This is a genomic window from Pseudomonas sp. NFR02 (genome assembly GCF_900119375.1).
GTDB lineage: Bacteria > Pseudomonadota > Gammaproteobacteria > Pseudomonadales > Pseudomonadaceae > Aquipseudomonas > Aquipseudomonas paracarnis.
The window spans coordinates 3,588-57,272 of sequence record NZ_FPJJ01000013.1; the positions used below are offsets into that span (position 1 = coordinate 3,588).

A 53,685-nucleotide genomic window follows, 5' to 3' on the forward strand; every position below is an offset into this window, starting at 1 on the left:
CACCGGGGTCTGCGCCGGGTTGGTCAAGGTGGCGGTGTAGGTGATCTGGCCGCCTTCGGTCACGGTCGAACCAGCGGTCAGGGTGACCGTGGTGGTGTCGATGGTGTCGGTGATCTGCGTCACGGCCGGGTTAGGGTCGATGGTCAATACCAGGTTGCCGCCGCCGGTGGTACCGGTAACGCCGACGCTTATCTGGCCCGGGTCGATGTACGGGCTGTCATTGGGGGCCAAGGGCACATTGACGGTGCCGGTCAACTGGCCCGACGGGATGGTAATCACCGCGCCATTGGTCAAGGTGACGGTCAGGTCACTGGTAGATGGCCGGGTCACGGTAGCGGTGTAGGTCAGCACGCCGCCCGCTTCGGTGATGGTCGGCGTCGCGCTCAGGGTCAGGGTCGAAGGCTGCAGCACTTGGTTACCCGAGTCTGCCGAGCCTGGTGCTCCGCTCAGGGCGTTGAGTGCCGAAGTGCCTTGGCCGATGGGTGCGGTGGGGAAGCCGATGGTCGGGTCTACACGGCCGGCGGTCGCGTCCAGCACCACGAAGCTGTGGCCGCCCCCGGCAGCACCATTACCGGCAGCGTTTGCGCCGGCGGCAGTGGCTTCCAGCTCGGTGGTCGGGTCGGCGCCGGCGGCGATGGCTTGTTGCAGCTCGGCCACCGAGGGCGCGGCTTGCTCGCTGGCCGCTGCCAGGTCGGCGGTGGAGTCCGGCATATCGGCGCTCCACTGGGTGTCCCGGCCCAGGTCCAGGATGCGACCGTCGGCCAGTTCCAGGCTCACGGCGCCCGACAGACCGGTGTCGATCTGGTCGCCGGCAAACAGACGATCACCTTCTACAAGGACGCGACGGGCACCTTCCGGAGAAATTACGAAAACTTGACCAACAATGCTTTTGACGGTGGCAACAACACTGCTCATTAAAATTTTCTCCGGCGATCCGTTTCGACAAATCCATTTCGCAGCGCGCTATTAGCGCTGCCAATCTGGGGGCGTAGTCTATAAATGCATTGACGTCAAATATTTGGCTGGATTTTTTAGCTATCTAGTTTGTGCCAAACTATTGACCTTATGGGCGTCATCCTAAACAATCGCCCTAGTAATGTCACATTGATATTTATGCGGCGAACCGTCCTACATGTGTGAAGCAGTTCCGCTTTTCGAACTTTCCGACGTACGGTCATTACGGTAGCCATTATCCGACGCAGCGGTGCCAATCGCTGTGATTTAAGACAAGAAGTCTTGGGGAAATTTTAAATGCGTCTGCACCTGTTCAAGGCAATACCGTTCGCTCTCGCCGCCAGTTTCGTACAAGCCCAGACACTGCCCCAAGCCATGCAACAGGCATTGGATGTACACCCGGAAATCCAAGCGGGTGTTAACAGCCGCATCGCCGCCGATTACCAATTGCGCGCCGCACAAGGTGGCTACCTGCCGCGTGTCGATCTGAACGCCGGATACGGCCGCCAAGGAACCGACAACGCCACCACCCGCGCCAACAACCCTGGCGGCAATCACTGGGACACGCTCAATCGCGGCGAATCCAGCCTGCGCCTGCAGCAAATGATTTTTGACGGTTTTGCTACCTCCAGCGAAGTCGGGCGTCAACAAGCCAACGTTAATTCCCGCGCTTACTCCTTGCTGGGGACTTCCGAGCGCACTGCGCTGACCGTTGCCCAGGTTTACCTGGAAGTATTGACCCGCCGTGAGTTCGTACGCCTGGCCGAAGACAACCTGCGCAACCACGAGCGCATCTACGACCAGATCAAGTTGCGCACCGAGCGCGGCGTCGGCAACGGTGCCGACCAGGACCAGGCTGAAGCCCGCCTGGCCCAGGCTCGTAACAACTTGATCACCGAGCAGACCAACCTGGCCGATGCGCAGGTCAACTACCTCAGCGCCGTCGGCCAGATGCCCGACGAACTCGAGCGTCCGGCCCCGTTCATGGCCATGCTGCCGGCAGACCTGAATGAAGCCCGTCGCCAGATGCTCGACAACAGCCCGGTACTGCGTTCGGCCGAGTCGGATATCTCTGCCGCCGAGAAGCAGTACGACGCCGCCAAATCCACCTTCTACCCACGCTTTGACGCTGAGCTGGGCACCAACGCCGACAACAACGTCTCCGGTGACCCCAACCACAGCAATGGCTGGGAAGCCATGGTGCGCATGCGCTTCAACCTGTTCGCCGGTGGCAGCAACAAGGCCGACCTGCAATCGAAGTCCTACCAGGCCAACCAGGCGCTGGACATTCGCAACAATGCCTTGCGCCAACTCAATGAAGAGCTAGGCTTGGCTTGGAACGCCCTGAACAACGCCAACGCGCAATTGCCGGTTGCCCAGCAGTACGTGGATCACAGCACTCGCGTACGTACGTCCTACCAGCAACAGTTCAGCCTTGGTCAACGTACCCTGTTGGATTTGCTCGACAGCGAAAATGAATTGTTCACCGCTTCCCGCCGCCTGGAAGAAATCAAGAACATTCAGTTATTTACTCAGTACCGAATCAAGGCGACCATGGGCGAATTGCTCAAGAGCCAGGGAGTGGTTGCACCAATGGCCTCCGTCGTGCAGAACGACGTGAAACCTAAAGTCCAACTGCCTGGGATGAATTGAGCCACCCCAATAGCCCCATCTGTTAGTCGAGAGTGCCCGCGTGGAACCTGAAGTCAGTCGAGTTCATCTCAGTCATGATCCACGCGCACTGCACGACGACCCGTTACTCGACGGGTTGTTGGCGCTCTGCGCCCTGCATCAAAAACCGGCCAGTGCGGCCATGCTCACCACCGGCCTGCCGCTGCCTTCGCAACGCTTGAGTGCCGACTTGCTATCGCGTGCCGCTGCGCGGGCCGGGTTGCAAGGCCGGCTGCTGCAACGCAAGCTGGAACAGATCCCGACTATTGCACTGCCGGCGCTGCTGTTGCTCAAGGACGGTCGCAGTACCGTGCTGGTGGGCTGGGAGGGCGAAGATCAAGCGCGGATCCTGCTCAGCGAAAGCGACGGCGGTGAAGTGCTGATCAAGCGCGAAGCACTGGCCGACGACTACATCGGCAAAGTCTTCTTTGCACAGCCGCAGCACAAGTTCGACGTCAACCACGGCAGCCTGATTCCGCGGGCACGCTCGTGGTTCCGTGACACCCTCATGCGTTCACGCTGGCTCTACACCGACGCCATCGCCGCCAGCTTCCTGATCAACATCATCGCCATGGCCGCGCCGCTGTTCGTGATGAACGTGTACGACCGCGTCGTGCCGAACCAGGCCACCGCCACCCTGTGGGTGCTGGCCGTGGGTATCTGTGGTGCCTACCTGTTCGACCTGATCCTCAAGAGCCTGCGCAGCCTGTGCCTGGACCTGGCCGGTAAAAAAACCGACCTGATCATCTCGGCCACGCTGTTCGAGCGCATCGTCGGCATGTCCATGAAATACCGCCCGGCGCGGGTCGGCAGCTTCGCGCAGAACATCCACGAGTTTCAAAGCCTGCGCGACTTCCTCGCGTCGCTGACCCTCACCAGCCTGATCGACCTGCCGTTTACGCTGCTGATCTTCCTGGTCATCGCCATTCTCGGCGGGCACCTGGTGTGGATTCCAGTGTTGGCGTTCCCGCTCGCCCTGGGCATCGGCTACGCCTTGCAGAAGCCTCTGGTCGCGACCATGGAACGCACGATGGCGCTGGCCGCCGAGCGCCAGTCGAGCCTGATCGAAACCCTCGCCGGGCTCGATGCGGTCAAGGTCAACAATGCCGAAAGCGAGCGCCAGTATGGCTGGGAGCAGACCATCGGCACCCTTAGCCGGCTTGAGCTGCGGGTGAAGTTGCTGTCGGGCCTGTCGATGAACATGACCCTGCTGATCCAGCAACTGGCCGGCGTGATCATGATCGTGTTCGGCGTGTACCAGATCATCGACGGCAACCTCAGCATGGGCGGCCTGATTGCCTGCTACATGCTCAGTGGCCGCGCCTTGAGCCCGTTGGCCTCGCTGTCGGGCCTGCTGACGCGCTACCAGCAAGCCAAGGTCACCATGACCTCGGTGGACCAGATGATGGAGCTGCCCCAGGAGCGCAACTTCGAAGAGCGCCCCATGAGCCGTCGCACCCTGCAAGGCGCCATCGAGTGCCGGGGCCTGAACTTCACTTACCCGAACCAGCAGAACCTGGCGCTGAAGAACATCAACCTGGTGATCAAGCCAGGGGAGAAAATCGGCATCATCGGCCGCAGCGGCTCGGGCAAAAGCTCCCTGGCCAAGTTGATCGTCGGCCTTTACCAACCCGACTCCGGCTCCTTGCTGGTGGACGGCGTGGACGTGCGCCAGATCGACGTGAGCGAGCTGCGCCACAACATCGGCTATGTCGCCCAAGATATTCAATTGCTGGCCGGCACCCTGCGTGACAACCTGGTCAGCGGTGCGCGCTACGTCGAGGATGAAATGGTTTTGCAAGCTGCCGAACTGGCCGGCGTGCACGAATTTGCCCGTCTGCATCCCCAAGGCTACGAACTGCAAGTCGGCGAGCGTGGGCAGAACCTGTCCGGCGGCCAGCGCCAGAACGTTGCCCTGGCCCGTGCGCTGCTGCTCAACCCGCCCATGCTGCTGCTGGACGAACCCACCAGCGCCATGGACAACACCGGTGAAGAACGCTTGAAGCAACGCCTGCAAGCCGTGGTGCAAAACAAGACCGTAGTGCTGGTCACGCACCGAGCCTCACTGCTCTCCCTGGTCGACCGCCTGCTGGTGGTCGACCGTGGGCAGATTCTCGCGGACGGCCCGAAAGCCGTGGTCATGGAAGCGTTGAAGAAGGGGCAGATCAGTGTTGCTTAACTCCATCAAGAGTGCGGTCGGCCGCTACTTCAAAGGCTCCGATTCGCTGCAGGGCCAGCCGCTGCCCGAGGTCAACAAGGCGCTGATCGAAGATGCGCCACGGGTCATCCGCCTGACCATCTGGGCGATCATCGCGTTCTTTGTATTCCTGGTGGTGTGGGCCGGTTTCTCCCAGATAGACGAAGTGACCCGTGGCGACGGCAAGGCGATTCCGTCGTCCAAGTTGCAGAAAATCCAGAACCTGGAAGGCGGTATCGTCGCCGAGTTGTACGTCAAGGAAGGCCAGATCGTAGAGGCCGGCGCGCCGTTGATTCGTCTCGACGACACGCGGTTTGTCTCCAACGCCGGGGAAACCGAAGCCCTGCGCCTGGCCATGCAACTGCGCGTCGAGCGTTTGAGCGCGCAGGTGGATGACCGTCCGCTGAACATCCCTGACGAGGTGTTAAAGGCCGCGCCGAGCCAGGCCGCCAACGAGCGCTCCTTGTATGAAAGCCGCCGTCAACAGTTGAAGGATGAAGTGGGCGGTTTGCAGGAACAACTGGTACAGCGCCAACAGGAACTGCGCGAGTTCACTTCCAAGCAGGGCCAATACCGCAGCCAGTTGTCCCTGCAACGCCAGGAAATCAACATGTCCGAGCCGTTGGTGGCCCAGGGCGCGGTGTCGCCGGTAGAAGTGCTGCGCCTCAAGCGCGCCGAAATGGAAACCCGCGGACAGTTGGACGCTACCACTCTGGCGATCCCGCGTGCTGAATCGGCGATCAAGGAAGTGCAACGCAAGATCGATGAAACCCGCGGCAAATTCCGCAGCGAAGCCCTGACCCAGCTCAACGAAGCCCGTACTGAACTGAACAAGGCCGAGTCCACCGGCCGCGCGCTGGAAGACCGGGTCAGCCGCACCCTGGTCACCTCGCCCGTGCGCGGGATCGTCAAGCAGTTGCTGGTCAACACCGTTGGCGGTGTGATCCAGCCGGGCAGCGACATGGTCGAAATCGTGCCGCTGGACGACACCCTGCTGGTGGAAGCCAAGATCCGCCCGCAAGACATCGCCTTCCTGCACCCAGGGCAGGAAGCGGTGGTCAAGTTCACCGCTTACGACTACACGGTCTACGGTGGCCTGAAGGCCAAGCTCGAACGCATCGGCGCCGACACCATCACTGATGAAGACAAGAAGACCACCTACTACATGATCACTCTGCGCACCGACCGCAGCCACTTGGGCACCGATGAGAAGCCGCTGCTGATCATCCCCGGCATGGTTGCTTCGGTGGATATCATCACCGGCAAGAAAAGCATCCTCAGCTATCTGCTAAAACCGATCATCAAGGCGCGGGCCGAGGCGTTGCACGAGCGTTGATTTTTATCGCTGGTACTGACGCCTTCGCGAGCAAGCCCGCTCCCACCTTGGAATGCATTCCAAATGTGGGAGCGGGCTTGCTCGCGAAAGGGCCATCAGCGTCACCGCGTATAAAATGCCTACCTCAAAACGCCATATCAATATGCTCTAACGGTATTTAAAGTCCGGTTGTTATACCTATAAATTCACTCCCCTGTCCGCCGGGAATGAATCAAATGTCTGCCACCACCGCCCTCCAAAGCTTCGACATCCACCCGTTCCCCGGCAGCGTCGGCGCCGAGATCATCGGCCTGGACTTATCCCGTCCAGTCAACGAGCAGGACTTCGCCCGCATCCATCGCGCACACTTGGACCATCACGTCATCGTGTTCCGCGACCAACGCATCACCCCCGAACAACAGATCGCCTTCAGCCGCCGTTTCGGCGTGTTGCAGATCCATGTGCTCAAACAGTTCCTGTTGGCCAACCACCCCGAGATCCTGATCGTCTCCAATATCATCGAGAATGGCCAATCCATCGGCCTGGGGGATGCGGGCAAGTTCTGGCATTCGGACCTGTCATACAAAGAACTGCCCAGCCTGGGTTCGATGCTGCATGCCCAGGAACTGCCATCTGAAGGCGGCGACACCCTGTTCGCCGATATGCACAAAGCCTGGGAGCACTTGCCAGGCCACCTGCGCAACGCCGTCGAAGGCCGCAGCGCCGCGCATTCCTACACGGCGCGTTACAGCGAAACCAAATTCGAAGGCAACTGGCGCCCAACCCTCACCCCGGAACAGCTCGCCCAGGTTGCCGAAGTGGTGCATCCGGTGGTGCGCACCCACCCGGAAAACGGCCGCAAGGCGCTGTTCGTCAGCGAGGGCTTCACCACCCGTATCGTCGGCCTGCCCGATGATGAAAGCCGTGACCTGCTGGCCCAGCTCTACGCCCATAGCGTGCTGCCGGAAAACATCTACCGCCACCAGTGGCAGCCCCACGACCTGGTGTTCTGGGACAACCGCTCGCTGATCCACCTGGCCGCCGGGTGCCCAAGCCACCTGCGGCGCAAATTGTTCCGCACCACCATTCAGGGTGACGCGCCTTTCTAACCCGATAAAGCCTGCTAGGATTGCGCCCAGTTCACTCCCAACGAACCACGAGTGCTTGGCATGCAACTACCGGACATGAACCTGCTGGTCGCCCTCGACGCGTTGCTCGACGAGGGCAGTGTGGTGGGCGCCGCGCGGCGGATGAACCTCAGCCCGGCCGCCATGAGCCGCACCCTCACGCGTATCCGTGAAGCGGTCGGTGACCCGATCCTGGTGCGTGCCGGCCGTGGCCTGGTGCCGACGCCCAAGGCGCTCGAGCTGCAAGGCCAGGTGCGCAATGTGGTGGAGCAGGCTGCGTTGCTGTTCCGTTCGGCGGACCAAGTCGATTTGAGCACCTTGCGCCGCCGCTTCAGCGTGCGCGCCAATGACTTTTTCATCGGCGTGTATGGCGGGCGACTGTTCGACACCATGGAGCGTGTGGCGCCGTTGTGTGAGCTGCGCTTTGTGCCCGAAGGCGACACTGACGATGAAGCCCTGCGGGAAGGGCGGTTGGACTTGCGGGTGAGCAACACCATGCCTGCCAGCCCGGAAGTGAAGGTGCAGAACCTGTTCTCCACCACCTTTGTCGGCCTGGCACGACAAGATCACCCGCTGTTCGACGAAGAAATCACGGCGGCACGCTTTGCCAGCTATTCCCACATCAGTATCTCCCGGCGTGGCATCGCCCGTGGGCCCATCGATACAGCGTTGAATGCTCAAGGCCTGGAGCGCCGTGTGGCCATGATCGCCCCAGGCTTTCACGGTGCGATGTTCATGCTGCCCGATTCCGACCTGCTGCTGCCGGTCCCCAAGGAAGCCCTCCTGAGCGCCAAGCGTCTGAACCTGCCACTGCGCGCATTTGCCTTGCCGATTCCACTGCAAACCCTGGTCCTGGCCCAATCCTGGCACCCACGCTTCGACAAAGACCCGGCCCATAAGTGGCTGCGCGAAACCATGCGCGAGAGCTGTCATGCCACCTGGCTAGAAGCCCAGCCGGTATAGAGCGAACGCGATCAATGTGGGAGCTGGCTTGCCTGCGATAGCGGCGCGTCAGACAACACATTTTCATCTGTCAGGCCGCAATCGCAGGCAAGCCAGCTCCCACAGGGTTCAGTGTTGATGTTCAAAGTTGCGTCTGACGCACTTATAACCTGCTAACAAGTAACTTTTTGTCATGAGAGTGCCTGATTAAACTGCTCGGGTATTTCTTATTCCGAGTTACCTGTTCATGACGTCCCTCGCTGCCCCCGTCCTCCAGGCCGCAGCCAAACCTACGGCTCTGAGCCCACCCGTATTCGGCCCGCGCATCATCATCGGCTTGCTCGGCGTATTGCTGGCGGTACTGGTCTCCGGTCTCAACGAAATGGTCACCAAGGTCGCCCTCGCCGATATCCGTGGTGCGCTATACATCGGCTTTGATGAAGGCACCTGGCTGGTCGCCGCCTACACCGCCACTTCCGTGGCAGCCATGGCGTTTGCGCCGTGGTGTTCGGTGACGTTTTCCCTGCGCCGTTTCACGCTGTGCGCCATCGGCTTGTTCACCGTGCTGGGCATTCTCTGCCCGTTCGCACCCAACTACGAAAGCCTGCTGCTGCTGCGTACCGTGCAAGGTCTGGCCGGTGGCGCGCTGCCGCCGATGCTGATGACCGTGGCACTGCGTTTCCTGCCGGCCAACGTCAAGCTGTATGGCCTGGCCGGGTACGCACTGACCGCCACCTTCGGCCCCAGCCTGGGCACGCCGCTGGCGGCGTTGTGGACCGAATACGTCGGCTGGCAGTGGGCGTTCTGGCAGATCGTCGCGCCGTGCCTGCTGGCCATGGCGGCCGTGGCCTACGGTTTGCCACAAGACCCACTGCGCCTGGAGCGCTTCAAGCAGTTCAACTGGCGTGGTTTGCTGTTGGGCTTCCCGGCGATTTGCATGCTGGTGATCGGCCTGTTGCAAGGCAATCGCCTGGACTGGTTCGAGTCGGGCCTGATTACCTTCCTGCTGTGTGGCGGCACAGTGTTGCTGGCGCTGTTCATGCTCAACGAATGGTCACAGCCACTGCCCTTCTTCAACTTGCAGATGCTCGGCCTGCGCAACCTGGCGTTTGCCTTGATCGTGCTGGCCGGCGTGCTGATGGTGCTGACCTCGGTGATCATCATCCCGTCCAGTTTCCTCGCTCAGGTTCAGGGCTACCGGCCGCTGCAGACCGCACCGGTGATGCTGCTGATGGCGTTGCCGCAGTTGATCGCGCTGCCGCTGGTGGCGGCGCTGTGCAACCTGCGCTGGGTCGATTGCCGCTGGGTGCTGGGCATTGGCCTGAGTATGTTGGTGCTGTGCTGCCTCGGCAGTTCCCACCTGACCTCGGCGTGGATTCGTGACGACTTTTATGGCTGGTACCTGCTGCAGATTTTCGGTCAGCCCATGGCCGTGCTGCCGCTGCTGATGCTGTCCACCGGCAGTATCCAACCCATCGAAGGGCCGTTTGCCTCGGCCTGGTTCAACACCGTCAAGGGCCTGGCCGCTGTGATCGCCACTGCGGTGCTGGATACATTGACCACCCAGCGCGGGCATTTCCATTCAACCATGTTAGTAGACCGCCTGGGCAATTCGCCCCTTGCCGACGCTGACGCGCCGGGCCTCGCCCACCGCTTGCACGAGCAGACCGTGGTGCTGACCTCTTCGGATCTTTACGTCGTCATGGCCGGTGTCGCGGTGGCGTTGATCCTGCTGATTTTCTGGATGCCCACGCGGATCTTTCCGCCTCGCGCTCCGGCCTGACCACAAGGACTTTCCATGAAACGCAAAGATAAAATTGCCGTCTCCGTTATCGCCGTATTTGCCGTCGGTGTGCTGGTTTACCTGGTTGCGCCGGGCGTACTGGGCAGCAAGCACCAGACCACCAACGACGCCTTCGTCGCGGCGGATTTCACCCTGGTCGCTCCCCGCGTTGCCGGCTTCATCAAGGAAGTGCTGGTGGAAGACAACCAGCGCGTCAAAGCCGGGCAACTGCTGGCGTTGATCGACGACCGCGATTTTCGCGCCGCCGCCCAGGCCGCCGATGCCGACACCCTGGTCGCCCAGGCCCAGCTGAAAAACGCCAGCGCGACCCTGGAGCGCCAAAGCTCGGTGATCGCCCAGGCCCAGGCCACCGTGGCAGCAGATCGCGCCGAAGTGGCCTTTGCCGAACACGAACTGAACCGCTACAACCACCTTGCCGGCGTCGGTGCGGGCACCGTGCAGAACGCCCAGCAAGCCAAGACGCGCATCGACCAGGCTACTGCGCGCCTGGCTAAATCCACCGCCGTGCTGGCCGCCGAACGCAAGCAGGTGGAAATCCTCACCGCCCAGCGTGACGCCGCCGAAGGTGGACTCAAACGCGCCCAGGCCGCGCTGGAAATGGCCAGTTATCAGCTGTCTTACACGCGCATTGTCGCACCGGTGGATGGCATGGTCGGTGAGCGTGCGGTGCGGGTCGGTGCCTATGTGACACCGGGCAGCAAGATCCTCGCGGTCGTGCCGCTTTCTGAAGCCTATGTGGTGGCCAATTTCCAGGAGACCCAACTGTCGCATATGCACGCGGGGCAAGCGGTGCAAGTCAGCGTCGACAGCCTTGACGGCGAACTGCTCAAAGGCCATCTGGAAAGCCTTGCGCCAGCCACGGGAGTGACCTTCGCCTCGGTCAAACCCGACAACGCCACCGGCAACTTCACCAAGGTGGTGCAGCGTATTCCGGTGAAGATCGTGCTTGAGCCGAACCAGCCATTGACTGAGCGCCTGCGCGTGGGCATGTCGGTAGAAGCCAGCGTCGATACCCGGCCCGTCGAGCAGCAGCGTGAGGTGGCCCAGCAATGAAACACGTTGCCTGGCTCACCTTGAGCCTGATCACCCTGAGTGCCTGCACGGTCGGTCCCGACTTCCAGCGGCCCGAGAGCCCGCAGATCAATCAATGGAGCGAACCTCAGGGCCGACAAGCTGCCAGCCGTGCCGTCAGCGATCCCTTGCAGGAGCGCTGGTGGGACGTGTTCCACGACGCGCAGCTCTCAGCCCTGACACGCCGCGCCCTCAGCGATAACCTCGACCTGAAGTTGGCCAGCAGCCGCCTGCAACAGAGCCGCGCGGTACGTCAGGTAACCACCGCCGAGCGCTACCCGAATGTCGATGCGGGCGGCGGCTACCAGCGCAAACGTAACAGTGGCAAAGGCTTGAACGACCCCTCCGGCGAGAATGGCCGCGCAGCCTTCAACCAATGGGACATGGGCTTTTCGGCCGCCTGGGAGCTGGACTTCTGGGGCCGGGTCAAGCGTGAAACCGAGGCCGCCGACGCCACGCTGGAAGTCGCCGAAAATGACCGTCGCGCCGTGTTGTTGTCGGTGCTGGCCGAGACTGCCCAGGACTATATCCAACTGCGCGGCGTCCAGAACACCCGTGCCGTCACCGAGCAAAACCTCGATGTTGCGCGCCACAGCCTCAAGCTCTCGCAACTGCGCCTGGCCGACGGCGTCGCGACCGACCTGGACGTGGCCGAAGCCGCCGCTCAAGTCGCGGCTATCGAGGCGCGCCTGCCGGATTTACAACAGCGCCAGGACCAATTGATCAACGCCCTTAGCCTGCTGATGGGCGAGCCGCCCCAGGCCCTGCACGCGCAGCTGTCCAAGGATGCACCTGTGCCGCAAACCCAGCGCCAGGTCGCGATCGGCTTACCATCAGAGCTGGCTGAACGGCGCCCAGACATCCGTCAGGCAGAGGCTCGCTTGCACGCCGCCACTGCCAGCATCGGCGTGGCCAAGGGCGACTTTTACCCACGTATCACCCTGTCCGGCAGCCTCGGCTCCCAAGCCATGCAGCTCTCGGATTTCGGTTCCTGGGGTTCCCGCGCCTTTGCCTTCGGCCCACAGTTGAGCCTACCGCTGTTCAACGGCGGGCGCCTGCAAGGCATGGTGGATTTACGCGAAGCCCAGCAACAGGAAGCGGCCCTGGCCTACCAGCAAACCGTGCTGCGTGCCTGGCATGAAATCGACGACCAACTGACCCGCTACAACGCCAGCCAACTGCGCCGCGACAGCCTGGCTGAAGCAGTGCGCCAGAACCAGATCGCCCTCACCACTGCGCAACATCAGTACGTCGAAGGCGTGGCGGATTTCGTCAACGTGCTCACGGTGCAGAGTGCGTTGTTGGCGACTCAGGAGCAGTGGGTAGAGAGCTCCACCGGCGTGTCATTGGCGATGGTCGGGCTGTACAAAGCGTTGGGAGGAGGGTGGGAGTCGGTGTATCCGTTGCAAGTCGCTCAGTAATGAGGGGGCGCTTTGTTGCGGCCCGAGATCCTTGATCCTAAGTGAGGTCGGCTGCAAACCGGGTACACACATTGGAAAGCATGCGCATATCGGCACCGCTACAACCTGCCGCCTCAAAAAAGCCGGAGGCTTCTCGCACCACAGCATAAATATCAGTGACGATGGATCTTGCTTCATCCATTCCCAACCCAAAGCGCTCGGGGGTACTGAGCAAATTGCTGATCGACGATACCCTGCCCTCATTCCCGATGATAAGTGCCTGCAAGCCTAGCTGAGTCGGGTGGGGCAACACGTCAAATACTGGCGCAAGGGAATAGCCCGAGGCGCTGGTCAATAGCAGTCCGGTTTGTTTCAGGTGGTCGTCGCTATTGCCGATGAGCACATTGAAGGCCATGCGCTTGTAAAGCGCCCGCCTATCAAACGTTGCATCGTCGCTGACCTTCTTCAAAACGTCTGCGATCCTGTAATAGGAAACGGCACTTTCAACCGCGTCGACGCGGGTCAATCGCAAATGCGTCGGGCCGCGCGAGCCAACTGTTGGCGTAGCGAAAAACGAATCCATTCCCATGCATCGCCACTTCGCCAACAGGGACCGGGTCACCGACTAAGTGAGCTGAAAAAACAAAGGCATTACCAATCGGCTTCCAGGACATCGTGTTCTCCTTCAGTGCGAATGCGCTCAGGCTCACGGGCGAGGCTCATGGTAATCCCAACCTGGTCAAGTTCTGGTGACGCAATGCTCGCCATACCTTCTTCCAAGTCCATCGCGCTAAGCACATTCATCAGCACGCCGAGGGATACGCCGGCCTCGCCCTGCCTCAGCCGCTGATACGTCTGCCGCGTAATGCCCGCGCGGCTGCATATGGTGGAAATTTTCAACCGGCGACGAATGCGGGCTATTTCGATACCGTTCCCGATACCTCTCATCAGCTCAGCGCTTCTCTCAGAGATGTACCCTTTGTGCGGGTAGGGCTTCGCTGTTTCTTGCATGATATATCACCCTTTAAAGCAATAAAGGTAACTTATATCATCCAAGCCTCTAAGGCCACCTGCAAAAAACCGGCTCGAGGCCGGCTTTTTGCAGGGTTGGAAGAATCAAAGGTTTTGCAAAAACACCACATACCCCCGAAACCACTCATCGGCCCCCAGATACCCCGGCTCTTGCCACTCCCCGCCCTGAATCAAGCCAATCTTGAACGGCACGCCCAGCCGATTCATCCGCGGCAAATACGCGGCATAGTCAGGGATGCTGTGACGCCCTTGATACGTCTGCACCACCACTTCATCCACCACGCCCTTGAGTTGGGCGATAGCGGCCGAGTCGGCGTTGCTGCTCCAGTCCATCAGGCCGGTGATGCTCAACCGCAGGTCGGCAGGCAGGCGCTGGCGCAGGTCGCGCAGAAAATCGGCGTATTCGTGCAGATATTGGGTGCGGGCGTCGAAGTCGATCTGGATGCCGATCACCGGGTTGCCGGCGTCACGCCAGCGTTGCACCTGGCCCAGCACCTGGGTGTAGACCCGTTCCGGCCAGCGCAAGGTGTGGGCGCGGTACACCACCCAGACGTTGCCTTGAGTAATACGCGGCACGCTCATGCCCTGGGCGATCAATTGCACGCCGCGCTGGGGCGCGCGACGAGTGGAGTTGATCTGGCCTTGCAGGATGTACAGGGTTTTTGCCTGCTTGATCACCGGCTGAGGCTCGACGCCACTCCACAGCCAGAAGGCGTCATAGTCGCGGGCGTCCACGGCACCAAAAGCCGGGCTTGCCAGCAACAGCAAGCCCAGCCACAGCGGCTTCACCAGTAGTACTGCAGCGATTTGCCCCACTGGGTATCGGCAAAACCGCTCTTGAGTTGGCGGAACCAGGCTTTGCGCACCGCCGGCGCAACGTCTTCGCCGCCGCAGCTGTTGTAACCGGCCGGCGCGTAGCAGTTGATGGCGCGGAACAGCGCATAAGCCTTGTCGGTTTTCGGCGCCTTGGCGTTGGCGATCACCTGTTTGTAGCCGTCCAGGCGCGAGAAGGTTTCACCCTTGAAGTCCGAGGCGGTACTGCCCAGGCTGCCGGCGGCGCGGGGTTGTTCCAACGGCATGCCGTCCAGGCCGTTGCGCAGGATGAACTCACCGAAGCAGTTCAACGCATGCGGGTTTTTGGCCTCGTTCTGCAAGGTCGCCGCGATTTGCGCGATGCTTGGGCAGGCGTAGCCGGATTCGGCCTTGTCGCCGTTCCATTGGAACAGCTTCAAGGTCTGGCCGCTGGTATAGGTGTAGCCCAGGCTGGTGCCGAGTTTGTCGTCAGAGAGCGAGGCCTGCTTGAGGTCATCGGCGAAGGTGGCGTACTGGCCGCGCAGCAGGTCTTTGTAGAGGAGCACGAATTGCGCGCTCTGACGCTCGGTCGGGTCGCTTGCGTTGGCGATCTGCTGGCGCAGCAGGTCGGGGCCTGCGACGTTACGCAGCAGGATGTAGCGCACTTGCTTGGCGCTGATCGGTGAGTCGGCGGCGAACACCTTGGCCAATTGGCCGCTGCGCTCGTAGTTCATGGCCAATGCCAGCTCGAGCTGGTCACGTTGCAGCGGTTGCTTGGCCAGCGGCAGCAGTTGCAGCCACAGGGCTTCGGCGGCCTTCCAGTCCTGCTTGGCTTCCAGAGCCAGGGCGCGCAGGGTCTGTTGGCTGAAGGCGAAGTAATCCAGGCTCGACGGCACATCCGCCGGCAGGTGCTTCAAGGCCGCGTCGGGTTGGTGTTCGACGTACAGGGCATAGCTGGCTTGCAGGAAGTCAAAAAGCGCCGGCTCACTGGCGAAGGTGCTCTTTTGCTTATCCAGGTCTTCACGGCTCAACAGCGGCGGGGTGTGGGCGCGCATCGCCATCAGGTCGCTGACCACTTGCAGCATCGGGCTGTTCGCCGCTTTATTGCCGACCATCAGCAACTTGAGGTCGGCCTCTTCCACCAGTTCGTCCACGCTCACATTGCGCTGGGCCTCAGTGGCCTCGGTGAACTGCCAAGTGAAGTCTTCGGCAAGCCTGGCGTCGTCGTTCGCCAGCCAGTGCACACGGCGCAACAGGCCACGGGCCGATGCAACGTAATCGCCCTGTGGATAATGTTTCAGGTAACTGAGAAAACCTTCTTCGGCATCGCTCAAGGCCGACTTATCCACATGCTCGCGTTGCGGCATGCCGTATTCGTCGAAGGCTTCGGCCTGGGCCTGATTCAGTGAAGTACGCGCAGTCATGTACAGCGCCGTTTCCTTCAGCCACGGCACATCGCTGGTGGCGGCGGCGGCGAACCCGCGCTCGGCGTAATCGAAGCGCCCGCTGTAGAAGTCGCCGGCGGCCTGCAAATAGGTGCGAAACAACTGGGCGTTGGCCGAGGGCGTCAACTGCGCGTCCACCACCTGGCGGCTCCAGTCACAGGTGGTCAGCAGCTGCAGGCGTGCTTTTACCAACACATCGCGCTCGGCGGGCGGCATCTGGGCCTTGATCACCTGGCTGATAAACGCCGTGGCGCTGTCATCGTCATTGCTGCGGCAACGGCTGCCTTCGCCATTCAGGAAGGCCTGGCCTGCGGTCTTGTACTCCTCGCGCTTGATGCCCAGGGGCTGGAGCAGCGTGTCGAGTTCGGCTGTGCGTGAATCGTCAGCCTTGTTGTCAGGCTCCTCATTCGTGGCCGGAACCGGCACCAGGCGGTACACCGGAAACGGCACCGGGCCAAAGCCTTGCGCCAAATCGTCTTCGCCCAAGGCATTCGGAGCCAGGGGCGCAGCTTTTTTGTCGGCCAGCAACAGGCGCAGGTTCACCCGGCTGTCGTTGCCAGGGCTGAGAAACGGCTGGTTGCTGCACGGCTCGTAGCTGTCACGCGATACCCGCCAATCGGGGTAACACGAGTCGTCAGAGCTGGCCTGGGCCGGTAGGGAAAAACCGGCCAACAGGGCCAGGGCCAGAGGTGACAGCAAACCGATGCGCATAACGTTTCCTTGATCCTGAGTCCTTGGAGAAGGGGCAATAATAGCCTGATCCGACGAGTGCTTCGGTGAAGGCCTACACAAATTGCTGATTTGTCCGATTCCAGCGGCGAGGCCAGGGCTTTTGGCCTAGAGTGGCGGTGTTTGCGCATAGGCAAGCAGGGTCATGCCGGGAGAATTTGAGGTGCGTCGGTCTGTGGTAGAGCAAAACGAAAAAGTTGAAGCATTGCCGACCTTCCATCGCTTGACCTGGGAAGGTGCCGGCTGGCTCAGCCGTCTGTGGTGGGTGCCGATCCTGGCACTGGCCATGGCCCTGCGGTTTTACCACCTCACCTCGGCGGCGATCTGGGGCGACGAAGGCTCAAGCCTGTTACTGAGCGAATACGCCCTGGCCGACCTGTGGTTTCACGCGGCCCATGATGTGCACCCACCGCTGTATTTCTTGCTGCTGCGCGGTTGGATCGAAGTATTCGGCGACAGCATCGGCTCAATTCGCAGCCTGAGTGCAATCCCCGGCGTGGCCGTCGTGGGCCTGGGCATCTGGCTGACACGGCAACTGTCCACCCGACGCGCAGCCGTGCTGGCGGGGATCCTGTTGGCGATGCTGCCGACCGCAGTGCGCTACAGCCAGGAAGTGCGCATGTATTCGCTGCTGGGCGTGTGGCTACTGGGCGCCACGCTGGCCCTGGTGTACTGGGTGAAGCAGCCCGAGCGCGTGCGTTATTTGGCTGTGTATGTGCTGTTAATGAGCGCCGGGTTCTATACCCACTACTTCACCGCGCTGTGCGTGCTGGTGCATTGGGCGTACCTGGGATTGCAGGCGCCAGCTCAACGCCTGATCACGCGACCTGCCTGGTGGGTCGCCAACGTAGCGATAGTGTTGTTGTATCTGCCCTGGCTACCCAACCTGCTGGATTTGGTGCAGCACGTCGAACAACTCAAAGTCGGCGGCGACATTGGTTGGGAAGATCCGGTCAATCTACTGTCGCTGCCGTCGATCATCTGGCAGTTCCTGTTGCAGGATGACGGTCTCGGCCTGTGGCCGCCGCTGTTCTGGCTGTTCCCCCTGCTGCTCGCCGGGGTGGTTGTATCGACGGCCTGGCGCAACCACGCGGCGCGCCTGCCGGCACTGTTTTGCCTGCTGCCGCTGCTGCTGGTCTATGGCGTGTCCTTTATCTCGCCCGTGTTTATCGAGCGCTACCTCACGGTGTATGCGTTAGGCCTGCCGATAGTCCTGGCGCTTGCCATCGACCGTTTGCCGCCCCGTTTGTCCTGGCTGGGCGTGGCGTTGTTCGCACTGTTTGTTGGCGTAGAACTGTTGGGGCTAAAGAACAACTTCGAAGTGGATGAGCACGACCAGTTCAACGTGCCGGTGGAGTTCGTCAATCGCGACTACCAGGAAGGCGACCGCATCGTCCTCAGTGACATGATGTGGTACCTCAGCTACGTGTATTACGACCAGACCGACGCGCAACTGCAGCTCTTCACACCGCCCAAACCCGACGGCACCGCGACGCGCCCGAACGCCTATGGTTTCGGCACACTGGTGGACCAGGACGGTGGCCGCATCTATCTGGACCGCCTCTCAGCACTGCCTGCTCAAACGCGGCGGGTATGGTTGATCAGCAGCAACGAAGCCCCAGATGAATTCGCGCCACTGCCCAACGGCTGGCGCGAACTCAGTCGCCAGGACGGCGGTGGCGCCAGGGCGCGGTTGTTCGTGCTATGCAACGCACCGGCGCCGCAACCTGAAGGCTGCCGCTAGACTCACTTGAACCTACTTATGAGGAGCCTTTCATGGAATCGCCACTGCACAGCTTGCCGGCTTTGTTCAAACAGCTTGGCCTGCCGGACGACCCGGTCAGTATTGAGCAATTTGTCGCCTCTCATTCGCCGCTCAAGCCGGAGTTGAAACTGGCGGATGCGTTTTTTTGGAGCGACGCCCAGAAGACATTTTTGCGTGAAGAGATTCTGGAGGATGCGGATTGGGCGGTGGTGGTGGATGAGTTGAATTTGATGTTGCGGGGTGGGCGAGGGGTGTAAAAAAATATCCCAAGAAATGCGAGTATGTAAAAAAAAATGGTAAGCGGTAAAAAAAACTGGGCTTTAATCGCTTAAGTGAATTTTTTCTGGAAAAGCTCGCCCTGCCAACAGTCGGATACGCTCATCTGTGTGGGGCGCTCGATCTAAAGGTTATCGCACCCTCCCTCCCGAAATGATGGACCGCGCCATCCAGTGGGCTTACCTGCACGAAACCCGCGATTCATTTGCCATCGAAAAAGAACAACCCAGCGAAGAAAAATCCCGTCGCTTCGTTCAACTCCTGCGCCAGGCCCACGAAGGCCGTTTGCTCACCGAAGACTACTTGGTCGAGCTGCAAAACAGCACTGTCTCCAACCCCTTCGACAAAGCCGTCGCGTTTCGCCACGAACAGAACCATCTGCACAACGGGCTGCGCGGCGCAGCCGGTGTGAGCTACGTACCGCCAACCCCCGCGCTTTGCCAGGAATTGATGGAAGAGCTGATGGCCTTCGCCAACCAGCCCGTACGAGACGTCGATCCTTTGGTTGCGGCCGCGGTCACCGCTTTCGGTTTCGTCTTCCTGCACCCGTTCATGGACGGTAATGGGCGCCTGTCTCGCTTCCTGATTCACCAGACGCTTTGCCACTACGGCGCACTGGAAAATGGTTTGCTGCTACCGGTTTCTGTCGCCATGAAGCATGAAGAGCAAGCCTACCTGCAAGCGCTGAAAACCTTTTCCCAGCCAACCCGTGAGTTCTGGAACGTCACCTGGCTGGATGCGGACCACATGGCGTTCGACTTCATCGGCCACCCCTCGATCTATCGCTACTGGGATGCGACCCGCTGCGTCGAATTCACCCTGCAAATGGCCCGCCGAGCCCTGGAAGTGGAACTGCGCGAAGAAACCGAACTCCTCGACCGTTATGACCAAGTGATCAAAGCAGTGAACCAACGCTACGACGTGCGTGGCAGTGATTTGTCGAAGCTGGTGATGATGTGCCTGGATAACGGTGGGAAGCTTTCCAAGCATCGGCGTAAGCAGTTTCAATACAGCGTGGCGGATGAGGTGTTTGGGTTTATTGAGGAGGAGAGCTTGAGGTTGATGGGCGAGTAAGAGGTGATCCAGACACTTCGTGAAAAGATGGGAAACGTCCTATTTCTCTAGGTGAAACGGACTATAGATGCAGCAGACGTTTTTTCTTATCAAAGGGATATCGCCTATTGATGAGTGGGTGCGACTAATTCCGCGCGGAAGACTAGGTCGTCTGGGTGGGCAGGCTGAGCAGCAAGCATGAAGCCGACGCTGACCTAATGTGGGAGCGGGCTTGCCCGCGAAGGCGGCGTGTCAGTCACTGAATATTCAACTGAACCACCGCTTTCGCAGGCAAGCCAGCTCCCACATTTTGTTTGTCGCATGGCGAACGCGCATCCCACCACTCATCTGCGAAATTGTTTCAAAACTTGACGGCAAATCCTTCTTCCACCATATTGATAGTTAGCAAACTAACTGTATGCGAACTATCCAGTGCCTCAATCCCTCGAACAACTCCAGATGAGCCTCAGCAGCAGCATGGTGGTGGGCGCCCGTAATTGGCGCAAAATCTGCCAGACCACGCTGGTGAGCTATGGCATCTCCGAAGCCTGCGCCGTGCCGTTGTTGATGATCGGCCGCTTGGGCGACGGGGTACACCAGGTCAAAGTAGCCCAGGCTTCCGGTATGGAAAGCCCATCACTGGTGCGCCTGCTCGACCGGCTGTGCGGTGACGGCTACGTCTGCCGCACCGAAGACATCCACGACCGTCGCGCCAAGGCCCTGAGCCTTACCGAGCGTGGCCGTGAGTTGGTGCAGGCGGTGGAAGCGCAACTGGTGCGCCTGCGCAAAGACGTGTTGGCAGATATCGCCCCTGACGATCTGCAAGCCGCACTGCGCGTACTGCGCGCCTTCGAAGCGGCTGAGGCTGTGTCGTCTTGAACGGATTTTTTACCGGCTTCCCGCCTGCCCGCGATTGGTTCTACGGGGTGCGTACCTTCGCCGCGTCGATGATCGCGCTGTACATCGCCATGCTCATGCAAATGCCGCGTCCGTACTGGGCGATGGCCACGGTGTATATCGTCTCCAGCCCGTTTGTCGGCCCAACCAGTTCCAAAGCCCTGTACCGCGCCATCGGCACCTTGATGGGCGCGGCGGCGGCGGTGCTGTTTGTGCCGATGTTCGTGCAGTCACCCTACATTCTGGTGGTGGTAATTGCGCTGTGGACGGGCACCTTGCTGTTCTTGTCCATGCACCTGCGCACCGCGAATAACTATGCCCTGATGCTGGCCGGCTACACCTTGCCGCTGATTGCCCTGCCGGTGGTGGATAACCCTTTGGCGGTCTGGGATGTGGCGGAGGCGCGTACCGAAGAAATCTTCCTCGGCATTGCGGTCGCGGCGGTGGTGGGCGCGATGTTCTGGCCCCGGCGCCTGATGCCGGTGTTCGATGGCTCGGTGGCCAAGTGGTTCAGCGACGCCCAGGTCTACAGCCAGCGCTTTCTCAGCCGCAAGGTCGACCCCGAAGAGGTCAGCAACCTGCGCGGCGGCATGGTCGCCACTTTCAATACCCTCGAATTGATGATCGGCCAACTGCCCCACGAAGGCGCGCGCCCGCAGACGGTGCGCAACACCAAGGAACTGCGCGGGCACATGATTCACCTGCTGCCAGTGATCGACGCATTGGATGATGCGGTGTACGCCATTGAGCACCGGGCGCCGGAGTTTCTCGATCAGCTCACGCCGTTGCTGGAAGAAGCCAGCGCCTGGCTGCAAAGCACCACCGAAGCCGCGCCACTGGAAAGCTGGCGCGTGCTGCGCGACAAGATCGACGCCGCTCAACCCCAAGGCGAAGCGCTGGATGACCGTCACACCTTGCTGTTCTCCAACGCCCTGTACCGCCTGGGCGAATGGGTCGACCTGTGGCAAGACTGTCGCAGCCTGCAAGCCGCCATCCAGTGTGAAAGCCAGGACACCTGGCGCGCTGTTTACCGTCACTGGCGCCTGGGCCGGCTCACGCCATTCCTCGACCGTGGGCTGATGTTCTACTCGGCGTTTTCCACCGTCACCGCAATCATTGTCGCTTCGGTATTGTGGATTCTGCTGGGCTGGACCGACGGCGGCAGCGCCGTGATCCTTGCCGCCGTCGCCTGCAGCTTTTTCGCCTCGATGGACGATCCGGCGCCGCAGATCTACCGGTTCTTTTTCTGGACCGCCATGTCGGTGCTGTTCGCCAGCCTGTACCTGTTTCTGGTGCTGCCCAACCTGCACGATTTCCCCATGCTGGTGCTGGCCTTCGCTGTGCCGTTTATCTGTATCGGCACCCTCACCGTGCAGCCACGCTTCTACCTGGGCATGTTGCTGACGCTGGTGAACACCTCGTCGTTCATCAGCATCCAGGGCGCCTATGACGCGGACTTTCTCAACTTCGCCAACGTCAACCTGGCCGGGCCCGTTGGCCTGCTGTTCGCGTTCGTTTGGACCTTGATCGCCCGACCCTTCGGCGCTGAATTGGCGGCCAAGCGCCTCACCCGTTTCAGCTGGCGCGACATCGTCAGCCTCACCGAGCCCGCCACCCTGGCCGAGCACCGGCACATGGCCGTACAAATGCTCGACCGCCTGATGCAACACCTGCCGCGCCTGGCGCTCACCGGCCAGGACACTGGCATCGCCCTGCGCGACTTGCGCGTGGCTTTGAACCTGCTCGATCTGCTGGCCTACTCGCCGCGCATCCTCGGTGTGCCACGGGTGTTGCTCAACCAGGTGGTGGAAGGCGTGGGCGGTTACTTCAAGGCCTGCCTGAAGGCGGGTGAACGCTTGCCCGCGCCCAGCGGTCTGCTGATGACCCTGGACCGCACGCGTCGCGCCCTCAACGGCCAGGGCCTGCAAGACGAAGACGACACCCGCCTGCACCTGCTGCACGCCTTGGCCGGCCTGCGCCTGGCGCTGTTGCCCGGTGTGGAGTTCATTGGCGGTACAGAGATGCAAGCGCCGTTACCTGATGGAGCGCCTTTATGATCGGTGACCTGGATATCAGCGGGGTATTCTTGCCCACGCTGCTGGTGCTGATGGGCATTACTTATGTGTTGTTTCTGGTGGTGCACGGGCTGTTGACGCGCATGCACTTCTATCGCCTGGTCTGGCACCGGGCATTGTTCAATGTGGGGCTCTACGCGCTGTTGCTGGGCGCGGTGGACTCACTCAGTCGATATTTGATGACATGAAAAAACCTTTTTTGACTATCGGCCGTGTCGTCCTGACGTTGTTGATCGTGAGTTTCGCGGTCGTCGTTGTGTGGCGCATGGTCATGTACTACATGTTTGCGCCCTGGACCCGTGACGGCCACATCCGTGCCGACATCGTGCAGATCGCCCCGGACGTGTCCGGGCTGATCCAGCGCGTGGACGTGCGCGACAACCAGTTGGTGACCAAGGGCCAGGTGCTCTTCGCCGTCGACCAGGACCGCTTCAAGCTGGCCCTGCGCCAAGCCCAGGCCGCCGTGGCCGACCGCCAGGAAACCCTGGCCCAGGCCCAGCGCGAGTACAAGCGTAACCGGGGCCTTGGCAACCTGGTGCCCAGCGAGCAACTGGAAGAGAGCCAGTCCCGCGTCGCCCGCGCCCAATCGGCCCTGGCCGAAGCCCAAGTGACAGTCGACTCCGCCCAACTCAACCTCGACCGCTCGGTGATTCGCAGCCCCGTGGACGGCTACGTCAACGACCGCGCACCGCGTACCCAGGAGTTCGTCACCGCCGGGCGCCCGGTGCTATCGGTGGTGGACAGCAATTCCTTCCACATCGACGGCTATTTCGAAGAGACCAAGCTCGACGGCATTCACGTAGGCATGGGTGTGGATATCCGTGTGATCGGCGACAACGCGCGCCTGCATGGCCACGTGCAGAGTATCGTCGCCGGTATCGAAGACCGCGACCGCAGCAGCGGCTCCAATCTGTTGCCCAACGTTAACCCGGCGTTCAGTTGGGTGCGCCTGGCCCAGCGGATCCCCGTGCGCATTGCCTTCGATGACGTGCCGGCGGACTTTCGCATGATCGCCGGGCGCACGGCGACGGTGTCGATCATTGACGACAAAGTTAAAGACGGGGGCAAACCATGAAGCGGCTTCTGGCAACCGCTTCCCTGGGGTTGTTGCTGTCGGCCTGCCAAGTAGTAGGCCCGGATTACAAACTGCCGGAGCAGGCTGCGGTCAACCGTGGCGACCTCCAAGGGCCGATCATGGGCGAAGGCAAAAATGTAGTCTCGGCGCCAGTGCCAGCGGATTGGTGGAAGCTGTACAAAGACCCGCGCCTGGACGAACTGGTGCGCCAGGCCATGGCCTCCAACACCGACCTGCGCGTGGCCGCCGCCAATCTGCAGCGCTCGCGTTACCAGGTGCAGCAGGCCGAATCCGCTGGCGGCTGGAGTGCCGGCGTCAAGGCCGAGGCCCAGCGTTTGCAGGAGTCTGGAGAGGCCTTCTTGCTGCCGGACAAAGTCCCGGTGGGCAATATCGGTAGCGTCGGGATTACCACGTCCTATCAATTCGACCTGTTCGGCACCTTGCAGCGTGGCATCGAAAGCGCCCAGGCCAGCGCCGACGCCACCCAGGCTGCGGCGGATATCGCTCGCATCACCCTGGTGGCCGATGTGGTGCGCTCCTATACCCAGGTGTGCGCGGCCAACGAAGAGCTGGCGATTGCCAACGAGTCCCTCGACCTGCAAGCCCAGAGCACCAAACTGACCCAGCGCCTGCGGGATGCCGGGCGCGGCGACGAAACCCAGGTGACTCGCTCGCAAACCCAATACAAATCCCTGCGCGCCGACATACCGCGCTATGAAGCCTCGCGTCAGGCGGCGCTGTTTCGGCTGTCGATGTTGCTGGCCAAACCGGTCGACCAACTGCCAGCCGGCACGGGCACCTGCGCTGAGCTGCCGCATATCGCTCAACTGCTGCCGGTAGGCGATGGCGCCACGCTGCTCAAGCGCCGCCCTGATGTGCGCCAGGCCGAACGCCAGCTGGCCGCCGCCACCGCACGCATCGGTGTCGCGACCGGCGCGTTGTACCCGGATATCAGCATCGGCGCCACGGTCGGCACCGTCGGCTTGCTGGAAAACCTTGGCACGCCTGCCACTAATCGCTGGGGCTTTGGCCCAATGATCAGCTGGACTGTACCGACCAACGGCGCCCGCGCCCGCGTGCATGAAGCCGAAGCCGCGACCCAGGGAGCCCTGGCCCACTTCGACGGCGTGGTGCTCAACGCCATCCGCGAAACCCAGACCGGCCTGGCCCAATACACCGCCGTGTTGCAACGCCGCGACGCCCTGGCCGACGCCGAACAGTCGGCCCGAGAAGCGGCGGGCCAGACCCACCGCTTCTTCCAGGCCGGCCGCGAATCCTTCCTGGCCGACCTGCAAGCCACGCGCACCTACACCGATATGCGTGCGCAATTGGCGGCGGCCAACACCCAGGTTGCCATGAGCCAGATCGACCTGTTCCTGGCCCTGGGCGGCGGTTGGGAAAGCGGACGAACGCAAGGGCAAAAACCCGGCAAACCGTGAGGTGATTGCTATGCTTTCTTGGGTGAGGCCCGCTGGCGCCTCACCCGACAAAGCTCGCGTTTGCTCATGGGGATTCCAAGAATGAAAAACCCTTATGCTCCCGCTTTCTGGTGCGTGCTCTTCGCACTGGTTTTGTTATCGGCCGCGTATTTTTACGGCGTCATGCTCGCCCATCAACTCGACAAGGCGATGGTGTTCCTCGACAGCGCCTGCCTGGTGATCGGCACTTTGTCCATCGGCGTGGTGGCCTGGGCGTCGTATCAAAACCAGCGGGTGAAGAAAAAACTCCTCGAGCAGGGCAAGACCCGCGTGGCGATCTGGGACACCAAGGTCGCCCTGCGCCGCGTCGAAACCGTGTTCGACCGCTATTTCTGGGGCAGTTACTGGCAGCCGGGGCGCACGTTCCAGGAAGTCATGGGCGACCTCACCGGCACGCCGCTGGAAAAAAGCCTCGAAGTCCTGAAAAAACAATGCGTGCTGCTTGACCGACAGGTTGCCGACGGTAGGCATTGGCTGGATAACGCGCGGGAATTGTCCGACGTGGCCACGCAAATGGCCCGCGAGCGCTACCAGCTGGATTTTTGCGACCCCAAGGCCGACACCCCCGGCAATGCCGTGATACACCGCGAGTTCGAGGTGTTGGTGTACACCTGGACCGCGCGCTTGAAGAGTTTTGATCACCAACTGGATGAAGTAGAACAAGAGTACTCCTGAACTCCTGCTGAACTGATCCCTCTGAAAGGCTGGGCCGTTTACGCCCGCCAGTGCTAATCTTCCCCCGTTTTCGGCGGGCTTGAGCCAATCCCCTCAGGGGTTCAAGGAAGACAGCCCACTTCTCACAGGATTTGATCAGGTCACTTCATGAATAAGCCAGCCGTTGTTTTCTTGGGTTTTGTTGTCGCCGTCGGCGCCGTCAGTGCGGGCGGTGCCTGGTACACCGGTAAACAACTGGAGCCGGTCCTGCAAACCGCTATCCAGAGCGCCAATAAAGAACTGCAGACCTCCATGGCCGGCGTCGATGGTAGCGTGACCCTGGAGCTGGTGTCTCTGGACCGTGGCGTGTTCAGCAGCACCGCGCACTATCGCCTCAAGGGCCAAGGCAGCGTGTTCGGCGAAGACAACCCGAACCCCGAATTGCTGTTCGTCGACCATATCGAACACGGCCCGCTGCCGTTCTCGCGGCTGGTGACCCTCAAGTGGTTGCCGGTCATGGCCACCAGTCACTACGAACTGGAAAAGAACCCCACCACCGAAAAATGGTTCGCCGCCAGCAAAGACGTGTCGCCGCTCAAAGGCGTGGCGAATATCGGCTACAGCCGTTCGGTCAGCGGCAACATCGAGTTGCTGCCGCTGGAATTCAAGGATGACACCTCCTCGGTGAGCTTCTCCGGCGCCAACCTGGAATTCGACAGCAGCGCCGAAGGCCAGAAGGTCAAGGCTGATGGGTTCATGAACAGCCTCAAGGTCGCGGCGATCGATGCCAATGGCGCACCGTTCGAAGCGGAACTGGCTGGCCTGACCGTCGCCAGCAACCTGGAAAAGTCCACCTTTGGCTTCTACACCGGCCAGAACACTGTGGAGCTGACCGACACCAAGGTCACCTTCGGCCCGCAGAAAGCCGTGCTGACCCTCAAGGGCTTCGAGCAGAAAGATTCTACCCAGGCCAAGGACAACAACCTGGCCGGTCGCGTCGACTACAAAATCGACGAGATCGGTTACCAGGGCAAGCCGGTCGGCTCGGCGGCCATGGCCGTGAGCATGAAGAACGTCGACATCCCGGCGATGCTGGTGCTGACCAAGCTCTACCAGGACAAAATGCAACCGGTGCAAGCCGCTGCCGCTGCCGGCCAACCGGTACCGGAACTGCAATTGACCGAAGCCGAGCAGGCCCTGGCCGAAGCCAACGTCAACCAGGTATTGGCTGCCAAGCCGCAACTGGCGGTGGAAAACCTGTCGCTGAAAACCACCCACGGCGAAAGCAAGTTCAACCTGGTGGTCGACCTGGCCAAGCCAACGTCTATGGAGCTGCCGCCGGTTGAGCTGGGCAAGCAGATGATTGCGCTGCTCGATGCCAACCTGACCCTGTCCAAGCCGATGATCAGCGACGTGGCCGCCCTGCAAGCCCAGGTCGGCGGCGTGACTGACCCCAAAGCCATCGAGCAGCAATCGCAGATGGCGGCCGAGATGGTCAGCGGCATGGCCGTCGGCACCCAAATGGCAACCCTGGTGGGCACCGATGTGGTTTCCAAGCTGCACTACGCCAATAACGAAGTGACTTTCAACGGCCAGAAAATGACCGTTGAGCAGTTCCTCAGTTTTGTGATGTCCAAGGCCGGTGCGGTCAGCGGCGCCCAGTAAGCGCTGAAAATGCAGTAAAAAATGTGGGAGCAGGCTTGTGTGGGAGCTGGCTTGCCTGCGATAGCATCGCCCCGGTCTGGCTGAACGACCGCGGTGCCTGCATCGCGGGCAAGCCCGGTTCCCACACAAACCCGGCTCCCACATTCGTTTTGTGTGAGGGCAAAAAATCGCGCTCGCACAATTCTGAACAATTGTTCTGAATTGCACTTCCCCCTACTTCGCTAAGAGATAGTTCCTACAGGAAAGCTAGGTCGGGTCCCGAGACGCCGACACCCTGATGCGTTTCGCTCAGGATCACCTATCGTTAAGGCTTTCCGTGTGTAAGGAAGCTCACGATATGCTGCGAAACCACCCCTACAGTGCCTCCGGCCGGTTGCGTCTGCTTATCGGGGCCGCCCTGTGCAGCCAGTTGCTGGTTCCAGGCCTTGCGTTTGCCGACCCAGCCTACGACGCCCTGATCATCCAGGCCCGCAACGGCCACTTCACGCCGGCGCTGACCCAACTGCGCCAACTCTCCGCCGAACGCCAGACCCCAGGCCAGGTCAGCGACCACCTGGTGATCGCCGGCTGGGCCGGGCAAGACGCAGAAGTGCTTAAGGTGTACGAAGCGCAAGGCAAGCATCGCAACCTCACCACCCAGGCACTCGCCACGGTGGCGCGCACTTATCGCAATCAAAAGCAGTGGGCTGAGGCCGAAGCGGTCTATCGCCAGGCGTTGCTGCGTGAACCCCATAACGTCGACCTGCAACTGGGCCAGGCCCTCACCCAGGCCGATGGCGGCAAAGCCAACGAGGCGGTGCAACGCCTGCGCACGCTGGTGGCGGCCCAACCCAATGACCCCAACCGCCGCATGGCCCTGGGGTATGCGCTGACACGTGCCGGTTTGAACTACGACGCGCTATTCGAATTCGACCAAGCCTTTATCCGCGCCGGTGACAAGCCCGAAGTGGCCCGTGAATACATCGTTGCCCTGCAAAAGGCGCGGCTGCCGGAGCCGGCACTGCGCCTCTCGGCCAAGCGCCCGGGGTTGGTGGACGCCGTCACCCAGCGCCGCCTCGAAGGCGACCTTGCCGCCGAGCGTGTGCGCATGGCCGAGTTCGCCACGCGTACAGAAAAAGAACGCTACGTCATCGCAGACCGTGCCCTGCAGGACTACGACAAACTGATCAGCCGCTGGGCTCCCGACGCCACAGCCAAGGACGATGTCATCCGCTGGCGCATCGACCGCCTGGGTGCGCTCAAGGCGCGAGCGCGGCATGCCGAGGTGATCCGCGATTACCAAACCCTCACCAGCGAAGGCGTGCAACTGCCCACCTACGCGTTGCGTTGGGTCGCTGGCTCTTACCTGGAACAGCGCCAGCCGGAAAAGGCCGAGCCGTTGTACCGCCAGGTACTCACCGCCCCTGACACCGACGCCAGCTATCGGGTCGATGACAGCACGGCGCTGTTCTACGCCTTGTTGGAAAGCGACAAGGTCGAAGAGGCCCGCCAGGTCGCCAACAACCTGGCCAAGGAGCAAAACCCCCGCGTTGAGCTCAAGGGCTTGCCCATTGGTAACCCCAATGACAACTGGATGGACGCCCAACAATTATCCGCCCAGGCCGGTACCTATGGCGGTGACCTGCCCGGTAGCGAGGCCAGCCTGGAAGCCCTGGTGGCCAAGGCACCGGGCAACGTGGGTCTGCGCCTGGCCCAGGCCGACATGTACCGCGCCCGCGACTGGCCGCGCCGCGCCGAAGGCACGCTCAAGGAAACCGAAACCCAGGCCCCCCGCGACATCGGCCTGGAAGTCTCCCAAGCCTATACCGCCATGGACTTGCAAGAATGGCGGCAGATGGACGCGCTCACCGACGACGTGCTCGCCCGCAACCCGGACAACCGTCAGGTGCAGCGCCTGAGCCGCCTGCGCGATGTGCACGACATGGCCGAGCTGCGTGTCGAAGCCTACACCGGCAAAAGCTACGGTGGCGGCAATAACAACGACGCCGGTGCCGTCTCCGGCAGCCGAGACTGGGGCATTGAAAGCGTGATCTACACGCCGCCCATCGACGAAGACTGGCGCCTGTTCGCCGGTGCCGGCTATGCCACCGCCGACTTCCAGGAAGGCACTGGCCAACATCGCTGGCAGCGCGTGGGCGTGGAGCGTCGCACCCGTGACATGACCATCGAAGCCGAAGTGTCCAACCATTCCTATGGCGACGGTTCCAAGCAAGGCGCCAGCGTGTCGATTGCCCGCGACATCAACGACCACTGGCAATACGGCGGCAGCCTCGGCTATTTGCTCAGCACCACGCCGTTGCGGGCCCTGAATGACGGCGTCACAGCCAACGGCGGCAGCGGTTTTATCCGCTGGCGCGCCAACGAAAGCCGCGAGTGGAAACTGACCCTCAGCCCGTCCCATTTCAGCGACGGCAACGATCGCTTCGAAGCCTTGCTCACCGGCCGCGAAGGCCTATACAGCTCGCCCCATGTGCAAGTGGACCTGGGCCTGGAAGTGGGCGCCAGCCGCAACAGCAAGGAAGACACCGTGTACTTCAACCCGAAGTCGGACTTCACGGTGTTGCCCATGATCAACGTCAATCACGTGCTCTATCACCGCTACGAAACCCAGTGGAGTCAGCAGTTCCAAATCGGCGCGGGTACCTACAGCCAGCGTGACTACTCCACCGGCGGTATCGGCCTGATTGGCTACGGCCAACGCTATCGCTGGAACGACGTACTGGAAATGGGCGCCAACCTCAGCCTGATCAGCCGACCTTATGACGGTGATCGCGAACGCGATCTGCGCCTGCTCGTCGACCTCACTTACCGTTTCTAAAAGAGCCTGACCATGACCGTCCTCAGCCGTTGCTTGTTGGTCCTGGGTGTAATGCTGGCCGCCGCCTGCGCCCAACAACCCGCGCCCTACACTCCACCCGCCGAACGGCCGATAGCGCCCAACGAAGCGCCGTGGCCGAAGAACCACTTCCTGGGCATTGCCTATCACGACGTAGAGGATCGCGACCCCGATCAAGCCGTGGTGGCGGTGCGCACCGAGCGTTTGATCGAGCAGCTGGCGTGGCTGCGGGAGAATGGCTACCAGGCGGTCAGCGTCGATCAGATCCTGGCGGCCCGGCGCGGCGGCCCGGCATTGCCACCCAAGGCGGTGATGCTCAGCTTCGATGACGGTTATTCCAGCTTCTACACCCGCGTGATGCCGATTCTGCGTGCTTATCACTGGCCGGCTCTGTTGGCCCCGGTGGGCTCCTGGATCGACACGCCGTTGAACCAACCGGTGGATTTTGCCGGTACACCACGGCCACGCGGGGAATTCCTGACGTGGCAGCAGATTCGTGAAGTGTCCCAGTCTGGCCTGGTGGAAATCGCCGCTCACACCGACGCCAATCACAAGGGCATCCTGGCCAACCCCCAGGGCAACCTGGAACCGGCCGCCACCACGCGAAGTTTTGATCCCAAGACCAACGGCTACGAAAGCGAAGCGCAGTTCCAGGCGCGTATGCGGGCTGACGTCGCCGCGATTTCGAACAAAATCCGTACCGTCACCGGCAAGGCGCCGCGTGTGTGGGTGTGGCCGTATGGGGCGGCCGATGGCACCTCGTTGGCGGTAGTCGGCGAGCACGGCTACGAGATGGCGCTGACCCTGGAAGACGGGCTCGACGACCTCGGCAACCTGATGAACAGCCCGCGCTTTCTGGTGGCCTCCGACCCGGACGGTGAACACTTTGCCAACAGCATGGTGACCGTGCAGACCAAAGCGCCGATGCGCGTGCTGCACGTAGACCTGGACAACGTGTACGACCCCGACCCGGCCCAACAGGCGCGCAACCTCGACGTGCTGGTTCAGCGCGTGGTGGACATGGGCGCCGGCACCGTCTTCCTGCAAGCCTTTGCCGACCCCAAGGGCGACGGCCTGGTGCATTCGCTGTACTTCCCCAACCGCCATCTGCCGATGCGTGCCGACCTGTTCAACCGGGTCGCCTGGCAGTTGCACACCCGCGCCCATGCCAGTGTGTACGCCTGGATGCCGGTGCTGAGTTTTGCCCTCGACCCCAAGCTGCCGCGTGTCACCCGCTGGGACCCGAAAACCGGCCAAGTCGGCCCCGACCCGGATCAATACAAACGCCTGTCGCCGTTTGATCCCAAGGTGCGGCAGGTCATCGGTGAGATCTACCAAGACCTGGCGCGTGTAGGGCCGATTGACGGCATCCTCTACCACGATGATGCGGTGTTCAACGACTTCGAAGACGCCAGCCCCGCAGCGCTCAAGGCCTACGCGGCCCAAGGTTTGCCGGACAGCATCGCGGCCCTGCGTGCCGACCCTGCCGTGATGCAGCGCTGGACCCGTTTCAAAAGCCGTTACCTGATCGACTTCACCCATGAGCTCACCGCCAAGGTCCGCGCTATCCGTGGGCCGCAGGTACTCACCGCGCGCAATATCTTCGCCGAGCCGATGCTCAACCCTGGCAGCGAAACCTGGTTCGCGCAGAACCTCGATGATTTCCTCCAGGCCTACGACTGGACCGCGCCGATGGCCATGCCGTTGATGGAAGGCCAGGAAGTGAAAGCCTCCAACGCCTGGCTGGAAAAACTCATCGCCACGGTCAAGACGCGCCCCGGCGCGATGCAAAAAACCATCTTCGAATTGCAAGCCAAAGACTGGCGCACCCAGGCCGCACCGGATATCAGCGCTGAGCAATTGGCAGAGTGGATGGGTGTACTCAAACGCCAGGGCGTCACCAGTTTCGGCTACTACCCGGACAACTTCCTGGAAAACTCCCCGGACTTGAAGACCATCCGTCCGGCCCTCTCCAACCAATGGAACCCTTGATCATGGTTGACAGAATCCTGGCTCTATTCGTGTTGGCACTGGTACTGGGCTTGCCCCTGGGCCTGATATTCCTGGTGACCGGGCAGTTCCTGATGGACTTCGTGTTCTTCTACCCGCTGTTCATGTCGGCGCTGTGGATCGCCGGTGGCCTGTATTTCTGGCTGCACTGGGAACGCCACTGGCCGTGGGAAGAAGACACGCCGGCGCCGACCCTGGCCGGCGAGCCGCTGATCTCGATCATCATCCCTTGCTACAACGAGGGCGATAACGTCGCCGACACCATTGATGCGGCCCTCGGCCAGGTGTACCCGAACATCGAAGTGATCGCGGTCAACGATGGCTCCAGCGACAACACCGCCGCAGTACTCGATGCCCTTGCGTTGCAACACCCGCGCCTGCGCGTGCTGCACCTGGCGCAGAACCAGGGCAAAGCCGTGGCCCTGCGCATGGGCGCCGTGGCCGCCCGCAGCGAATACCTGGTGTGTATCGACGGCGATGCCTTGCTCGACAAAAACGCGGCCGCCTACATGGTCGCGCCGATGCTCGACAACCCGCGCCTGGGCGCCGTCACCGGCAACCCGCGCATTCGTACCCGCTCGACCCTGATCGGCCGAGTGCAGGTCGGCGAGTTCTCCTCGATCATCGGTTTGATCAAGCGTACCCAGCGGGTATTCGGCCGGATCTTCACGGTCTCCGGTGTGGTGGTGGCGTTCCGCAAGAAAGCCCTGGACCGCATCGACTACTGGAGCACCGACATGATCACCGAGGACATCGATGTCAGTTGGAAGCTGCAACTCGATCACTGGGCGATCTTCTACGAGCCGCGCGCGCTGTGCTGGATCCTCATGCCCGAAACCGTCGGCGGCCTGTGGAAACAACGCCTGCGCTGGGCCCAGGGCGGCGCCGAAGTGCTGTTCAAGAACATCCGTGGCATCTGGCAATGGCGCCACCGCTACCTGTGGCCGCTGCTGTTCGAGTACTGCCTGTCCACCGGCTGGGCCTTCACCTTCCTGCTGTCGGTGGTCTTCTGGGCCGTGGGTAAATTCGTCACGCTACCGGCGGCGATCACCGTGAGCTCTTTGGTGCCGCCCGCGTTCACCGGGCTGGTGCTCGCCATGGTGTGCCTGTTGCAGTTTGCGGTGAGCATCCTGATCGACCGGCGCTACGAAAAAGACCTGTGGAAAACCCTGTTCTGGACCGTGTGGTACCCGATGGTGTTCTGGCTGGTCAGCCTGCTCACCACGCTGGTCAGCTTTCCCAAGGTGTTGTTCAACCAGCATCAGAAACGCGCACGCTGGGTCAGCCCGGACCGCGGTATCAAACCTGCACAAGAGGAGGCGTGATCATGAAACTGGTCAGAACTCGCCAAAACACACTGATGTGGATCGTCGATGTGCTGCTGACCCTGCTGGCCTGGGGTGGGTTGATCTGGTTGCTGGCGCGAGGCATCAGCGCCATGCTTGAAACCCATGGCGGCCCGCGCATCGAGGCGCCTATCTTTGCTGCGCTCAACACCTTGCAGGTTTACCTGTGGATCGCGCTGTTCAATGCGGTGATCCTGATCAGTTGGGCACGTTATCAGCAGCATCGCGGGCGCAAATTCGCCCAGCGCCGCGCCGAGGCCAATGCGCTGAGCGACCAGCACCTGAGTGAAAGTTTCAACTTGGGCGATGGCGACCTCGAACAACTGCGCCGCCCCGGCGTGCTGGTGATCCACAACGACGAAGAAGGCGGCGTCGAAGAAGTGAAATCCCATGTCTCCCGCGACGTCGAACGCCCCGGCCTGACCCTGGTACCCGACAAAGACAAGGGCATTGGCTAGACCTAAGCGAACGCAATGCCCAAAGCAATGAAGACCCAATGTGGGAGCTGGCTTGCCTGCGAAAGCGATAGTGCAGTAACAGTTGCAGTGACTGACACACCGCCTTCGCGGGCAAGCCCGCTCCCACAGGTAGTATTTCCACCCATGGGTTGCAGTGGTTCACTCCTCTTGTTGGAATTCCGATAAATGGGATCCAATTCACAAAACCCCCGCGAACTTTTCCCCCTTCTCCGGTACTAACCTAACTCGACGAACACCTGATGGCTAAATAATGGCAGTCGGAAAGTCATTCGTCGAATCGCCATCAAAACAGTTGCCGCTTGTCGGAATAATCACCGTAGGTGCCCGACTTAAACTCTTTTGATGAAAAATTATTATTAATAATCAACAGGTTAGAAAACTAATCAGTCGAGCGGCCCCACTTCGCCCGTTTCTAGGCGAGCTGGAAGTTCGATGTTAGTTTCGCGGCCCTTGATTTTCGATGGATCGAACATGTCTTCGTTATTGCCACGGACCCGGTTACTGCTCTGCACTTTCCTGCTCACTTGCATGGGCCTGAACAGTGCATCCGCCGCCCCCACGCCTGGCGATCAGGACTTGATCCGCGACCGGCAGAACCGCCTGCTCGAAGAGCAGCAGCGGCGCCTCCAGGAGCTTCAGGACCTGCCCGGCAAAGCGGACAAGCCCCAAGCCCCGGCAACCCCGGCCGACACCCGTTGCTTCCCGATCAAAACCATCGAACTCAAAGGCGCCGACAGCCTGCCGGCGCCCGACCGCGAGCGCTTGCTCAAGCCCTACATCGGCCAGTGCCTGGGCGTGTCCCAGCTTAACGAGTTGCTCAAGGTCATCACCGACTACTACTTGGGCAAAGGTCGCGTCACCAGCCGTGCCTACCTGCCGCAGCAAGACCTCTCCACCGGCCATCTGCAAGTGCTGGTGGTGGAAGGCAAGCTCGAAGCCCTGCGCAGCGCCGAAGGCGGCACGGTGACCGACCGCGAACTGGCCATGGCCTTTCCCGGCAAAGTCGGCGAAGCGCTGAACCTGCGCGAAATCGAGCAACTGGTGGACCAGCTCAACCGCCTGCCGTCCAAACAAGCGCAGATGGAACTCACCCCCGGCCAGCAAATCGGCGGCAGCGACGTGGTGGTCAAGAACACCGCGCAAAAGCCCTGGCGCGCCAGCCTGTCGCGCAACAACGACGGGCAGAAAAGCACTGGCGAACAGCAATGGGGCGCTGGCCTTGAGTGGGACAGCCCGCTGGGCCTGGGTGACCAACTGATGCTGCGCGGCGGCCACGACGCCATCAGCGACCACCAGAAAACCTCGAAAAACACCATGCTCTACTACAACCTGCCCTGGGGCTGGTGGAACTTCAGCTACACCTACAGCGAAAGCGACTACCGCACCTACGGCGTCACCGACGGCTTCAAATACAAGCAGGACGGCGACAACCAGAACCACCAACTGCGCGCCGAGCGGGTGATCCATCGCGACGACGTCAGCAAGACCTCGGTCAACGTCGGCCTGGCGCACCTGCGCACCAACAACTACATCCTCGACGTGCGCACCGCGCCCAGCAGCAACCGCCTCAGCGAACTGCAACTGGGCGTCAACCACGGTCGGCGCATCGGCAGTGCCTTCGTCAACCTGGACCTGGGCATGCAAAGCGGCATCGGCCTGCTCGACGCCCAGGCCCAGGACGAGCGTGACCCAGCAGGCCGTCGCCAGCCGAACTCGCGCTACCGCAAATACACCGCCACCGTCAGCTACCTGCAACCTTTCAGCCTGTGGGGCGAGTCGTTCAGCTTCAGCAGTTTGGCCACCGGCCAACGTAGCGAAGACCCGCTGTTTTCGCCGCAGCGCATGAGCCTCGGCGGCTCGGCCTCGGTGCGCGGTTTCAAGGACCAGTTGCTGACCGGCGACAGCGGCGGCTACTGGCGCAACGAAGTGCGCTGGGCGCGCCCGGTGACCCTCGACTGGATGCGCCCGGCCTTCGCCGAGTACGGCGCCAGTGTCGGCTACGACCAAGGCGTGATCCGCAACGACCGCTACAACGACAACGTTCATGGCCGGGTGTCCAGTAACTCCCTGGAGCTGTTCGCCCGTGGCAAACACGTCAGCACCAGCGTGACCTTTGCCCATTCGTTAGAAAGACCCGGTGTGGTGACCGAGCGCGAAGCGCCGATCTACTTCCGCATGGATTTTTTCCTGTAATTCAACGCCCCGCTGCATGAGAGCCTGACAATGGATGTTCGCCAATTCGCCTTCCTGGCCCGCCAACCTTCTGCCGCCCTGAAGCGCCGGGACGCGTTCTTCGGCCTGCCCAAGCGCGGGCTGGCGTTGATCCTCGCCAACGCATTGTTCTGGCAGCCGCTGCTGGCCCAGGCTGAGGGCATCGTGGTCAGTGCGCCGGGCACCACCGTGGGCGCGGCGGGCAATGGCGTGCCGGTGGTCAACATCGCCACCCCCAATGGCGCGGGCCTGTCCCATAACCAGTTCAAGGACTACAACGTCGGCCCCAACGGCGTGATCCTCAACAACGGCAACAGCGCCATGGTCAACACCCAACTGGGCGGGATCATTGTCGGTAACCCCAACCTCAAGGGCGGCGCGGCGAACGTCATCCTCAACGAAGTCAACGGCGGCAGCCCCAGCCAGTTGCGCGGCTACACCGAAGTGGCGGGGCAGTCGGCCAAGGTCATTGTCGCCAACCCGTACGGCGTGACGTGCAGCGGTTGCGGCTTTATCAACACCCCCAACGTCACCCTCACCACCGGCAAACCGGTGCTCGACGCCAGCGGCCAATTGCAGCGCTATGAAGTGGATGGCGGCGCCGTGACCATCGACGGCGAAGGCTTGAACGCCAGCAACGTCGAACGTTTCGACATCATCACCCGCTCGGCCAAGATCAACGCACAAATCAACGCCCGCGAACTCAACGTGATCGCCGGGCGCAACGACGTCGATGCGCAAAGCCTGAAAACCACCGCCCGTGCCGATGACGGCAGCGCCAAACCCGAGTTGGCAATCGACTCCTCGGCCCTGGGCGGCATGTATGCCGGCGCGATCAAACTGGTGAGCACCGAGGCCGGTGTGGGCGTGAAGCTCGACGGCACCCTGGCGGCCAGTGGTGGCGATATTCAGCTCGACGCCAACGGGCGCCTGAGCATGGCGCAAACGGTGGCCACCGGTAACGTCAAAGTCACCGCGCAAAACGTCGACCTCACCGACAAGGTCTACGCCAACGGCAACGTGCAGGTCACCAGCGCCCAGGCCCTGGTCAACCGCAAGAGCATCGCCGCCGGCCAGCGCATCGAGATCAACGCGGCCAGCGTGAACAACCCCGGCATCATCGAAGCCGGCGTCGCCGCTGATAACAGCCGCAACACCATCGGCGATCTGGTGGTGAACGCGCAAACCGTCACCACCAGCGGCAACCTGTTGGCCAGCCGTGCACTGGCGATCACCGCCGCGCAGGCGCTGACCAACCAGGGCGCGATTATTCAGGCCAAGACCGTCGAGGTCAGCAGCGCCAAACTGACCAACCAGGGCGCCAGCGCACGTCTGTTCGGTGAGCAGAGCCTGGCGATCAACTCACCGGCCATCGTCAACCTTGGCGGCCTGATCCGCTTCGGCGAAGGCCAGGCCGCCACGCTCAACAGCGCCTCTCTGGACAACCGCCAGGGCCGTATCGAAATGGCCGGTGGCAGCCTGGTGCTCACCAGCGCCAACCTGAACAACAGCGACGGACAAGTCATCGCCAACGACCTGATCGTCAACGCCGGCAACCTGAACAACCAGAACGGCGTGTTGGTGGCCAAAACCGCGACCGTCACTGCCAGCAACCTCGACAACAGCCTCAAGGGCCTGATCCAGGCCGACGGCGGCGCGCTCAACCTCGCCGTTTCCAACACCTTCAACAACAACCAGGGTTTCGCCCAGGCCAGCACCGATCTGAACGTTACGGCCGGCACCCTCAGCAGCAACGCAGACGGCGTACTGAGCGCCGACACCGGCAAGCTCACCCTCACCGCCGTGCAACAGCTCAACAACGCCCAGGGCCGTTTGCAGGCCGGGCAGGGCGATATCGAACTGCACGCCGCCAACCTGGATAACCAGGGCGGCACGATCGTCGGCAAGCAACTGCTGCTCGACGTGGCCGGCGGCGACATCGACAACCGCGCCGGGCGCGTGTTGGGTGACCACCTCGACGTACGCGCCTCGGGCCTCGACAACCGCAACGCCGGCCTGCTGGCCGGTGGTGCCCAGGGCGTAAGCCTGCTGCTCAAAGGCCCGGGCCAGTTGCTCAACGCCCAGGGCCGCATCCAGAGCGAGGGCCTGCTGCAACTGCAAGGCGAGCGCTTGGACAACAGCGCCGGCATCCTGCTGGGCCAGACCGTCGACGTCACCGCGCAGACCTTCACCAACAGCAACAAAGGCGCGCTGGTCAGCGATGGCGGCGACGTGGTGCTCAAGGTCAGCGATCTGCTCACCAACGTCGGCGGCCAGATCGACGCGGACGAACGCAGCGTGCTGGTCAAGCAGCTCACCACCCTCAACAACGACGGCGGCACCCTGCGCGGCAAGCGCCTGGACATCGCCGCCCAGCACCTGAGCAACGACAACGGCCAACTGCTGGCCGGCGCCGAAGGCCTGAGCTACAGCGGCCAGGATGTGAGCAACCGCAAGGGCCTGATCCTCAGTGGCGGCGCGCTCACCGAACTGAACACCACCCGCCTGGATAACCAGGGCGGCACCGTGCAGGGCGACAGCCTGAGCGTCACCGCCAACAGCGTCGACAACGCCAGCGGCGGCCTGATGGCCAGCCTGGTCGGCAACCTGCAACTCACCGTAGAAGCCCTGGCCAACCGTGGCGGCAAGCTGTTCGGCAAAGAACAAGTGACCGTCAGCGGCGCCACCCTCGACAACAGCGCGGGCGGCCAGGTCAGCGGCAATCAGATCAACCTGACCTCACGCGACACCCTCACCAACCAGGGCGGCCTGATCGAAGCCAACCAGGGCCTGACCCTCACCGGCGGCAACCTGGATAACAGCGCCAGTGGGCAACTGCGTGCCCTGGGCGGCGCCAGCAGCAAGCTCAACCTCAGCGGCGCGCTGAACAACCAGAACGGCACCCTCGAATTCGGTAGCCAGGCCTTCAGCCTTGACGCCGCCAGCCTCAACAACCAGAACGGCATGCTGCAACACGCCGGCACCGGCCTGTTCCACCTCAACACCGCCAGCCTCGCAGGCAGCCAGGGCAATATCCAGGGCATGGGCAGCGCCGACTGGGCATTCGGTAAAGTCGACGGCCTGGGCCGTGTGCAACTCAACGACGTGCTCACCTACAAGAGCGACCAAGGGCTGGCCCTCAAGGCCGGTGACCGCATGGCCAGCGCCAAGGGCTTGATCCTCAACGTGGCCAGCCTGGACAACGGCGGCGAACTGCTCAGCGACAGTGACATCAGCATCACCACCGGCGATATCACCAACAGCGGCCGCGTCTCGGCCCTGCAAACACTCACCGTCGCCGCCAACAACCTCAGCCAGAACGGCGGCCGCCTGGCCGCAACCAATGCGCGCCTGACCCTGGGCGGCACCCTGGACAACCTCGGGTTCCTCACCGCCCGCCAGCAACTGGACATCGCCGCCGCGCAAATCAACAACCGTGGCACCCTCGGTGCCCAGGGCGCAGTGAACCTCACCGCAGTCAACGGCATCACCAATGCCGCAGACACGCTGCTGTTCAGCGGCGGCGACATGACCTTGCGCAGCAATGGCTTCAGCAACAGCTATGGCGATGTCTACAGCAAAGGCAACCTGAGCTTCGCCGCCCGCGATGGCGGGCGTGCCGTGCTGTTCAGCAACCGCTCCGGCACCGTGGAAAGCGAAGGCTCGATCGGCATCAATGCGGGCTTTATCGAAAACGCCAAAGATGAATTCGAACTCGGGCAAACGCTGACCACCGGCAGCTTGAGTTGGATCTGTGGCCAGCACTGCGGCGAGAGCGACAACTGGGAACGTGGCGAGATCACCATCTACGAAACGTACCTCGAGGCGGCGACCAAGGACTCGGTAGCGGCGCGCTTGGTGGCGGGCAAAAACATGCTGCTGCAAGGCGACACGGTGCAGAACCGCTACAGCCTGATGGCCGCCAATGGCGACCTGAGCATCACTGCCGGAGACCTGCTCAACCAGGGCGCCGCCACGCGCACGGGCCAGCGCAAGCTTGTCATCGGCACGCCAGGTCACGTCTCCGACGATTTGTTTGAACGCATGCAATATGTTGATGTGCCCGCGTTCAATGCGGCCACGGCGGCTGGGAATTTCGACAAGGCGCGCTTCGAAGAACTCAAAAGCCGCTCACCCAATAGCCTGCCGTTCGCCTACGCAAGTGACGTCACCACCTGGACCAACAACAGCGGCCCTGGCTACGACGCCACCCTGCAAGCGGGCGGCACGGTCAACCTCAACGTCGCCCGCACCCTGCAAAACGGCACGCTGCACAACAACACCCTGGCCCAGTTGACCGGCACCCTCGGCGACGACCAGACCGGCATCCCCGTCGGCGGCATCAACATCAACCTGAGCAAACACGCCAACGACCCGAGCGCCCAGGCGCCCGGCAGCGTCTTGCCCGTGGTGGGCGTGGCCCCAGGTGGCGGCTTCGTGCCCGTGGACTACACCGGCACCGCCTTCGCCCCGGTCGACCCCACCACCTCGCCCACTTTCCAACTGCCCAAGGGCGAGTACGGCCTGTTCGTCAAAAACGCCGACCCTACCAGCCACTACCTGATCGAGACCAACCCCGAATTCACCTCGGTGTCGGGCTTTTTCAGCTCCGACTACATGCTCGGCAAACTCGGTTTCACCGCCGACAACGCCTGGCGCCGCCTCGGTGACGGCCAGTACGAAACCCGCCTGATCCGCGACGCCGTCCTCGCGCAAACCGGCCAGCGCTTCCTCGCCGGCGGCCTGTACAGCGACGCCGACCAGTTCCGCTACCTGATGGACAACGGCCTCGCCAGCAAAGACGCCCTGCGCCTGAGCCTGGGCGTGGCCCTCACCGACCAGCAAGTCGGCGCCCTGACCCACGACATCGTGTGGATGGAAAACCGCGTCATCGACGGCCAGACCGTCCTCGTGCCGGTGCTGTACCTGGCCCAGGCCGACTCGCGCAACGTGCGCGGCAACAGCCTCATCCAGGGCCGCGACCTCAACCTGGTCACCGGCGGCGACCTGATCAACGTCGGCACCCTGCGCGCCAGCAACAACCTCTCCGCCATCAGCAGCGGCAGTATCTACACCGGCGGCTTGGTCGAAGCCGGCAACAACCTCAACCTGCTCGCCCAAGACAGCATCCGCAACGCCATGGCCGGCGAAATCCGCGGCAAACAAGTCAGCCTCACGGCCCTCAAAGGCGACATCACCAACGAAACCACCGCCATCCAGGTGCGTGACGGCGCCGGCATGCGCACCCTCACCGACACCAGCGCCGGCACCATCGTCGCCCGTGAAAGCCTCGCCATCGACGCCGGCCGCGACCTCACCAACCGAGGCGCACTGGTAGCGGGCAACGACGCTAACTTAACCGCCGGCCGCGACCTCAACCTCATCGCCGCCAGCGACACCAGCGTCAAACACGAGACCCGCAACGGCGGCGAGAAATCCAGCATCACCACCGACGTCAAAAACCTCGCCGCCAGCGTCACGGCGGGCGGCAACCTCAACATGCAGGCCGGGCAAGACGTCAACATCATCGGCAGCACCGCCACCGCCGGCAAAGACCTCAACATCGCCGCCGGCCGCGACCTCAACGTCGCCTCGGTCAGCGACATGCACAACGTTGAGGGCAAGGAAAAGGACGGCAAAAAACGCATCAAGACCTCGGACGACCAGACCACTCAAGTGGCGAGCGTGCTGACGGCGGGTGGGGATTTTGTCAGCCAGGCGGGGCGTGACACCACGATCGTGGCGAGCAGGATCAGTGCGGGGAATGAGGCTTATCTGTATAGCGGGGATAAGTTGAGTTTGTTGGCTGCGCAGAACAGCACCTACAGCCTTTACGACATGAAGGAGAAGGGGGGCTGGGGCGCGAAGAAGACCAAGCGTGATGAGGTGACCCACGTTACAAATGTGGGGACTGAGATCAAGACTGGTGGTGATCTGTCGCTGGTCAGTGGCGGTGATCAGCTGTATCAGCGGGCCAAGCTTGAGAGCGGTAAGGACCTGGCCATCACCAGTGGCGGCGCGGTGACCTTCGAGGCGGTCAAAGACCTGCACCAGGAGAGCCACGAGAAGAGCAAGAGTGACCTGGCGTGGACCAGCGCGAAGGGCAAGGGGAATACCGACGAGACGTTGCGCCAAAGTGAGTTGAAGGCACAGGGTGAGTTGGCGATCAAGGCGGTTAACGGGCTGAAGATCGACATTAAACAGATTGATCAGAACACGGTTAGCCAGACGATTGATGTGATGGTCAAAGCAGACCCACAGTTGGCTTGGTTGAAAGAAGCCGAGAAGCGTGGGGATGTGGATTGGCGGCATGTGAAGGAGTTGCACGACTCCTTTAAATACAGCCACTCCAGCCTCGGCCAAGGCGCAATGCTGGCAATTATCATCGTTGTCACCGTGTTGACGGCGGGAGCGGCCAGTGCGCTAGCTGCTTCGGCAGGTAGCGCTGTAGGGGCCGGCTCCACTATGGCTGCCGCGACAGCCGCTACCGCTGCGACGTCGACCACCGCAGCAGTCGCAGGAACTGCAGCAGGGTTGGGCAACGTCATCGCGACTGCCTCGTTGACCTCGCTTGCCAGTACCGGCGTCGTCAGCACCATAAACAATAAAGGCAACTTGGGGGCCGCATTCAAGGAAACCTTCAGCAGCGACAGCTTGAAGCAGTCACTGATCGCGGGCGCTTCTGCGGGCTTTGTGAATTACGCCAGTGGCAATTGGTTTGGCGCGCAGAGCGACCCTGTAACTAACAAGGTAAGTGGACCAAGCGTCGTACCCCATTGGAATGACCCCGCAGCGATTGGCCGTTTTGGAACGATCCAATTGGCTGGCGGTGCCGTGCGCGGAACGCTCTCTGAAGCTCTTGGACAAGGCAGCTTCAAGGATGCAATGAAGGGCAGCCTTTTCGATGTAATGCAGGCGACCGCGTTCACCGGCGTTGGTGATTTTGGTAATGCCTTCAAACTTCAAGACAGCGACCTGAGCAAAACTGCACTGCATGCTGTTGTAGGTGGTTTGCTTTCAGAAGCAATGGGCGGCGACTTTAAAACGGGAGCGATGGCTGCGGGTGCTAACGAAGCCCTTATTGTGGCGTTGGATAAGTCGCCTTTGCTCAGTGGCAATGATCCAGCGGAACACGATCGTCTGGTCAATGCGGCTTCGAAACTGGTGGGATTGCTCGCTGCCGCGAGTGTTGATGGCGATGTCGCCATGGGCTCGGAAATCGCTGGGAATGCACAGTCATACAACCGCAAGTTGCACGTTCAAGAAGAGAAACGACTGGCCCAAGAGGCCAAGAGTTTAGATGCCACCAAAGGTCAAAGCCGATCTGGTTTTGAGTGGGATGCGCTCCTAACGTTTGTTGCCGGAGGCGAGGTCGATCAGAAAACCAACAATGAGCTTCAAGGGATTCTGGCCGGTTACGGTCCTTCTAACCCTGAAGGGCAAGCATTAGGTGACGACCTGACTGTTGCGCGGGGAGTTATCACCAAGCTGCAAAACGAGAAAGTCCTGCTGACCTGGGGAGATGGCAGCCCCATTGTTGCCAACGGGGATCAGGTCGTTGCGTTCAAGTCCACAGAAAAGCAGTACAAGGATTCGCTGCTCTTCAATCCTTCAAGTAACACAACCTACAACAACGAACCTGGTGGCATGGGTGTTGTGCCTGATGCGTGGTCCGAGCAATACGGAGAGCGTACGGCTATCACGAAACTCCCTGAGATCGCCGCGCTCAGTTCTGACGCCGCCTCCCAAGCAGAGCAAATAGACCGGCTACGTGTTTTGGCAAGTGGTGGCATTAATTCAGATATTGATCTCAAGCTGCTTGCTGAGCTTATGCCCATAGGTGGAGTAGGCAAGGGAGCATTGTTAAGCGCAATCAAAGAGTTGGCCGCGCGCGACGCATTAGCGGTTAAAGGTACGGAGGCTATCGCTGGCAAGGCTGCAGAAACTGTTGCCGGAAAGGGCATTGAGTCAGCCGCTGGTAAAGGCTTGGATGCGGCGGCGGGTAAGGGGACTGAACAGTTTGCCAACCAAGCACAGGCCAAATTAGCAGGCTATAGCCCATGCTGTTTTGCAGCCGGGACTATGGTCGCCACCCCTGATGGTGAACGAGCCATTGACGCGCTCAGGGTGGGCGACGTCGTCTGGACTAAACCTGAAGAAGGCGGTGAGCCGTTCGCGTCGAAGGTCTCAGCAACCCACATTCGCACGGATCAACCGATCTATCAGCTGACGCTTGTGAAGAACGGCAGTGCCGGTCAAGGTATCACTGAGACTCTGCAAGTGACGCCGGGTCATCCGTTCTACGTGCCTAAGCGCAAAGGCTTTGTGCCACTTATAGAGCTCAAGCCGGGTGATCAACTGCAGTCGTTGGGGGATGGGGCGACTCAAGAGGCTTCGATCTCCGTTGTATCAATAAAGCTGCTGCAGTCGCAGGGTAAAACGTACAACCTGACGGTGGATATTGGACATACGTTCTATGTTGGCAAGCTAAGTACCTGGGTACATAACATTGGGCCTTGTTATACCTGTAATGCGGGAAGCTGTTCGATTCATGAGGTGCCTTCTGCCGGATCGCCTGTAAGCGAAAGCCACACTGACCGGACGTTTCAAGAGCTTGTGCCTGACGGCAAAGTGCCTAGCGTTCGTAACGGCGCTTTCACACGTTGGTTTGACGACCTGTCGCCAGCAGAGCTAGACGTGCTTTGGGAAAACAGGGCTACCCGAGAGGCAATTGAGGCGAGAATTCGTCAGCCAGGAGGTTTGCATGAGTGGTGTATGGTTTGTCGCGCTCCTGAATTCAAACAATGGGGGGTGCCGATGAGTGAAATTCAGCGTTTCAGAACAAAAACATCCGAATTGACATGGGTCAACCCTATTGATGGGGTACCAGGCGGTCACGGTGGGAATGCTTCAGGTGCTTTCCATAATGAGCTAAAAGCTGTTATTGATAACAGTAAGTCCCTAAACGAATTTAATAAGGGCGTAACGGCATTGCGCGATCGATGGAAAATCGATCCTTCTCTTTTGCCGGAGTTACCAAGAGGAAGAAATTAATGCCTACCCTTTTAAATGACTGGTGCGCTTTTTGTGAGGGAAGAACTTATTTTGATAAGTCGCATTTTTTAGCTCTGTTCAAAGTACATTCTTCTCTAACTGAAATTACTGAAGCGTTAAGCTATTTTCCTCAAGCTGACAGTTTGGTATCGCGCGTGAATGAGGTGATCCAAGCTGGTACGCTTGAAGATAAGTTATATCTATGCCCGACGATTGAATCTAGCGACTTTGAATTGATGCAAAAGGCAAAACTCTGGTTGCAAGCTCAGGCAAGTTTCTGTAAGTCTCTTGGAGACGACGAGTTATACGGGATATGCCAACGTGCAAAACTGTTGTATGGAAGTAAAGATCAATTTAACGATTATGATAAATTAGACGTTCCCAGCAACTGGATACTTGAACTGGTGGGGGATCAGGTCAGGGATTGCAGGTTGCTAAAAACAGAGCAAGAGTACGCACTGTTTGAGGCCCTTTACGGAGTTGCCGCTGATTATTATTTGGCTTGGTATATGGGGCAGCCTTTAATAAATCTGGATTTTGACTTTCGTTCATATTTCGAATTTTGGCGCTTAGGCGGTATTGGGTATCTCAGTGAAGATAAGTTCTTTGTTTGTCGAAAATAAAAGAGTGGGGGAAATGTATTTAGATCTGTTATGGCAGTACAAGACCTATTAGATAATATCTATCCCCCCTAAAAAAGGGGAGATTCGAGGGCGGAAAGTGATTACAGAAAGAACTGATCGTTACAGTGATGAACTTTTAGGGTTTGTAATCACCTGTCTGTTCTGCGAGGCTATTGATAGATTGGAGTTACAATCGTGGTGCGCAGGATTTTTAGGGGAGGAGGGAGCTCCAGATTTTTTATATGATTTGATTGAATTTGATGAGCCTATTTTCAAGATCTACAAAGTAATTGGCTATGTTCCAAATTGGAGTCGCTCTAAAAACGAGGAATATGCTTTATATGGAATAGCACTGCTCCGTGGCACGGTACCCTACGATATGCCGCTTTCGGCTACCGAAATGTTGGACGAGCTAGCCCGGTTGCCAGCGATACAGCATATGTTTCGTAAAGTATTTCCAAGTGTTGTATTTTAAAAGGTAGGATAGATTTTTTTGGGGTAGAGATGAGGGTGTGTTAGCAATAATGTGGAAATGAAAAAAGGGGACTAAAAAATGGGACAAATTTATTTAAATTAAAGTTGAAAAGCCTATTAAATAAATCTGTCCCATTTTGTTGGAACATTACCGCCGAATAAAGCTGGCTTAACTAAGCCAATGTCTGAGGTGAAGGTGGATCCGGTGGATTGGGGGGATAAATGATTAATATTAATTTTGAGACGGGCGAGATATTAACTCTACCTTTAAATGGTTTTGTTGGTGCAAGTTTGAAAGGGTTGCAGTTGCATCGCGCTATATTTGATGAGCTTAATATTGGAAGTGCCGACTTTTCTGGTTCGAATCTGAGAAGTGCCTCATTTGTTAACGCGTTTATAGATCGAGCTATATTTGATCGAGCAGCTCTGATGAATTCAAATTTTATGAATTCAGTTATGAGTAATACTTCTTTCGCAGGCGCAATGGCAGCATTTGCTGATTTTGCCGGTGCAAATCTTTCATGTGCAAGTTTTGATGGTGCTGATATTGGTGGTGCTAGCTTTATTAGATCAAATTTATGTGGCGCTGATCTTTGTGCAAATAGAATCGAAGAGGCGTTTTTTTTGGGCGCTACGTATAATGACGCTACTGTCTGGCCAAGTGGGTTTCGACCAGAAAGTTATGGTGCGATTAAAGTGCTTAAACGAGAGTAGAAAAGGGGGGCGTTATTTATGTTAGAGTTGAAAAGCATATTAAATAAATCTGTCCCCTTTTTCTATCGTGGTTGTATTTGATGTCGATGCTAAACTCCATAGTGAAATTATGGCTAACGCAGTTCCTCAACGTCCGATTCCAGGAGTCAACCGAGACCCGTCAGCGCCTAAAATTGTAGATCCGACCAAGCCTGGGACAGCCCTGGAACTTCCTAAGGTGTGGGAATCGTTGCTTGAAAAGCACTCAAGCAACGCCCGCATTTACGCTCATGAAGAATTTTTAAAGGAGTTCGGGAATTGAATTTAAATAAAGAAGTGCTTGATGGTTTATGGTCTGGTGAGAAAAGTATCTGTTTTTTTGTAAGTGGTGCTAAGTGTTATTGGGTTTTGGATTATAAGTATAACTTTTCATTGGATGCGGAAAAAGACTATCGCGCATATTTGGATAAAGGGCATATAACCCAGGCGCAGTATGAAGAAGCGTGTAGGGTGTTCCGTGGTGGAATTTTAAAGCTAACAGCCGATAATTTTTCGCAGTATCTAAATAGTGTTAGTGAAGGTGTGTTGACGGGTGAAGACCTTTCAAAAATTTTTGAGCTGGATGACGACTGTAGTTTACCCCGGTTGTTGAAAGAGGTTGAGGGCTACTTTTTGTCAGGCGCGAGTTTGAGTGCGGATATATTCGGTCTTGTTGGCCGTGTAGCGTCTAGGTTGCCCGTATTCTATATTAATTTTGATAGAAGAATATATATGCATATGGATCAAGACCGATTCCACGAGGAACTCTCATATTCTGATTGGACATCCAAGTGTTCAGATTTTAGTTTTTTAATACCAGATGCTGAGAGATATTGGATGAAGAGCGGTGATCTCTGGAAGTTTCGCTATGTTTAGTCGTGGTGTTGAGGCGATTTATTCGTGAATCTGACACAAAAATGGCCTTTCGTCGTGCTATAACTAAGGTGGGCGTCAAGATTTGATGGGCGAAGTTGCGTTTATTTAGGGGGGTAAGCCTTTTGGGTTTAGTTTTCAAGTTCGCCTAACTTTCAAGAGTGTTATGTATGAAAAAAATTTTCGTAGTTTTTTGCACTTTATTTCTGCTGGTTGGCTGCGTAACACAAGACCTGAGCATTGAAAACCGCCATAAAATCACGACTGTCACTATTTTGCCTGCCTCGTTTTCGGAGCAGCAGTTCAAGTACACCAGCATGGATCAAGCCTGGGGGGCCGGCTTAGGTGCCGGTGCCGGGGTGGCTGTGGGAATGGCATCGGATTCGTCCAAAGTCGCTACCAGTGCTATGGCTGGCGTGGGTGTGGCAGCGGGCGCGAAAGTGGCTGATGGTGGAGCTTCAAGTCCACGGCAGGCAATTTTGTTGAACTTGCAGCGTAACGAAATAGATCCAAGGCAGTTGTTCAAACAACTGTTGGAGGCACGGATCAGTGCTGAGCATTTATTCAAAGTTGAACCGGAGGGCGGCCGGGCCGATGCGCATATAGAATTTGTCGTGTCCGAATGGGGCTTTGCCTTGAAAAACTACAGTGCAGAGCTTTACCCCACAGTGGGCATTGTAGCGACCATGAAGCTCGGCGACGCAGTAGTTTGGAGGAATTTCGAAACTGTAACAGCGTTCAGTGAGGGAAATGTCCAGGCGTATACACCTCAGGAGTACGCAACAAACCCTGAAGCTCTCCGTAGCGCTTTGCAGAATGCTTTCGAGTTAGTGATAGCTAAACTAATGGCTGACTTAAACCAATAGGCGCTATAAGGGATAGAGAGAAAATGGCACAGATTTATTTAAATTTTAGCTGGGAAAGTGTATCAGATAAACCTGTCCTATTTTGTTGTGCTTAATTGCATAGGGCGCGGCGAGTTATGACGGATAAACAAGTATGTGAGCTGACGATTGATGATCTTGGTAGTTATAGCGTTTGGTTCTTTCCGATGGACGACACCGTGGAGGACGAATTAACTATACGCCCCCTCGCCGAACAGGAAACGTGCTCAGACTTTCAGATTATCGTTCGAGCTGATTTTTTTGGTGAAAATGGCTCTGTGTATTGCGGTTATTTGTATTGGGACTCCAATCTTGCAGTTGAATACTTGAGGCCTGTTGTATTGTCTGGAACGGGAGAGGCCGTAAGTTTTTGGAACGGTATAGTAACTCCCGCGTGGGAAAGTTCGGAGTTCGCCGATTTGATTAGATCCGAGTTGCCTATTTCTTATACCTCAGAACCGATTTTTGGTCTTCCTTCCATTTGCGGAAAACTGGAGGGACTTTATTATCTTTCTGATGATCAAGTTTGCTGCGTGAAATGACGAAAAAAGTGGACCGGTTTTTTGGTTGGATTGCTCACGCACAAAGCGGGCGACACAAAGGCCGCCCGATTTTCACTCAAGGAAAAGGGGACAGATTTATTTAAGTTAGAGTTGAAAGGTATATTAAATAAATCTGTCCCCTTTCGTTCAGTCCCCTTTTGTTCACAGCAAAATTGGACACATAGGTGGTGAAGCTATGGGGGGCGGAAAGTGATTATAGAAAAAACTGAGCGTTACAGTGATGAGCTTTTAGGGTTTGTAATTACCTGTCTGTTCTGCGAGGCTATTGATAGATCAGAGTTACAATCGTGGTGCGCAGGATTTTTAGGGGCGGAGGGAGCTCCAGATTTTTTATATGATTTGATTGAGTTTGATGAGCCTATTTTCAAGATCTACAAAGTAATTGGCTATGTTCCAAATTGGAGTCACTCTAAAAACGAGGAATATGCCTTATATGGAATAGCACTGCTCCGTGGCACGGTACCCTACGATATGCCGCTTTCGGCTGCCGAAATGTTGGACGAACTAGCCCGGTTGCCAGCGATACAGCATATGTTTCGTAAAGTATTTCCAAGTGTTGTATTTTAAAAGGTAGGATAGATTTTTTTGGGTTAGAGATGAGGGTGTGTTAGCAATAATGTGGAAATGAAAAAAGGAGACTGAAAAAAAAGGGGAAGAATTTATTTAAGTTAGAGTTGAAAAATACCTATTAAATAAATCTGTCCCCTTTTGTTCGTGCCGCCTGCTCTGCTTGTAAATTATGGAGCACTGTACGATAAGTAGCGCCCAGCAATTGAGTCGGAGAAAAAGCGTGAAAATTAATAAATGGCTTTTAGTAGTATTATTGTCGGCCTTGGCTGGCTGCGCACCTTCCCATTCCAATTGGGAAAATGGAATGAATCTATGGGTAGGTACTCATTTCGATTCCCACCTTTACAAAGACTGCACTCGAGGATGTGGCGACTCATATTGGTCGCCTGTAAATAAAAATAAGACCTTTGATAAGGTTGTTGATGAAAACGGAGGCAGGCGGTATTACATAACTTGGATTAGAGATTGCCGATATTCGGTTTTTGTCGCTGCGGATCGGCTAATAAAGTCATGGAGATACGAAACTTCTAACGTAAAAGGATGTTATGTCTTTTAACTGCTGTTTTAAGGGTAAAGAAAAGAGAGAAAAGGGGGCGGATTTATTTAAATTAGAGTTTAAAGGTGCATTAAATAAATCAGTCCCCTTTTGTTCGAAATATTTCTGTAAGGGTGGCACGGTAATGACTAAATATAAGCTTGAGTTTCGGCATAGACCTAGTGTTTCAGAGTCTATCGAAGAGAGGCATAAAGATTTTTTGAGAGCTATAGGCGATTTGGGCGTTCCGTGGAGTTTGAACGATGCCTTTGAAGTTCCCCCTATTGGAAGCGAGTTGGTGACCTCGGTGTCATTGGATAAGCTACTTCCAGTCGGCGTTAAAGGTCGAATTTCATATGCTCTGCGAGATCAGAAGTATCTCCAAGATGATGCGCAGTTTGATGATACGCTATTTATTGAATTTACAGACTCCAAAGTCGACTATTCGTATTTGTTGAAGGTTGTTTTTCCTGTTTATATAAAGGCGTTTGGCTCCTATCGCTCAGCTTTACATGATTGGAGTGTTACGAGGAGCGATTGGCCTTTAGTGTTGGAAGCTTGTGATGCTACAAAAAAAGACGTTAACGGTAGGGATGGCGTTTTTCGTATAAATGCAGCGAATTATTTCGATAAGGAGTTGTGTTTTCGCGCCTTTGAAAAAGGGCCTCGTGAACTTGTTGATTTGTTGAATGGTTATGTAGAAGAAGTGTGTGAGTTTGAAGAGGGGGTTTTGATTGTAATTAGTTATACTCCGCTTTCTGCCGACGAACTACTCAGTGCGGGTGATCGAATAAAGAGCTTAGTGGTTTGATTTTTTGTCTAGTCAAATTGGTTGGTGTATTGCAGTTTTGATTGCAAACGAAAAGGGGGCAGATTTATTTAAATTAGAGTTTAAAGGCGCACTAAATAAATCTGTCCCCTTTTTCACCTTTTTCATTTACGCAATACCTACTGGGGTAGGAGTTTGGATACAGTCCTGGTTGAAAAATCGTAAAGAGCGTGAGTCTAACGATAAAGACAGGGGCCAAGGGAATTGAGCACAAAGCGGGCGACACAAAGGCCGCCCGGTTTTCACTCAGGACGGATCGGCATTAAGCCTGCGACTGATGACATCCAGCAAATCACACCCATCGCGCAGCGGAATGGCCAGCAAGTGGGCGAAGTCTGAAAGCACTACGGCATCGCTGCTGAGTTGTTCGCGGAAGGCCAGGTTTTCCAGCAGTTGGGTGACGGCCCGAATGCGGTGCACGGCGGCGTCGTGAAGGACGTCGAGAGGTGCCTGGGTGTCGATGATCAGGGCTGGGACGGTGCAGTCGTGGCCGGTTAGGGGCATGTATCTATTCATACTTAACACTCTGTTTTTGGTGGTTGAAGCCACCACTCAATCGTCGCCAAACGAATGGGTGGCAGCTGTACGCAGGTTGGCGAACCGGCAACAGAGTAAACCGGCAGACCCGAAGGTCTCCCGCGCACAGCCGCCATAACGAGCACAGCTTTGCGGGTGCAAAAACACCTGCATGAAGCGGATTGCTTTTGCACTCTGTTGTCAGGTCGCCAAACCTGATCGCCGTATGGGCGACGGCCGGACTATAAGCCCCTCACCCAAAACCGCGCAAGGCATCACAGCAATGGCACAATGCTTCGGGCCATGCCATAAAAATGAGATCCCGCCATCATCGGCACTCTCAAAACCGCTCCACCGTTACCCACAAGGAAGAAATACATGATCAAGTTGTTCTGCAAAGCCGCTGTCGTTCTGTCCCTTGCCACGCTGTTTGGCTGTTCCTCGACGCCGTCGGTGGAGAAGATGCAGGCTGACGTGGCGAACTATTCGCTGCCCAAGGCTGCCGTGGCCGATAAAGGTTTGGTGTACGTCGTGCGCCCTAGCAATGTCGGGATGATGGTGCGGTTCAATGTGTTCCTGGATGACAAGGAAGCCGACTCGGAGATGGGTTACAACCGTGGTAACCAGTACATCTATTTTTTCGTGACGCCGGGCAAACACGTGATCAGCTCCAAGGCTGAAAACTGGGCGGACATGCCGATTGATGTCAAAGCGGGTGAGGTGGTTTACCTCAAGCAGGAAGTCGAAATGGGCTTCGCCGTGGCGCGTAACAGCCTCAAAGCGCTGAGCGAAGTCGAAGGCCGTTACCTGGTCAAGGATGCGTCCTTGGGCACCATTGCCAAAGAAAGCAAATGAGTTGAGCCAGTGTGTCGGCAGGGTCCAGGCTCTGCCGACTTCTCGTATTCACTGCAAACATTAAAGGACTGATGTGAAAAACCTCCTTTTCATTCTCCTCACCACCCTCATCCTCGGCGGCTGCGTCAGCCACCCCCTCACTCCCGAAAACCGCGCGCAGATCAAGACCGTCAAAGTCCTGCCCGTGAAGTGGGAAAAGAACATGGTGTACTTCGGCCGCGAACAGGCCTGGGGCGCGGCCCTGGGTGCCGGGGTTGGCGCGGGTGTTGGCATGACCAGCGGGGCGTCCAAGCTGGGTACTGCGGCGTTGAGTGGCGCCGGGTTTGCCGGCGGCATGAAGCTTGGGCAGTTGGCCGAGATGCCGACGCCGGTGGCTATTCTGACGGTGATGGAGGCGGAAAAACTCGATGTAGGCGTGTTGCTCAAACAGGGCTTTGTCGATGAGTTGGGTAAGATTTCGACGCTCAAGGTGGTCGGCGATGATGAGCCCGCCGATGCGCAGATTCAACTGACCGTGTCCGAGTGGGGCTTTCGCCTGACCCAGGGTTTCAGCAGTGTGATTTATCCGACCCTTAACGTGTTAGCGCAGATGGATCGCGGCGATGAGATGGTCTGGCGCACCTTTGAAGCGGTCACGCCGTTTAATGGTCAGAACGTTTATGGCTATACACCGTTAACCTACCGCACGGACCCTGAAGCCTTGCGCCGGGCGTTGACCGGGATTACGCAGATTTCTGCGCAGTACCTGGTGAAGGAGCTCAAGTAGGGCTGTGCGAAGGCTGGCGGCTGTTGGTGTGCGGGCTTGGGCTAATGCCAGTCAGGGTTAAGCGCAGTTCCCCTGTGGGAGCGGGCTTGCCCGCGAAGGCGGTGTGTCAGTC

At 59.0% G+C, this 53,685-nt stretch carries 39 protein-coding genes and 1 pseudogene; 34 read left to right on the forward strand and 6 right to left on the reverse strand.

Features of this window, described 5'->3' with window-relative positions; all coding sequences use genetic code 11:
- The coding region (locus BT199_RS25790; RefSeq protein ID WP_072435740.1) for a retention module-containing protein at positions 1-915 on the reverse strand (915 nt) is incomplete at its 3' end.
- Between the two features lie 336 nt (positions 916-1,251).
- Here BT199_RS25790 and BT199_RS25795 point away from each other — a divergent pair.
- The 8 genes from BT199_RS25795 to BT199_RS25830 all read left to right on the forward strand — a co-directional run bounded on the left by BT199_RS25795 (position 1,252) and on the right by BT199_RS25830 (position 12,502).
- Entirely contained in the window at positions 1,252-2,607 is a 1,356-nt protein-coding gene (locus BT199_RS25795; RefSeq protein WP_014716368.1) for a TolC family outer membrane protein, read from the forward strand.
- 40 nt (positions 2,608-2,647) lie between these two features.
- The gene (locus BT199_RS25800) at positions 2,648-4,804 is read left to right on the forward strand and encodes a type I secretion system permease/ATPase (RefSeq protein ID WP_060767840.1); all 2,157 of its coding nucleotides are present in this window, start codon (positions 2,648-2,650) and stop codon (positions 4,802-4,804) included.
- On the forward strand, positions 4,794-6,158 hold the full coding sequence (locus tag BT199_RS25805; protein ID WP_014716369.1) for an HlyD family type I secretion periplasmic adaptor subunit: 1,365 nt from the start codon (positions 4,794-4,796) through the stop codon (positions 6,156-6,158). The genes BT199_RS25800 and BT199_RS25805 overlap by 11 nt, the downstream gene beginning before the upstream one ends.
- 215 nt (positions 6,159-6,373) lie before the next feature.
- Positions 6,374-7,246, forward strand: a complete 873-nt coding sequence (locus BT199_RS25810; protein ID WP_014716370.1) for a TauD/TfdA dioxygenase family protein — start codon at positions 6,374-6,376, stop codon at positions 7,244-7,246.
- Positions 7,247-7,306: 60 nt separating this feature from the next.
- On the forward strand, positions 7,307-8,227 hold the full coding sequence (locus tag BT199_RS25815) for a LysR family transcriptional regulator (RefSeq protein ID WP_003187445.1): 921 nt from the start codon (positions 7,307-7,309) through the stop codon (positions 8,225-8,227).
- Between the two features lie 226 nt (positions 8,228-8,453).
- Positions 8,454-9,989: an MFS transporter gene (locus BT199_RS25820; RefSeq protein WP_014716372.1), complete on the forward strand. Its 1,536-nt coding sequence runs from the start codon at positions 8,454-8,456 to the stop codon at positions 9,987-9,989.
- Positions 9,990-10,004: 15 nt separating this feature from the next.
- Positions 10,005-11,063: an HlyD family secretion protein gene (locus tag BT199_RS25825; protein ID WP_014716373.1), complete on the forward strand. Its 1,059-nt coding sequence runs from the start codon at positions 10,005-10,007 to the stop codon at positions 11,061-11,063.
- Positions 11,060-12,502 carry an efflux transporter outer membrane subunit gene (locus BT199_RS25830; RefSeq protein ID WP_072435741.1) on the forward strand — a complete coding sequence of 481 codons (1,443 nt, stop codon included), beginning with the start codon at positions 11,060-11,062 and terminating at the stop codon, positions 12,500-12,502. Before BT199_RS25825 ends, BT199_RS25830 begins: the two co-directional genes overlap by 4 nt.
- 37 nt (positions 12,503-12,539) lie before the next feature.
- Here the strand turns inward: BT199_RS25830 and BT199_RS25835 are convergent, their stop codons facing one another.
- From BT199_RS25835 to BT199_RS25850, 4 genes are all read right to left on the reverse strand, one after another.
- Entirely contained in the window at positions 12,540-13,064 is a 525-nt protein-coding gene (locus BT199_RS25835; protein WP_256576044.1) for a HipA domain-containing protein, read from the reverse strand.
- Between the two features lie 68 nt (positions 13,065-13,132).
- Complete coding sequence (locus tag BT199_RS25840; RefSeq protein WP_014716379.1) at positions 13,133-13,492, reverse strand: helix-turn-helix domain-containing protein; 360 nt, start codon at positions 13,490-13,492, stop codon at positions 13,133-13,135.
- Between the two features lie 105 nt (positions 13,493-13,597).
- Positions 13,598-14,302 carry a DUF3142 domain-containing protein gene (locus tag BT199_RS25845; protein ID WP_072435752.1) on the reverse strand — a complete coding sequence of 235 codons (705 nt, stop codon included), beginning with the start codon at positions 14,300-14,302 and terminating at the stop codon, positions 13,598-13,600.
- Positions 14,299-16,461, reverse strand: coding sequence for a PA5441 family protein (locus tag BT199_RS25850; RefSeq protein ID WP_072435742.1), 2,163 nt, complete (start codon positions 16,459-16,461; stop codon positions 14,299-14,301). The genes BT199_RS25845 and BT199_RS25850 overlap by 4 nt, the downstream gene beginning before the upstream one ends.
- Positions 16,462-16,642: 181 nt before the next feature.
- On the opposite strand from BT199_RS25850, the gene BT199_RS25855 reads away from it, so the two are divergent.
- The 24 genes and pseudogenes from BT199_RS25855 (at position 16,643) to BT199_RS25975 (ending at position 51,418) form a co-directional block, all read left to right on the forward strand.
- The gene (locus BT199_RS25855) at positions 16,643-18,223 is read left to right on the forward strand and encodes a glycosyltransferase family 39 protein (RefSeq protein WP_072435753.1); all 1,581 of its coding nucleotides are present in this window, start codon (positions 16,643-16,645) and stop codon (positions 18,221-18,223) included.
- Positions 18,224-18,255: 32 nt separating this feature from the next.
- On the forward strand, positions 18,256-18,501 hold the full coding sequence (locus BT199_RS25860) for a DUF2789 domain-containing protein (RefSeq protein ID WP_014716383.1): 246 nt from the start codon (positions 18,256-18,258) through the stop codon (positions 18,499-18,501).
- Between the two features lie 157 nt (positions 18,502-18,658).
- Positions 18,659-19,594, forward strand: a pseudogene (locus BT199_RS25865) (Fic family protein); the annotation flags it as partial.
- Positions 19,595-20,032: 438 nt separating this feature from the next.
- Positions 20,033-20,452: a MarR family winged helix-turn-helix transcriptional regulator gene (locus BT199_RS25870; RefSeq protein WP_003187465.1), complete on the forward strand. Its 420-nt coding sequence runs from the start codon at positions 20,033-20,035 to the stop codon at positions 20,450-20,452.
- Positions 20,449-22,527 carry an FUSC family protein gene (locus tag BT199_RS25875; RefSeq protein WP_072435744.1) on the forward strand — a complete coding sequence of 693 codons (2,079 nt, stop codon included), beginning with the start codon at positions 20,449-20,451 and terminating at the stop codon, positions 22,525-22,527. Before BT199_RS25870 ends, BT199_RS25875 begins: the two co-directional genes overlap by 4 nt.
- Entirely contained in the window at positions 22,524-22,733 is a 210-nt protein-coding gene (locus BT199_RS25880; protein ID WP_003187469.1) for a DUF1656 domain-containing protein, read from the forward strand. Before BT199_RS25875 ends, BT199_RS25880 begins: the two co-directional genes overlap by 4 nt.
- On the forward strand, positions 22,730-23,620 hold the full coding sequence (locus BT199_RS25885; protein ID WP_014716386.1) for an efflux RND transporter periplasmic adaptor subunit: 891 nt from the start codon (positions 22,730-22,732) through the stop codon (positions 23,618-23,620). Before BT199_RS25880 ends, BT199_RS25885 begins: the two co-directional genes overlap by 4 nt.
- Positions 23,617-25,059, forward strand: coding sequence for an efflux transporter outer membrane subunit (locus BT199_RS25890; RefSeq protein ID WP_014716387.1), 1,443 nt, complete (start codon positions 23,617-23,619; stop codon positions 25,057-25,059). The genes BT199_RS25885 and BT199_RS25890 overlap by 4 nt, the downstream gene beginning before the upstream one ends.
- Before the next feature lie 81 nt (positions 25,060-25,140).
- Positions 25,141-25,773 carry a hypothetical protein gene (locus BT199_RS25895; protein ID WP_019819550.1) on the forward strand — a complete coding sequence of 211 codons (633 nt, stop codon included), beginning with the start codon at positions 25,141-25,143 and terminating at the stop codon, positions 25,771-25,773.
- Positions 25,774-25,920: 147 nt separating this feature from the next.
- Complete coding sequence (locus BT199_RS25900; RefSeq protein WP_020302878.1) at positions 25,921-27,417, forward strand: YdgA family protein; 1,497 nt, start codon at positions 25,921-25,923, stop codon at positions 27,415-27,417.
- 337 nt (positions 27,418-27,754) lie between these two features.
- Positions 27,755-30,235, forward strand: a complete 2,481-nt coding sequence (gene pgaA, locus BT199_RS25905; protein WP_072435745.1) for a poly-beta-1,6 N-acetyl-D-glucosamine export porin PgaA — start codon at positions 27,755-27,757, stop codon at positions 30,233-30,235.
- Positions 30,236-30,247: 12 nt separating this feature from the next.
- The gene (gene pgaB / locus BT199_RS25910) at positions 30,248-32,245 is read left to right on the forward strand and encodes a poly-beta-1,6-N-acetyl-D-glucosamine N-deacetylase PgaB (protein ID WP_072435746.1); all 1,998 of its coding nucleotides are present in this window, start codon (positions 30,248-30,250) and stop codon (positions 32,243-32,245) included.
- 2 nt (positions 32,246-32,247) lie between these two features.
- Positions 32,248-33,588 (forward strand): poly-beta-1,6-N-acetyl-D-glucosamine synthase, encoded by a 1,341-nt coding sequence (gene pgaC, locus BT199_RS25915; protein WP_020302876.1) that lies wholly within the window; start codon positions 32,248-32,250, stop codon positions 33,586-33,588.
- Positions 33,589-33,590: 2 nt separating this feature from the next.
- A complete protein-coding gene (gene pgaD, locus BT199_RS25920; RefSeq protein ID WP_003187480.1) occupies positions 33,591-34,067 on the forward strand; it encodes a poly-beta-1,6-N-acetyl-D-glucosamine biosynthesis protein PgaD in 477 nt (158 codons plus the stop codon).
- Between the two features lie 492 nt (positions 34,068-34,559).
- Entirely contained in the window at positions 34,560-36,281 is a 1,722-nt protein-coding gene (locus BT199_RS25925; protein ID WP_072435747.1) for a ShlB/FhaC/HecB family hemolysin secretion/activation protein, read from the forward strand.
- Positions 36,282-36,311: 30 nt separating this feature from the next.
- Entirely contained in the window at positions 36,312-45,353 is a 9,042-nt protein-coding gene (locus tag BT199_RS25930) for a two-partner secretion domain-containing protein (RefSeq protein ID WP_072435748.1), read from the forward strand.
- Positions 45,353-45,976, forward strand: a complete 624-nt coding sequence (locus tag BT199_RS25935; protein WP_014716394.1) for a hypothetical protein — start codon at positions 45,353-45,355, stop codon at positions 45,974-45,976. Before BT199_RS25930 ends, BT199_RS25935 begins: the two co-directional genes overlap by 1 nt.
- Positions 45,977-46,073: 97 nt before the next feature.
- On the forward strand, positions 46,074-46,451 hold the full coding sequence (locus tag BT199_RS25940) for a hypothetical protein (RefSeq protein WP_014716395.1): 378 nt from the start codon (positions 46,074-46,076) through the stop codon (positions 46,449-46,451).
- Between the two features lie 221 nt (positions 46,452-46,672).
- On the forward strand, positions 46,673-47,164 hold the full coding sequence (locus tag BT199_RS25945; RefSeq protein WP_019819564.1) for a pentapeptide repeat-containing protein: 492 nt from the start codon (positions 46,673-46,675) through the stop codon (positions 47,162-47,164).
- Positions 47,165-47,461: 297 nt separating this feature from the next.
- Positions 47,462-48,058 carry a hypothetical protein gene (locus BT199_RS25950; protein ID WP_019819566.1) on the forward strand — a complete coding sequence of 199 codons (597 nt, stop codon included), beginning with the start codon at positions 47,462-47,464 and terminating at the stop codon, positions 48,056-48,058.
- Positions 48,059-48,225: 167 nt separating this feature from the next.
- A complete protein-coding gene (locus BT199_RS25955) occupies positions 48,226-48,921 on the forward strand; it encodes a hypothetical protein (RefSeq protein ID WP_019819568.1) in 696 nt (231 codons plus the stop codon).
- A gap of 116 nt (positions 48,922-49,037) precedes the next feature.
- On the forward strand, positions 49,038-49,481 hold the full coding sequence (locus tag BT199_RS25960; RefSeq protein ID WP_072435749.1) for a hypothetical protein: 444 nt from the start codon (positions 49,038-49,040) through the stop codon (positions 49,479-49,481).
- A gap of 210 nt (positions 49,482-49,691) precedes the next feature.
- Positions 49,692-50,069 carry a hypothetical protein gene (locus tag BT199_RS25965; protein WP_081088332.1) on the forward strand — a complete coding sequence of 126 codons (378 nt, stop codon included), beginning with the start codon at positions 49,692-49,694 and terminating at the stop codon, positions 50,067-50,069.
- Positions 50,070-50,617: 548 nt separating this feature from the next.
- Positions 50,618-51,418: a hypothetical protein gene (locus BT199_RS25975; protein ID WP_256576045.1), complete on the forward strand. Its 801-nt coding sequence runs from the start codon at positions 50,618-50,620 to the stop codon at positions 51,416-51,418.
- Positions 51,419-51,682: 264 nt separating this feature from the next.
- Here the strand turns inward: BT199_RS25975 and BT199_RS25980 are convergent, their stop codons facing one another.
- Complete coding sequence (locus BT199_RS25980; RefSeq protein ID WP_005783616.1) at positions 51,683-51,940, reverse strand: hypothetical protein; 258 nt, start codon at positions 51,938-51,940, stop codon at positions 51,683-51,685.
- Positions 51,941-52,414: 474 nt separating this feature from the next.
- Here BT199_RS25980 and BT199_RS25985 point away from each other — a divergent pair, with 474 nt between their 5' ends.
- Both BT199_RS25985 and BT199_RS25990 read left to right on the forward strand, forming a co-directional pair.
- Complete coding sequence (locus BT199_RS25985) at positions 52,415-52,807, forward strand: DUF2846 domain-containing protein (RefSeq protein WP_171905465.1); 393 nt, start codon at positions 52,415-52,417, stop codon at positions 52,805-52,807.
- 73 nt (positions 52,808-52,880) lie between these two features.
- The gene (locus BT199_RS25990; protein WP_072435751.1) at positions 52,881-53,573 is read left to right on the forward strand and encodes a hypothetical protein; all 693 of its coding nucleotides are present in this window, start codon (positions 52,881-52,883) and stop codon (positions 53,571-53,573) included.
- Positions 53,574-53,685 lie beyond the last annotated feature (112 nt).

Bases quoted from the DNA above. Each gene is read 5' to 3' on its own strand.
- BT199_RS25840 (WP_014716379.1), bottom strand. From the start codon at position 13,492: ATGCAAGAAACAGCGAAGCCCTACCCGCACAAAGGGTACATCTCTGAG.
- BT199_RS25820 (WP_014716372.1), top strand. From the start codon at position 8,454: ATGACGTCCCTCGCTGCCCCCGTCCTCCAGGCCGCAGCCAAACCTACG.
- BT199_RS25815 (WP_003187445.1), top strand. From the start codon at position 7,307: ATGCAACTACCGGACATGAACCTGCTGGTCGCCCTCGACGCGTTGCTC.
- BT199_RS25980 (WP_005783616.1), bottom strand. From the start codon at position 51,940: ATGCCCCTAACCGGCCACGACTGCACCGTCCCAGCCCTGATCATCGAC.
- BT199_RS25985 (WP_171905465.1), top strand. From the start codon at position 52,415: ATGCAGGCTGACGTGGCGAACTATTCGCTGCCCAAGGCTGCCGTGGCC.
- BT199_RS25795 (WP_014716368.1), top strand. From the start codon at position 1,252: ATGCGTCTGCACCTGTTCAAGGCAATACCGTTCGCTCTCGCCGCCAGT.
- BT199_RS25935 (WP_014716394.1), top strand. From the start codon at position 45,353: ATGCCTACCCTTTTAAATGACTGGTGCGCTTTTTGTGAGGGAAGAACT.
- pgaC (WP_020302876.1), top strand. From the start codon at position 32,248: ATGGTTGACAGAATCCTGGCTCTATTCGTGTTGGCACTGGTACTGGGC.
- BT199_RS25890 (WP_014716387.1), top strand. From the start codon at position 23,617: ATGAAGCGGCTTCTGGCAACCGCTTCCCTGGGGTTGTTGCTGTCGGCC.
- BT199_RS25900 (WP_020302878.1), top strand. From the start codon at position 25,921: ATGAATAAGCCAGCCGTTGTTTTCTTGGGTTTTGTTGTCGCCGTCGGC.
- BT199_RS25975 (WP_256576045.1), top strand. From the start codon at position 50,618: ATGTCTTTTAACTGCTGTTTTAAGGGTAAAGAAAAGAGAGAAAAGGGG.
- BT199_RS25880 (WP_003187469.1), top strand. From the start codon at position 22,524: ATGATCGGTGACCTGGATATCAGCGGGGTATTCTTGCCCACGCTGCTG.
- BT199_RS25930 (WP_072435748.1), top strand. From the start codon at position 36,312: ATGGATGTTCGCCAATTCGCCTTCCTGGCCCGCCAACCTTCTGCCGCC.
- BT199_RS25955 (WP_019819568.1), top strand. From the start codon at position 48,226: ATGAAAAAAATTTTCGTAGTTTTTTGCACTTTATTTCTGCTGGTTGGC.
- BT199_RS25960 (WP_072435749.1), top strand. From the start codon at position 49,038: ATGACGGATAAACAAGTATGTGAGCTGACGATTGATGATCTTGGTAGT.
- BT199_RS25850 (WP_072435742.1), bottom strand. From the start codon at position 16,461: ATGCGCATCGGTTTGCTGTCACCTCTGGCCCTGGCCCTGTTGGCCGGT.
- pgaD (WP_003187480.1), top strand. From the start codon at position 33,591: ATGAAACTGGTCAGAACTCGCCAAAACACACTGATGTGGATCGTCGAT.
- BT199_RS25835 (WP_256576044.1), bottom strand. From the start codon at position 13,064: ATGGATTCGTTTTTCGCTACGCCAACAGTTGGCTCGCGCGGCCCGACG.
- pgaA (WP_072435745.1), top strand. From the start codon at position 27,755: ATGCTGCGAAACCACCCCTACAGTGCCTCCGGCCGGTTGCGTCTGCTT.
- BT199_RS25810 (WP_014716370.1), top strand. From the start codon at position 6,374: ATGTCTGCCACCACCGCCCTCCAAAGCTTCGACATCCACCCGTTCCCC.
- BT199_RS25885 (WP_014716386.1), top strand. From the start codon at position 22,730: ATGAAAAAACCTTTTTTGACTATCGGCCGTGTCGTCCTGACGTTGTTG.
- pgaB (WP_072435746.1), top strand. From the start codon at position 30,248: ATGACCGTCCTCAGCCGTTGCTTGTTGGTCCTGGGTGTAATGCTGGCC.
- BT199_RS25830 (WP_072435741.1), top strand. From the start codon at position 11,060: ATGAAACACGTTGCCTGGCTCACCTTGAGCCTGATCACCCTGAGTGCC.
- BT199_RS25825 (WP_014716373.1), top strand. From the start codon at position 10,005: ATGAAACGCAAAGATAAAATTGCCGTCTCCGTTATCGCCGTATTTGCC.
- BT199_RS25925 (WP_072435747.1), top strand. From the start codon at position 34,560: ATGTCTTCGTTATTGCCACGGACCCGGTTACTGCTCTGCACTTTCCTG.
- BT199_RS25945 (WP_019819564.1), top strand. From the start codon at position 46,673: ATGATTAATATTAATTTTGAGACGGGCGAGATATTAACTCTACCTTTA.
- BT199_RS25870 (WP_003187465.1), top strand. From the start codon at position 20,033: ATGAGCCTCAGCAGCAGCATGGTGGTGGGCGCCCGTAATTGGCGCAAA.
- BT199_RS25860 (WP_014716383.1), top strand. From the start codon at position 18,256: ATGGAATCGCCACTGCACAGCTTGCCGGCTTTGTTCAAACAGCTTGGC.
- BT199_RS25895 (WP_019819550.1), top strand. From the start codon at position 25,141: ATGAAAAACCCTTATGCTCCCGCTTTCTGGTGCGTGCTCTTCGCACTG.